The following is a 56,909-nucleotide window of genomic DNA, read 5'->3' as shown; positions in this document are numbered from 1 at the left end:
GGTGGTGGATATCTTTTACCGCTTAGCATGTAACCCATTTTCTTTGGGTCGATTAGCAGTAGTTTTGCAACTGCATAATCTGTCGTAAGTCCTTCTTTTTCCTTAATATCTTCCACGTATTCAGCAAAAGTCTTCATTGTCAACTGTCCTTTTGTCCATATTGCATCCCCCAAAAGGGGATATTCTAATATTCACGTATCCCCCATTAGGGACTTTTATCGTGAAAAAGTTCGCACTGCTTATCTTGGCCGCACCCGCCGCCTTTGCCGGCGGTCGGCTCGACATGTATGCACCCGTACCCATGACTTACATCGTAAACACGCCGGCAGCGCCTGCGACGGTTCCCTACACTCCGCCCGCCCAGCCGCCCCAGCCGGTATATCAGCCGCCGCGCCGTAATGACGCTTCTACATCACGTTAAGGGAGTATAGCTATGCTGCTCGTTCGTATTGAGCCCGAAGATGGTCAAGTTCGCCTGAAATCCGTTCGCCGCAAATCGGACGGCCAAGAATTCCAAATCCCCGAACAAACGGTTTGGGTCTATGGCGTCGATAAGGACGGCAATCAAGACCGTCACCCGTATCGCTCGCAAGTCAGCCTCGAAAAGGGGCAAAAACCCTATGAGCCGGGCGACTACACTATTCACCCTTTTGCATGCCGATTCAACAATTACGGTTCGGCGGTGCAAATGAATATGCGGTTGATTCCCATCGACCATTTCGCGCCGCTGCTCAAGAAAACCCTTTTCGAGCGCGCCGGCAAATGAACCCCGTTAACGCATCTGCTCCGGTCGCTGCCGCCGTTTCAGCGGTGGGCGGCTTCAACACAAATGAGCTGATGCTCGTTGTTGCGATGTTTGTTTCCTTCGCCATCGGCTTTTTCTCGGGGCAGCAGCGATGACGATGTCTGTAACCGAAATATCCCTAGTTGCTTTGTCCCTCGCCTGCTGTTGGGGCGTGGGTTTTCTGGTCGGCCTGTCTTTCAGGTCGGCAAAATCCCTACTGGAGAAAATCCTATGAAACTCACTGCTAAGCAGTTCCTCGTCGCTCTTGCGTCGTCTCTCGCTTCCGTTGCGGCATTCGCCGACGGTGCGGCTCTGCCCGATCTGACCGGCCAGCTTACCGCCATGGGTACGGCAGTCCAGACGCAGGCTACCAGCCAAGCCGGCGCGGTCGCTCCGTTCGTCCTGTTCGTCGTGGCCGTGCTGGTTGTGTTCGGCATCGCCAAAAAGCTGTTCAAGAAAATCGGTTAACTCCCCGTCTTGGCGCTCCCTCGAAGGGGAAACGGCACCCCCTCGCAGAGGGGGCGCCGTTTTCACACAGAGGCTGCGCCATGCCCAGAATTCCCTTTGCCCGTCATATTCTTCTTGCCGTTGTAACCCTCAACCTCACGTTCTTGCCGATTCGCGCGTATGCCTTTGTTCCACTCGTTGCCGGCCTGATAGAGCTGGCCGGTGTCGCGCTCGAGGGCGTTACTGTTGGCCAGGTCATTACCGGCGCGGCCATCACCATTGGTGCGTCTGCCGCTGCTACTTGTTCCACTTGTACTAATCAGGGGCCTGTTCCTGTCGCCACTAGCCCAGGAGGCATGGCTCAGCCGCCGAATTGGGGGCGCGATCCGGCATCGGGCAAACCTGTTCCGCCGCCAACTGTTCCTAGTCCTGGCAGTGCTGCCGGTCGTCAGTCATATGGTTCTTCATATTGTCGTCAACTGTATGCATCTAGATATCCTGATGTTCGTTATGCCTATGGTTCGTGTATTTCTGATTCAGCTGGCGGTACTATTGATGGCAATGTTCCTAATAATCAACCTGCGCCTAGTGGTTATAGCTGCACTGGTGCGGATACCTGCAATTTATCTGATCCGTCTGCCGTTCAAAAACCTTCCGGTATGGACTGTGAGGCTTATTTCGCCGCTGGCAATTTCTCGTTCGACAATACCAACCCTTCATGTATAGCTGGCATGAAGGCCGGTTATGTGACTGCCGGTGATGGCACTCGAGTTTCAACGCGTGGCGGTTTTATTGTGGTTCAGCCTCCCTCCAAAGACGACATTGAGGCCGCGATACAGCCAACCCCGACCGGTTCACGCATATTGACGTTGGGCAATTCCTCGAATGGCAAAATCCAGACCGTATCCACCGATATTGATTATGTGACTGGCGCATCCGGTGGCGGTGCCATGGTGGTTAAATCTCAAACCGTTCAGGACGGTAATAAAATCGGCGATTTGATCGGTGCGGGTACGGGTGCAGGAACTGGAACCGGTACGCAAAATCCGCCTGTGACATGTCAGGACGTAGGGACATGTGGCGTTGCGCAGGAGGCCACGCAAAAATCCGTTCTCGATACCATTAAATCCATCCTCGACGGCACCGCCGTATCTGAGAAAACCGACAAGCCCAGTACAGATATTCCAGACAATACCCCGGATTTTTCCGCCATTACTGGAATGTCAATGCCGTCACTGGACCTGAATTGGTTGCAGAAACTATTCCCCAATCCTGAATGCTCGCCCATTCACCTGACCATTCCAATGGGTATAGCCGGCGTCATTCCCATGGATATTGATATTTGCAAACATTTGGCTCCAATGCGCGAAGGGCTTTCATATGGCTGGTACTCCATCACCGCATTAACCATTGCGGGAATGTTCCTCAAAACCAAGCCCGAGGAATCCTAAAATGGCAAAAATATTCGAGTGGTTTTTTAATAAATTCGGCGCGTTCATCATGGAGGTGCTGACTAAAATCGGCATTAAACGAGCCAAAGAGATTGCTGTTATCATCACCCTGTTCGTTGCGCTTGTTACCGCGTTTATCGGATTTCAGCAGGTTATCATGGGCCTGATTGTTGCGATGATCCATGTTCCTGATTCTCAACTATGGCAGTCCGCTACATGGGTCGTTTTGCCCGATTGCGCGCCATCCTGCCTTTCCGCGCTCATTACGGCCCGCGTCGCCAAATTTGGTTATATGTGGCTCGTTTGGAAAACCAAAAAACTCGTTACCGGTTACGGCAAAAACGATCCGGGATTTTAAGGAGATTACCCATGCAAACACTGCAAGAATTTGTATTAGCCTTCTGCATTCCCTACGTGTTCGGCATTCTTTCAGGAATCGGTCTCTGCACCGTATGGAATGCCTTGTTTGACATCATAGACAAGCGCATTCTCAAGGACCGCTAATGTCCGTCTATTTCGTTACGGGCCACTTAGGCGGCGGCAAATCGGTTCAGTGCGTTGGCCGTCTGATTGCCTATGCAGAGCAGGGTAGACGCATTGCCGGAAACGTCGATATCCGTCTTGATAAACTCTGTCCCGATGTCCGCAGCAAGCAAACCTATATCCGCTTGCCGGACATCCCGACCGGCTATGATCTGGATGCGCTCGGCAAGGGTAGCGAGAGCAGGGCGGAAGACACTTTCGGCGCGCTGGTGCTGGACGAATGCGCCGTATTCCTCAATTCCCGCGACTGGCAGGAAAAGGGGCGCAAGTCGATCATGTCATGGCTCGTTCATGCCCGTAAAAAGCGCTGGGACGTCTTCATCATCATTCAAGACATCGACGCCCTTGATTCGCAGATTCGCAAGCTCCTGCATGAATACACCGTCGATTGCCTGCGCCTGGACAAGCTCGCCATTCCATTCGTCACCCGCTTGACCGGCCTCAAAATGCCCAAGTGGTTTATCGGTCGCGTTTTCTATGGCCGCATGAATCCGCCGATCAAAGCGGACACATGGTATTCCACCGGCTCGCGAGCCTTCGAATGCTACGACACCGAGCAGGAAATTCTAGAGGTGGATGGCGAATCAGAAATACAGGGGGCTTACTGCATGTTGCCGAATTGGCATAGGGAAGGGCGCTACTTGCCGCCAGAATTAACCCGTTGGGAGAAAATACGCCGTGTCACGTTATTGGCTATTCGTTGTTTGCTTGTTGCTGTTATGGTGCTACCTGTCTATTTCGGCTTACACAAGCGTCCAGCAATCCGACCTCGAATGCGAACTCCTCTTGAGCCAGCAAATCAACTGCCCCTGAATCTGTCCCTGTTCACCAAATCATTACGGAGCATTCAAAATGGGAACTGAAAACCTCATTCTTCTTATCGTCTTCGGCCTGCCGCTGCTTCTGACTCCATGCTATTTGGCGATTACTTGGCGCTGATTTCTCCCTTGTTCCAGCATTATTAATTCAAATTTAGATCCATTTTCCGCAACTTAATTTCTTTAACGGATCTAATTTTTATTACATTATTGCGCGATTCGTTTCTTTTAACCTGTTTCTCTAACGCGAAATACCCAGACTGTCCCAGCGTCCGAGGACAGCCGGCCTTTGCCGGCTCCGCAGGCGGTGGGCCAGTCCGCCGCCGGCAGGCCCTGCTTGCGGTATCCCTTTTCCGGGGATATGATTCACGCATCATGAAATGAAGAAACCCCGGCAGCGCCAACTGACCGGGGTTCCAGAATCTACCCGTCGAGCTGTTATCAGCAGCTGGCGGGGTACTTCCAACATCACAGATAGGCCCTGCGATGCATGCCCGAACTATACCTCCTGCCGATCAGGAATTCCACTCCGTTTCCGAACTCGCGTCCGCGCGCGCCAGCGTCGGCGACGCCAACATTAGACCCCCGTACCCTGTAACACGGGGGTCAAATACCTTTCAAGGCTCCAAAAACCAAACTGAGCGGCTGGTTTTGCCTGTTTTTAATTCCAAAACGCAATATAGCGGCCTGTCGGTCGAAAGCCACACCCTCGACAATTTGCCGTCGATTGCCTGCACGTCCGAGTCATCGGCCGGCGAGCCGCTGGGTCTGGCGCTGGACTGGCTGACACTGGTATCGACCACCTTGCACGCCGACCAAGTCGAGGAGGCGCTGCGCCTGGACGGCTTCCATCTGGTCGATGTCCGCGCCAAGTTCGGTTACAAGTACGCGTTCGCCGTTCACTGCGACGCCAACGCGCTGACCGATGCGATTGTCACTGTCTACCACGGCGGCGAGTCCCAGCGCGGCACGATGATGTTCGAGCGCTCCGGGCCGCTGGCGATCAAGGCTGCAGCGCTGCTTGTGCGCCTGTTCGGGCCCGAGCCGTTCCGCCTGTCGCGCGGCGACGTCTGCGTCGATCTGAATGTCTGTGGCCTGTACCGGCAAGGCGTTGAATTCCTCACGTCCGTTCATGAAAACTGGAACACGCAAGGCCAGCGTGGCGCTAAGCCGAAAATCAGGGAAATCGACGACAAGGGCAGCGGAGCCGGTAGCACGTTTTACATGGGGTCAGGCGACGTCCACATGTTCCGCATGTACGAGAAAGGCAAACAACTGAAACGGGCCGATTTGGCGGGCTGGGTGCGCGCCGAGGTGCAATTGCGGCCTAAGGGTACCGCCGCGCAGCTGATCGCGTGGCAGAGCATCGTCAAGGGCGCGTTCATGGACATATGGGCCATGACGCCGTATATCCGTTTTGCGCCTTTCTTCGTGGCCACGGAGCGCTGCCGCCTGCAAGTTCAGCCGAACGACCGCGATAGCAGACTGGACACGCGCGCGCAACATTTCATCCGTCAGTACTACGGCCTCATGCAAGAGCTGATCGGCGTGCATGCGCATGGCGACTGGTCACAATTGGGCGACATTGTGCTGATGCTGAAACGCCGCGCCGACGCGACGGCCGGCTTTACGTGTCCAGAGGCCGGCGAGGCATACGCCGAGTATCAGCGCCGCATACAGGAGGACAGCGAGGCCATGGCGCTGCTGATATCGAAGACGTCTGATGGTTCGTATAATCTATATTATGTCAAATATGCTATGCCCAACCAGACGCCGCTGAAATACGACAATCAAGTCATACTAAAAGCATCCCATCAAACCAACGCCGCATCATGAAACGCAGCCAACCCATTGCGGCATTGCCATGCAGCCCGGACGAACTCACCGGCGAGGCCCCGCCCTGGCATGCCCAGCAAGCTGGCATGAGAATCAACCTCTTTGAAATTCCGAACAAGCTGGCAGAACGTCAAGCTGAACTGATCGAAATCTAATGACATATGGGAATTTATAAAGGGACAATTGCCACCTGCAAGCCCGCTACGGGCTGATGTTCAATATATACGGGTGACAATATGAAGAAATGGATAGCCATCGCAAGCGGCTTAGCATCAATAGCCGCTCACGGAGCCGTGATCGAATGCAAGATCGACAACACGGAATCGACGATCTTCACCAGCGCACAATTCTGCCCGGCCGGTACCACGTACAAACGCATGATGCTGAACGTAGACGACCCCGGCATCGCCGCTATCAAGGCGCAAGGCGCAAAGCGAAAACCGCCAACCCATACAGGTGACGGCGCCTCGATACACCTGCGATCAACTACGCGCGCAGCGCGACTATCTTTATCAAGTGCTAGACCCCCGCAGCGTTTATCACGGCAGGGAGTCGCAACCGCTGACTAAACTGCACAACATCAAGGCGCTGATGTAATGCCCCTGGAGGAGTCCAAGCGCATGTCAAAAAACGCTCCCCAATTGGCAAGGCCTAGATGGCAGGCAGGCGTTCCTCAAAGACTGGCGAATGCCTTGCAACCTGCACTTACGCCAAATACTTAGCCCCCATATGCCATGAGCCTGGCGGCGCAAACCGGCAGGCTCATGGGCATTCTCCATGGCGCAGCGGCCGCGCTAATCGCCAGCGTCCCCCAACAGTTTGCTCGCCAGCTCCTGGCGGCTCATCCCCGGAAGATGCTTCTGCAGCAGCACGTCCAGTTCCTGCTCAAACAATTGCCACTGGGACAGCTCGGCCAGCGCAGAATCATCATTGTGCGAGCGGATCATGCCGGCGGCTACCGTGCCGTTGTTCAAGCGGTCGATCACGATCAGGCTGCCGCTGCCGCGGCATTCGCGGTAGGGATCGAATACGGCGGAGCTGTTCAGCGCGATGCGGCACAGGCCAATCTCGTTCAAGGCCAGCGTATCGGCCGGATTGTTCTGCAGAGTATTGACGTCGGTGCGATGCAGGACGGACTCGATGCGGCCCGTGACGTATTTTCCTGCCAGCTTGAAACCATACTCCTTGCCCGGCCGCAGCGGCGCTTCGCTCATCGCCACCAGATGAGCGTCGAAACTGCGCGATACATGGGGCCTTTGCTCGTCGGCCCGTACCAGCATGTCGCCGCGCGAGACGTCGATTTCATCCTCCAGCGTCAGCGTCACCGCCTGGCCGGCCGAGGCGCGCGCCAACTTGCAATCATAGGTGACGATATCCTTGACCCGGCTTTGCTTGCCGGATGGCAGCGCCACGATCAGGTCGCCAGGATGGATGGCGCCACTGGCAATGGTGCCGCAGAAACCGCGAAAATCCAGATTGGGCCGGTTGACATACTGCACCGGCAGGCGAAACGCATCCAGGCCGGCGTCATGGTTGATCTGGATGTTTTCCAATAGATGCATCAGCGTGGCGCCTTGGTACCACGGCGCGGCCTCGGTGCGGCTGACCACGTTGTCGCCGCGCAAAGCGGAGATCGGCACGAAATGGATGTCGGGAATATCCAGATGCTCGGCAAAGGTCAGGTATTCGTCGCGGATGCGGTTGAATACTTCCTCGCTGTAGTCCACCAGGTCCATCTTGTTGACGGCGACGATGACATGGCGGATGCCCAACAGGCTGACGATATAGCTATGGCGGCGGGTTTGCGTCTGCACGCCGCGCCGCGCGTCGATCAGGATGATGGCCAGATTGCTGGTGGACGCGCCGGTGGCCATATTGCGGGTGTACTGCTCGTGCCCGGGGCAGTCGGCAATGATGAACTTGCGCTTGTCGGTGCTGAAATAGCGATAGGCGACATCGATGGTGATGCCCTGCTCCCGCTCCGCCTGCAAGCCGTCTACCAGCAGCGCCAGATCGATTTCCTGGTCGGTGGTGTTGTACTTTTTCGAGTCGCGCTCGATCGCCGCCAGCTGGTCTTCGAAAATCAGCTTGGAGTCGTGCAGCAGGCGGCCGATCAGCGTGGACTTGCCGTCATCCACGCTGCCGCAGGTGATGAAGCGCAGCAAGTCCTTGTTCTCATGCTGCTTTAGGTATTCCAGGATATCCCCGGCGATCAGTTCGGATTGGTGAGACATCAGAAATACCCTTCCATTTTCTTCTTTTCCATCGAGCCCGCGCTGTCGTGGTCGATCAACCTGCCCTGCCGCTCCGAGGTCTTGGTCAGCAGCATTTCCTGAATGATTTCCGGCAGCGTGGCGGCATCGGACTCCACGGCACCGGTCAGCGGATAACAGCCCAGCGTGCGGAAGCGCACCTTGCGCGTTTCGATGCGGGCTTTCTCCTCCGGCGTCAGATACTGCAGGATGCGCTCATCGTCGATCATGATCAGCATGCCGTCGCGCTCCACCACCGGACGTTCGGCGGCAAAATACAGCGGCACGATCTCGATGTTTTCCAGATAGATGTATTGCCAGATGTCCAGCTCGGTCCAGTTGGACAGCGGGAACACGCGTATGCTCTCGCCCTTGTCTATTTTGCCGTTGTAGAGGTTCCACAGCTCCGGCCGCTGGTTTTTCGGATCCCAACGGTGGTTCTTGTCGCGGAAGGAATAGACGCGCTCCTTGGCGCGGCTCTTTTCCTCGTCGCGGCGCGCGCCGCCGAATGCGGCATCAAACTTGTATTTGTTCAATGCCTGCTTCAGTCCCTCGGTCTTCATCACATCGGTATGCTTGGCGCTGCCGGCGGTGAACGGGTTGATGCCGGCGTCGACGCCATCCTGATTGATATGGACCATCAAGTCCCAGCCGTTCTCCTTGGCTTGCTTGTCGCGCAGCGCGATCATGTCGCGGAACTTCCAGGTGGTATCGACATGCATGAGCGGAAACGGCGGCTTGCCGGGATAGAACGCTTTCTTCGCCAGGTGCAGCATCACCGCGGAGTCTTTGCCGATGGAGTACAGCATCACCGGGTTTTCGAACTCCGCCGCCACCTCGCGGATGATGTGGATGGACTCCGCCTCCAATTGTTGCAGGTGAGTCAGTCTTGCTTGATCGATATCCATGCTTGCAGCCCGTTCTATGGTTGCAGCCAATCTACCGGAAAGGTTCCAGCGCGTTCAAAACCAATTGGATATATCAATATAAACTTAGTAAATCTTAAAAATTGAAATGTGGGAATAAGGGAATCTACGGTGCAGCCCGTGTCCATAACCGTTAACATTTGCGTTAAGCCAAAAATTTAAAGTTGCTCTGAATGCGGACGATAATGGCTTGAAGAGATTGTGTGTCATCCTCCGCATGAGCGGACAAGAACAACGCCGTTCGTGATGACAACTTGGCGAGATTAGCCACCCCAATTCGCAATATTTCCGCCGGATGGCAGCGCCGGCGAGAAACGGGAGAAGTCTTCATGTCATCATCATCCATCAGCGCCAGCGCCGGACCGCTGGACGTCCAAAGCATTGTCAGCCAGCTGGTTCAAGCCGACTCTCAGCCTTTGACCCAAAGCCAACAAAGGCAATCGACCTATCAGTCTGAGATCAGCACGCTGGGGCAGGTGAGTTCTGCGCTGTCCAGTCTGCAGTCGGCTGCGTCCACCCTGTCTTCCGGCACTTTCCTGCAGCAGTTCTCCGCGACGTCTTCCGATGCCACGGTCGCGGGAGTATCGACCACCTCAGGCGGCACTGCCGGGACCTATGTGCTGAATGTGACGCAAATGGCGCAAGCGCGGCAGCTGGTTTTTGACAAGAACCCGGATGGCAGCGCCATCACAGACCAAAACGCCGCGATCGCGGGCGCGCCGTCTTCGCTGACCTTCAATGTCGGCGGCACCAGCAGCACGGTGAGTCTGAGCAGCGGAGGCAGCGCGGTCTCGCTGTCGTCCATCGCCAGCAGCATCAACGGCGCCGGCATCGGCGTGTCCGCCTCCATCGTGCAGTACAACAATAATTATTCGTTGGTGCTGAATTCCACGCAGGCCGGCACCAGCAACGCTTTCTCCATCACGGCTGGCGGAAGCGACAGCAACAGCACATCCGGCAACACCCTGGCCGGCCTGCAGCAAAGCGCCACCGCGGCCGGCGAGTCTACCAACGCCGCCAATGCCCTGATGACAGTCAATGGCGTCAATGTTTCCTCCGGCAGCAACACCGTGAGCAATGTGATCAACGGCGTCAATCTCACGCTGGAAAAAGTGGGGCAAACCACGATCAACATGAGCCAGAACACGGCAAACATCACTTCAACGCTGCAAAGTTTCGTCGGCGCATATAATCAAGTCGTGAGCGCGATCAATTCCGCCACCAGTAGCTCAAAAACCGTAGGCAGCACGCCGCAGAATACCGACATCAGCAGCGACCTGAGCAATTTGCAACAACAATTGGCCGGCATCTTAGGTACGCCGATGAAGGGCGTCGATCCTGTCAGCTCCTATGCCTATCTGGCGCAAGTGGGCATCACCCAGAATGTCGACGGCACGCTGGCCTTGAACTCTACAACGTTCAATGCCGCGTTGACCGCCAATCCCTCAGCGGTAAGCAACCTGTTCGGCAATGCGCAAAACACAGGTGTCGGCAATATATTCAACAGCACCATCAACAACTTGCTGGGGCCGACTGGCACGATCACCATCAGCCAGAACAATCTGAACAGCCAGGTGTCGACCGAGCAGCAATTGCAACAGCGCCTGCAGGACCAGCTCAACTCCGAGCAAAGCAGCCTGTTGACCGAGTATTCCAATCTCAATAGCGAGCTGGCATCGATGGAGCAGGCGTCCACCAGCATGGCCAATCTGATTGCCTGATCGCGTAGCCTTGCAGTCGAAACTAAAAAAGGCGCCGTGAGGCTAATGCCGTTCACTTAAGAGAAAAGCACCGTCTCCGTGCATGGGAAACGGTGCTTTTTTTGTGGATTCCTGTGCTCTCAAGGCCAGAAAAGTCGCCCGAAAATCCTTAAGTGAACGGCATTAGCGCCGTGAGGCGCCTTTCCTTTATCTGGCTGAATCTAATCTAGCACTGCCCGTTCAAGCGCTCGCGCGCGACAGCGCGTCCAGCCAGCGCGTCGGCAGCAGCCGTTTCAAATACCAGAACAATTTGGTGGGGAACGTCACCCGGTAGCGCGCACGCGGCCGCCTGCTGGTCACTGCCAGCCAAACCGACTCGGCCACGGCGCTGGCCGGCAAGGTGAACGGCGCGGCATGGCCTTCTTTCTTCAAGCGCTCCAGTTGCTTGCGGTAGTTGTCGCGATGCACGCTGGCATCGATATCGACATGCTTGAGGAATTTTTCCAAGGCATTGGGCCGGAAGCGGCTCTCGATCGGACCCGGCTCCACCAGCGCAACATGGATGTCCGTGCCATGCAGCTCTTGCCGCAAGGTATCGCACAATCCCTCCATCGCATATTTGCTGGCATTGTAAGCGCCGCGCCAGCGCATGGCGGCAAAGCCCAGTATCGAGCTGTTGAATACGATGCGGCCATGGCCTTGCGCGCGCATGACTTTCAACACCGCGTTAGTCAACTCCCATGGCCCGAACAGATTGGTTTCAAACTGCTCGCGCATCGCCAGCCGCGAAATATCTTCTGCCGCGCCGGGCTGGCCGAAACCGGCGTTATTGAACAAGGCGTCCAACCGCCCTCCGCTTCTGGCCAGCACCTCGTCCAAAGCGGTTCGGATCGATGCCGTGTCGTCGACATCCAGCCGCAGGCAGTCGAAACCCTCTGCCCGCAGCTTTTCCACATCCTCAGTTTTGCGGCAGCTGGCGAACACGCGCCAACCCTTGTCGCGAAACCACTTGGCCGTGTGATAGCCAATGCCGCTGGAGCAGCCGGTAATCAGAATGGAACGCGCCTGCGCCGTCATGGCAAACCTCTTTTGGTGGATAAGCCACCTACCCTACACGAATCGGCCCCGCGCTGGAATCCGCCGCATCGCCCGCAAGCGGCGACGACACTGTCGTTTTGAGGCGGAATTAGACTAGAATGTCGGCCTGACACGTACGAGGAAGACCGCCATGGCAAAAGCCGCCAAAGCCCCAGCTAGTTTCGAGAGCGCGCTGGCCCAGCTGGAGGACATCATCCAGGCGATGGATAGCGGCGACATGCCGCTGGAGACCGCCCTCGCCTCCTACAAGCAAGGCACCGAATTGATCAAGTTCTGCCAGGGCAAGCTGGCCGACGCGGAACAGCAGCTGAAAATACTGGAAAACAACGAACTGAAGACGCTGGACCTGCCCAATGGCCAATGAAACCTTCATCGGCTGGATGACCTTCATCCAGCAATACATGGAAAGCGCGCTGGAACGCTTGCTCCCTTCCGCCGACTGCGCGCCGCATAAATTGCATGAAGCCATGCGCTACGCCACGCTGGAAGGCGGCAAGCGCGTGCGGCCGCTGCTGGTCTTCGCTGCCGGCGAACTGGTGGGCGCGGAGCAGGACAACCTGGCGCGCATCGGCGCGGCGCTGGAGATGATCCACGCCTATTCGCTGGTGCATGACGACATGCCGTGCATGGACGACGACGTGCTGCGCCGCGGCAAGCCGACCTGCCACATAGCCTACGACGAGGCTACCGCGCTGCTGGTCGGCGACGCGCTGCAAACCCGCGCCTTCGAGCTGATCGCGCAAGCCATGCCGGGCATCGCGCCGGCCAGCCAGCTGGAAATGGTGCGCGCGCTGGCGCACGCCTCCGGCCACGCCGGCATGGCGGGCGGCCAGGCGATTGATCTGGCCAGCGTCGGCCAGCCGTTGACGCTGCCGGAGCTGGAATTCATGCACATGCTGAAAACCGGGGCGCTGATCCGCGCGGCGGTGATGATGGGCGCCATGGCCGGCCGCGAACTGAACGCGCAGGAAAAAGAGGCGCTGGACGCTTTCGCCAAGCGCATCGGCCTGGCCTTCCAAGTGGTGGACGACATCCTGGACTGCGAGGCCGATACCGCCACCTTGGGCAAGACCGCCGGCAAGGACGCCGCCCACGACAAACCCACTTACGTCAGCCTGCTGGGCCTCGCCGAGGCCAAGCGGATGGCGAAGGATTTGCATGACCAGGCGTTCGCCGCGCTGGAGGGCTTTGGCCCGCAGGCAGATCGCCTGAAACAACTGGCCGACTACATCGTCGCCCGCTCGTTTTGAACCGCTCGTAGAGAAACCATCAGGGCGGACCACCGCCCGGCGAGCCCATCCGCAGAATCACAACAATGTATCCTCTGCTTGAAAACATAAACAGCCCTGCCGACCTGCGGCTGTTGCCGCGCACGCAGTTGCCGCAGCTGGCGCGCGAACTGCGCGAATTTCTGGTGGAGTCGGTCAGCAAGACCGGCGGCCACTTCGCGTCCAATCTGGGCAGCATCGAGCTGACCATCGCGCTGCATTACGTGTTCGACACGCCGCATGACCGCCTGGTGTGGGACGTCGGCCACCAGACCTATCCGCACAAGATCCTGACTGGCCGCCGCGAACGCATGGACACCATGCGCCAGTTCGGCGGGCTGGCCGGCTTTCCCAAACGCGAGGAGTCCGAGTACGACACCTTCGGCGTCGGCCACTCGTCCACCTCCATCGGCGCGGCTCTGGGCATGGCGGTGGCGGCCAAAACCCTGGGCATCGAGCGCAAGAGCGTGGCCATCATCGGCGACGGCGCCATGACGGCCGGCCAGGCCTTCGAGGCGCTGAACAACGCCGGCGCGATGGATACCGACCTGCTGGTGATCCTGAACGACAATGATATGTCCATCTCGCCCAATGTCGGCGCGTTGAACAATTATCTGGCCAAGCTGATGTCCGGCCGCTTCTACGCCGCGATGCGCCAAGGCTCCAGCAAGGTGCTGGGCATCGCCCCACCCTTGAAGGAAATCGCCAGCAAGATGGAGGAGCACGTCAAAGGCTTCTTCACCCCGGGCACATTGTTCGAGGAATTCGGTTTCAACTACATCGGCCCCATAGATGGCCACGACCTGGACGCCCTGGTCGATACATTGAAGAACATCCGCAGCCTGAAAGGGCCGCAGTTCCTGCACATCGTCACCAAGAAGGGCCAGGGCTACAAGCTGGCGGAGAACGATCCGGTCAAATACCACGGCGTGACCAAGTTCGATCCGGCAAACGGCCTGGCCGGCGGCAAAGGCGGCTCCGGCAAGCCGCAATACACCCAGGTGTTCGGCGACTGGCTGTGCGACATGGCCAAGCAGGACCCGCGCTTGGTGGGCATCACGCCGGCCATGCGCGAAGGCTCCGGCATGGTGCGCTTCGAAAAAGAGCATCCGGACCGTTACTACGACGTGGCCATCGCCGAGCAGCACGCGGTCACCTTCGCCGGCGGCATGGCCTGCGACGGCCTGAAGCCGGTGGTGGCGATCTACTCCACCTTCCTGCAACGCGGCTACGACCAGCTGATCCACGACGTGGCTTTGCAGAATCTGCCGGTGATGTTCGCGCTGGACCGCGCCGGCCTGGTGGGAGCGGACGGCCCGACCCATGCCGGCGCCTTCGACCTCAGCTACCTGCGTTGCATCCCCAATATGCTGGTGGCCGCGCCGTCGGATGAGAACGAATGCCGCCAGCTGCTGTACACCGCCTTCCAGCACAATGGCCCCAGCGCCGTGCGCTATCCGCGCGGCACCGGCCCCGGCGCCGAGATTCAGCAACAGATGACCGCCTTGCCCATCGGCAAGGGCGTGCTGCGCCGCCAGGGCAGGAAGATCGCCATCCTGGCCTTCGGCAGCATGGTGCACCCGGCGCTGGCCGCAGCCGAGCAGTTGGACGCCAGCGTCGCCGACATGCGCTTCGTCAAGCCGCTGGACGCAGAGCTGGTGCGCCAGCTTGCCGAGAGTCATGAGCTGATCGTCACCGTGGAGGAAAACGTGGTGATGGGCGGCGCCGGCTCGGCCTGTATCGAGGCGCTGCAAGCGCTGCGGCTGACCGTGCCGGTGCTGCAGCTGGGCCTGCCTGACGACTACGTGGAGCACGGCGACCCTGCGCTGCTGTTGAAGAACTGCGGCCTGGACGCGGCAGGCATCGAAGCCAGCATCCGCCAACGGCTGGCCGACTGAGCATGCAGGCCTCGCTGCCGCTTCCCACGCTGGAAACGCGGCTGCAGCTGCATGCCAGCACCGCGTTGTCGCTGATCAGCGCGGTGCTGCTGACCTGGCTGTGGCATGGGGCGAATCTGCATGCCTTGCTGCCGCGCCAGGGCGAACAGTGGCTGGCCTGGACCCTGTTCTTTCTGCCTATCTACCGCACCATACGCCATATCCTGCGCCGGCCGCGCCAGCGCCAGCTGGGCGATCTGATCGGCCTGTACATCGGCCTGGTGCTGCAGTTCGCTGTCGTGTACTACCTGTTCGCGCTCTTGCTGGTCAACGGTCACGCCTTTCACGGCATGACCGCGCTGTATGACGGCCATGGCGGTTTTCTGCCGGACTTTTACGGCAATGCCGCGCTGCTGTTCCTGGATTGCTTCCATCTATCCATCGCCACCGCAGCCACCGTGGGTTATGGCGACATGTATCCTACCTACTGGCCGATCCGGCTGCTGGCGGATTTGCAGATCATTTTTACCAGCGCGCTGGTCATCATTGGCTTCGGCCGGCACTTTTCCGGGCACGGCGCGAAGGGTCCGTCTAGCTGAGCCGATCGTACAATGAAAAAGCCGGACATCTGTCCGGCTTTTTTTATTCCAAGGCGTCGCAATCAACCCTTGGGGATGGCTTTCAGCACCGCCTGCAGCAACTGCCAGGCTTTGCCGACCGATTCCACCTCCACGCGCTCGCCAGGGGCGTGCGCGCCGCGGATGTTCGGACCGAAGGACACCATGTCCAGGTTCGGGTACTTGGAGCCCAGGATGCCGCATTCCAGACCCGCGTGGATCACCTGCACTTCGGCTTCGCCGCCGAATTCCTGACGGTACACATCCTTGAACAGAGCCAGCAGTTTGGATTGCGGATTCGGCGCCCAGCCCGGATAGCCGCCTTCCATTTCCACCTTGAACGCGGCCAGCTTGAACAGGCTTTCCACTTCGCGCGCCAGCATCCAGGTGCCGGAATCCAGCAGCGAACGCACCATCAGGTTGGCGAAGACCTTTCCGTCGGCGACGGTCACCACGCCCAGGTTGTTAGAGGTTTCCACCACCCCTTCCACGCGCTGGCTCATGCGCTTCACGCCATGCGGCGCGGCATGCAGCGCGGACAGGATGGCGGTTTGGTCGGCGCGGGCCAGCACATCGGCTGCGGCGGCGGCCTCGGACAGCACCACCACGCCCTCGTCCACGCCGGCCAGTTCGAAGCGCATCAGCGCCTGGAACGCGTCCAGCTTGGCCGCCACCTTGGCCGCATCGGCGGCCGGATAGGCCACCACGGCAAAGGCTTCGCGCGACAGCGCGTTGCGGGCGGTGCCGCCCTTCAGCGAGGCCAGGCGCAGGTCGGTTTCCGCTTCCAGCTCGCGGATCAGGCGGATCAGCAGCTTGTTGGCGTTGCCGCGGCCCAGGTGGATGTCGGCGCCGGAGTGGCCGCCTTTCAAGCCCTTGATGGTCAGGCTGGCAGTCTGGAAGCCGGCCGGAACCGCTTCCGCCGCATATTCTCGGGTGACGTTCACGTCCACGCCGCCGGCGCAGCCCATGTAGAACTCGCCCCACTCTTCGGTATCGATATTGATCAGGTACTGGCCTTGCAGCAGACCGGTTTCCAGGCCCAGCGCCCCACCCATGCCGGCCTCTTCGTCCAGCGTCAGCAGCACTTCCACCGGGCCGTGGGCGACGTCGTCGCCGGACAGCACCGCCATGCCCAGCGCCACGCCGATGCCGTTGTCGGCGCCTAGCGTGGTGTTCTCGGCGACCAGCCAGCCATCCTTCAGCACCGGGCGGATCGGGTCTTTGAAGAAGTCGTGCTCGGTGCCGCTATTGGCCTGGCATACCATGTCCAGATGGCCTTGCAGCACCACGCCGGCGCGGTCTTCATAGCCCGGAGTGGCCGGCTTGCGGATGATCAGATTGCCCACCTGGTCCACAACGGTTTCCAGGCCGCGCAGCTCCGCCCAGCCTTTCATGTAGTCGCGCACCTGCTCTTCATGCTTGGACGGGCGCGGAATGTCGCACAGGGTTTGGAAATGTTCCCAGACGGCTTTGGGTTCGAGTTGGGCGATGTCGGTCACAGCGTATTCCTTGATTCGATGTCGCGACGCGGCCGATTTCAAGCACTGCCACGCCGCCGTATACTACATTCGCCATTGCGGCGAAGGCCGGAAAATAGTGTTTCACTTTAACACGATGCCGCGGCAACGTCATGCTCATTGCCATGATCGCCGCCGCGGCCGGCGTGCGGTTTTACAGACTGAAACGCAAGGATTTGACCAAGGCGCCGGGCAGCAGCTTGCTCTGCGTGGCGCGTCCGCCGTAGCTGCCGGCATCCACCAGCAGTTCGCGCTCGGCCGTCAGCGCCTCCAGCTGCTCGCCCAGCAGGCTGAACAGGCTATCGTCGAAGCGCATCACGCCCAGCGGCGCGACGATCTTGCCGTCTTCCACCCAGAAGCAGGCAAAGCGGGTCATGCCGGTTATGCGGCAAGCCGAGCGGTCGGAAAAGTTCAGATACCACAGATTGGACAGGTAGACGCCGGTGCCCAGCGCCTGCAGCGCCTGGTCGCGCGGCAGATCGCCGGCTTGCAGCTGCATGGCCTCGGCAAACTCCATGCTGCCCGTATTGGGCTGCAGGCCATACTCGCGCGCGCTGCGCGGGTCGATCAGGCTGTTGCGGTGCTCGCCGCCGGAGATCAATTCCACGCGCTCCGGCCGGATGAAGCCTTCGCGCTGGAACAAGGGCGACAAGCCCTCGCCTCCCGCCTCCGCCAGATGCACCAGCGGCGACAGTTTGACCTCGCCCTCCGCCAGCTTCAGCAGCGGACTGCGCTTGCTGCGGACTTCTTTTTCCGACACCCCGCCCCAGTTCAGCATGTTCAGCAGCGCGCCCAGCGCGCTGGGCGTGAAGTAAGCGCGATACTCGCCCGGCTCCAGCGTCTTTGCCGGCAGCTTCAGCCACTCCAATTGCCCAGCCGCCTCGTCGATGACGCCGCGCAGCGCCGCGCCGTCCCAAGCCGTGCCGGCCTGGCTGCGCTTGACCGCCTTGTCGCCATGCGAATACAGGCTCCAGTCGAAATTCCAGCTCTCGCCTTGCTGCCAGTTGAACTGGCCCAGATGGTTGGCGAAGCCGAAGCTCATCTGGCCGCTGGCCAGGATGCCCACCAGATCATGGCCTTCCGCGGCGGCTAGAATATCGGCGACCATGGTTTCCGCCGGCGGCAGCGCGTGCTGGCCTATGCGCTCGCTGCTTTGCGGCTGTTCGTTCAAAAGCAGGAAAGGGTCATCCTGCACTTGCTCCAAAGCAGCGCGCAATTCCGGCAGCGCCGCCTCAAGCAGCGCCATATCATCCGGACCGCCGCTGAGCGACAATTGCTGCGTGGCCTGACGCTGGCCTCGGATCAGCCGCATGTCCAGATACGCCTGCTCCACCGCTCCCGCTTGCCTGACCTTGCCGTGATTGAAACGAACGAAATCGGTCCGCTCCGCCTCCAGCCACAAGGTATAGCCTTCCCCCTCACGCAGCAGGGCGCTCAGCGCCGCCGCCAATGCTTGCAAATGCGCGCGCATCATGCCGCTCCTCCAAATACGTCCACGTCGCCGAATACGCAGGCCGGCGAGGCGTGCCCCACTCGCACCACCTGGTTAGGCTCCCCCTTGCCGCAATACGGCGTACCCATCACATTGAAGGTGCTTTCATCGCCTACCGCCTTCAGCGAGCGCCAGAAATTGGCGGAAATGCCGCGATAGTTGGGATTGCGCACCACGCCTTTCAGCTCGCCGTTCTCGATCAATTGTCCCCACTCGCAGCCGAACTGGAACTTGTTGCGCGAGTCGTCGATGGACCAGCTGACATTGGTCTGCATCAGCACGCCGCGCTCGATGCCGGCCACCAGCTGCGCAAGGCTTTGGTCGCCCGGCTCCACGTTAAGGTTGGCCATGCGGTCTATCGGCGCCCGATTCCAGTTGCAGGCGCGGCTATTGGCCACGCCATCCAGCGCAAAGCCATTGAGACGGGCGCGCGCGGCGGAAATGTCGCCGCCCAGCGGCCGCTCCAGAATGCCGTTTCGGATCAGCCAGACCTTCTCGGCCGGCTTGCCGTCATCGTCCCTGCCATAGCTGGCCAGTTCGTTTCTCAGCAAGGGATCAAACGTGACATTCAGCAATTCGGAGCCATAGCGGTAATGGCCGAACATGTCCGGCGTGACAAAGCTGGTGCCGGCATAGTTGCGCTCATCGCCCAGGATGCGGTCCAGCTCCAGCGGATGGCCGATGCTCTCGTGGATTTGCAGCATCATCTGTTCCGGCATCAGCAGCAGATCCATCTTGCCGCTGGGGCAGTTAGGCGCGTACAGCAGTTGCAGCGCCTCGTCTGCCACGCGGCGGCCCGCGCCGCGCAGGCCGGCCTCGGCGATCAGGTCCAAGCCGCCTTGACGGCCCAGGCCGCCGTACTGGCCGCCCAGGCTGCGGGTTTGCACCCGGCCCTCGGCAAACGCGGTCACCACCAGGGACGGCGTCAACGCGCGCAGATGCTGCTCGGCTTCGCCGCCGTCGGAAGTCAGGTACAACTGATGGATGTCCTGCCGGAACAGGCTGGCCGACCAGTCCACCACGCGGCTGTCGTTGCCCTTGGCAGCGGCCGATTCGCTCAGCAGCAGATCCAGCAGCGAAGCGCGCGGCCACACGGACGCGGCGTCGCTGCCCGCGCCCTGATAACGGCCTTGCGGTTTGGGCAGTTGAATCTGCCGGTAGTCGAACACGCCATGGCTGGCGGTGGCGCGCGCCCAGCCGCGGGCACGCTCAAAGGCGGCGCGCAGGCCCGCCTCGCTCAAATCGGCGGTGGCGGCGTAGCCATAGCCGCCGCCATCGCACACGGCGATCATCGCGCCGCGATCATGGCGGCGGGTCAGCGGCTGCTGCCTCCCCTGACGGACGGACAAGCGCTCATTGTCTTCCTCCACATAGCGCAAGGAACAGAAATCCGCTTGGGGCTGCAGCGCCTGGAAGCGCCGACGGATGGTTTCAAGCATGGATAGCTCCAGACAAGGAAATGCCAAAGGCATTCATACTAATCAGTCACACCTTGCCCTGTCCATCGAATGTTGCCGGCTTTACAAACCCAATTCGCTCAGCCCGGGATGGCCGTCCGGGCGGCGGCCCAGCGGCCAGAAGAACTTGCGCTCGTCCTCGCGAATAGGCAGGTCGTTGATGCTGGCGTGGCGATGCGTCATCAAACCATCCGCCGCGAACGCCCAATTCTCGTTGCCATAGCTGCGGTACCACTGCCCGGCATCGTCATGCCATTCATAGGCAAAGCGGACGGCGATGCGATGGCCATCATGGGCCCATAACTCCTTGATCAAGCGATAATCCAACTCACGCCGCCATTTGCGCTCCAGCAGCGCCTGCGCTTGCGCTCGGCCCTGCGGAAAATCGACGCGGTTGCGCCAGCGGGTATCGGGACTATAGGCCAGCACGATGCGCGCTGGATCGCGGCTGTTCCAGGCATCCTCGGCCAGGCGGATCTTTTCGATGGCGGTTTCACGACTGAATGGCGGCAATGGCGGGCGGCTTTCCAAAATATTTCTCCCCTTGGCTGCGTTTTGACATGGTAGACAGGTCTGTCTACCTGGCATGAGCCTATACCAAAGTAGACAAATCTGTCTACAATCATCGCCATGCCTACCCCAGCCTCCAGCCTCATCGCCGAATTGCCGCCGCGCGAGCGCATTCTTGCCACCGCCCACCGCCTGTTTTACCTGGAAGGCATCCGCGCAAGTGGCATAGACCGCGTCATCGCGGAGTCCGGCGTCAGCAAAGTCACCTTCTACCGCCACTTCCCCAGCAAGAACGAATTGATCCTGGCTTATCTGCAGCAGCGTCACCAGCTATGGATGCAGTGGTTTCAGGATGCCTTGAATCGCCATGCCGAAGCCGGTCCGGCAGCGCTGGCGGATGCCTTGGCGGAATGGTTCGCCAGCGCGGATTTCCGCGGTTGCGCCTTCATCAACGGACTGGGCGAAATCCCCGCCGATGCCGCGGTGGCCGATGCGGCCCGGCGCCATAAAACGGAGATGCGCCAGGCGATAGCTTCGCTGCTGCCGGAGGGCGACCAACAGGCGCGGCAAGCCGGCATGCTGGCGCTTGCGGCAGATGGCGCGATTGTCCGCGCTCAGATCGAGGGCTCGCCTGACGCGGCGATAGCGGCGCTGCGCCAGGTGATCCCATTGCTGACGGTAAGATGACGGCAGCCGGGCAGACATGCTAGCTTCGAGCGACAGAGAATCAGGAGACTCATCATGGAGCATGCCCTGTATCGCCTGCTGGATGCGCAGCGAATCCGCTACCAGCGATTCGAGCATCCGCCGGTCTATACCTGCGAAGAAGCCGCGCGGGTGATCCCTGAGCTGCCCGGCGCGGAATGCAAGAATCTCTTCCTTTGCGACGCCAAGGGGCGCAGTCACTTTCTGGTGGCCGTGCCCGCCGAAGCCGGCGTCGACATCAAGGCCCTGGGCGATATGCTGGGCGTCAAAGGCCTGCGTTTTGCCTCGCCGGAGCGGCTGAATAAATACCTGGGCCTGGAGCCGGGCTCGGTCACCTTGCTGGCCGCCGTCAACGACGGCAATCAACACGTCGCTATTGTAGTGGACGAGGCGCTGTGGGCCGCGGACGCCATCCTGTGTCACCCGCTGGTCAACACCGCCACCTTGAGCGTGCCGGTGGCCGATCTGGCGCGCTTCTTGGCTTACTGTGGCCACTCGCCGCGCATCCTCGCCGTGCCGCGCAGAAGCTAACGTCCTCATTCAGCCGCCATCGGCACCTCCCTTCTTTGGCCCTGCCGCCTGCCTCGTCTGACTTATCGGGGGAGGCGACTCTTGCCATTCCCGTCTCAAGTCGCCTCCCGCCCTTCCGGCCAGCGCCAGGCATGCATAAACGGAAGCGCCCTGTCACAAGCAAGCTTTATCTTGACAAGCACTCTTACGATATATATCTTAAAACTTACATCTTAAGATATAAACAAGGATGCCATGAAAGCAAAACACCTTTTCAATCTATGCGCGCATGCGTTCGGACGTGGCCATGGCGGGCGCGGCCACCGCGGCGGCGACGGCGAAATGACGCGCGGCCGCAAGTTCGGCGCGGACGATCTGCAGCTTTTGCTGCTGGCGCTGATCAATGAGCGACCGGCTCACGGCTATGAGCTGATCAAAGAGCTGGCCAGCCGCTCCAACGGCTATTACAGCCCCAGCCCAGGCATGGTTTACCCGGCGCTGACCTATCTGGAAGAACTGGGCCAGGTGACGGTGGCCGCCAGCGGCAACCGCAAGTGCTACTCCATCTCCCAGCCGGGCCAGAATCGGCTGGCGGAGCAAAAAGAGCATGTGGAACTGATGCTGGCCAAGCTGCGCCATATCGGCCGCAAGATGGAGCTGGCGCGCCGCGCTTATGCCGGCGAGGAAATAGGCGAAGACGGCGCCGCCGGCTGGACCAAGGAAATGATAGAAGCGCGCCGCGCCCTCAAACATGCGCTGCTGCTGCGCGATCACGCCGACGCCGAAGAACAGCGCCGCATCGCCGCCATTCTGCAACGCGCCACCGCCGAGATCATCGGCCAAGCCCAATCCTAAGGAGCGCCATATGACTCAAGATCTGACGATACAAAAACTGCGCCACGCCACTCGCTTCCGCTTGCTGCAAGTCAGCCGGGTAACGCGGCTGACGCCCGCCATGCTGCGGATCACCCTGAGCGGCGACGACCTGGAAGGATTTGTCTCAGCCTCCTTCGACGACCATGTCAAGCTGTTCTTCCCCGCTTCCGGCGAAACCATGCCGGCCGCGCCCGTCATCGGCGAGAGCGGCATGAGCTTTCCAGCGGATAGGCCCAAGCCGGCCATGCGCGACTACACCCCGCGCCGTTACGATGCGGCCAAGGGCGAACTGGATATCGACTTTGTGGTGCACGCCGGCGGCGTCGCCGCGCAGTGGGCGGCGAATGCCAAACCTGGCGACTACCTGGGCATAGGCGGCCCGCGCGGCTCGCGCGTGGTGCCGACCGGCTTTGACTGGCATTGGCTGATAGGCGACGAATCGGCGCTGCCGGCCATCGCCCGGAGACTGGAAACATTGCCGGCCGGCGCCCGCGGGCAAGCGTGGATATTGGTGGACGACGAGGATGGCCGGCTGCCGCTTGCCGCCCCGGCCGGCATCGAAATCGTCTGGCGTTACCGCAAACGCGGGCAGGATCTGCTGCAAGCCATCGCGCAGTCTGCCCTGCCCGCTGGCGAAGGCTATGTCTGGGCCGCGGGGGAAAGCGGCGAAATGCGCCCGCTGCACAAGCACTTGCTGGCGCAAGGGCTGGATAAGGAGCGGATGCGCGTGGCCGGCTACTGGAAACGCGGCGACGCTGGAGCGCATGAGAGCATTTCGGACTAGCGATTTTCCCGCTTGGCCCATGGGCCGGCTTTGGGCCGGTTAAGCGGCTGCAGGCCCTATGGCATCAGGGCGGTCCGGAAAAAAGCCACCAACGAAGCATTCAAATCATGATGAAATGCCGTTCGGTCAAAACCTGGCGCGTCTTGGCAGATTTCCGGCTCTTCCTTGACCAGCGCCTCCGCGCATGGCGCAAGGAAGGCAAAGTGGCCCGCGTTTTGCAGTACTTTGTAATCGCGCAAGGTTGGCAGCAGTTTATGCAGCTTGGCCTCCGTGTCCGGTTCTACGCCATCACCGCCCTTCTCCGAAATCCACAGAAACACGGGAATTTTGATGCCTGCAAGATTGGCGGCACTCGGAAAAGCATTCAGCGGATCAAGCGCTGCGGCAGCCTTGACTCTATCGTCGCGCACCCATTGGCGGGTTCCCCTGGCCTCTTGCTCAAGCTGTCGGCACAGCGGACGATCCATCTTGCAGCGCACTTCCGAACCGGCAAAATCTGGCTCGCCGCCCGCAATGACCAAGGACGTAAAGCCGCCGCGCGAGAAACCCATGACGCCTATCCTGGAGGAATCGATTCGCGAGGCTTCGGTCGCCTCGCCCAGCATATAGTCAATCACCCTTTTGATCTCGATTGGCCGTCTTTCAAAAGCCAACATGTCCCAAGGGTACTTCATACTCATCCCGCTATCCCCGGTGTGGTTGAGGGACACCACTAGGAATCCGTTATCAGCCAAAGCTTCCGCGCTGTCATGATGGCTGTACATGCTGCCGGTAAAACCGTGAGAAATCACGATCAGGGGCAGCTTATCGACATCCAAAGGACAATTGCGACTGGCGCTCACCATGAAGGCTGCGACCTGGCTGCTCTCCGGCTGCTTTGAACACGGAGACCAAATCGCCGCCTTCAATGCCGGAATCGTTTTGGTGGCTGGAATATCAAGCAGCCGCAAGCCCGCAGCCAGCGTAAAGGAAGCGCAGCAGGCGAAAAGCATGCCTATCGCAACATGCATGATTTTAGTCAAACGCATAGTCTGTCTCCACAAGCAGGAATCCGCATCCTATCCGAAATGCGTTTGACATTGCGAACTCATTCCACCTCGCGCAGCAATTGCGTCAACAGCGGCGACAGATAGCGCCGCTGCACGGTAATGGCATAAAACGTTTCTTCTACCTCAGGCACCAGGCAATACTGCTGCAGCAAACCTTTCTCCAGCTCGTCGCGCACCACGATGGCGGGCAGCAGCGCCACGCCACCCGCGTCGCGCGCCAACAGACGCAGCATGGCCATGTCGTCCACTTCGGCCCGTATCTGCGGTTTCCAAGCCATTTCCTCGCACAACAGGTCGAAGCGCAGGCGGACCTCGCTCTTGCGGCTGGGCACCAGCAAAGGCAGGCGCGTCAGATCGCGCTCGATCTGGAAATCCCGCCCCATCTCCAGCGGCGGCCCCACCAGCACCACGGGCTGGCGCGCCAGGGTGCGGCAGCGCCACGATTGCTTGTCATCGGCCAGCACCGGCCGATTCGACAGCACCACGTCCAGCTCGTGCGCCTTCAGCCTGGCCAGCAACTCCTCCAGGCTGCCCGCTTCCAGCACCAGCCGCACCTGTTGCTGGCGCAGCACCGGCTGCAGAAACCAATCCTGGAAATTGCGCGACAAGGTCGCCACGCTGCCGATGCGCAAGGTGCCGCCGCTGCCTTCGCTGGACGCCGCGCTGGCCAGCAGCTCGTTGCCCAGGGCAAAAATCTCCTCGGCGTAACGCATCACCACCGCGCCCAGTTCGGTCAATTGCAGTTTGCGGCCTTCGCGCAGAAACAGCGGCTGGCCCAGCTGCTCTTCCAGCTGGCGGATTTGCGCGGACAACGCCGATTGCGAAACATGCAAGCGCTCGGCGGCCCGGGTGAGGTGCCCCTCGCTGGCCACCGACCAGAAGTAATACAGATGATGGTAGTTGAGTCGATTCATCGTTCTATATAAAAGAATAAAAACTAATATTTAATCTATTTTACTGAACACAATCCATCGGGCAAAGTTCAAGCAGGATAAAAAACGGAGCCCATCATGCCCCTTGACCCGCTCGCGGCCCTGCCGATGGCCATCGCCGCGGCTTGGTTGTTGCCGACTTTCTGGCCTGGCCATGTCCTGCGCGCGCATTGGCGGGCGGCGGAAGCGGCCGCCCTCTGCGGCGGCTTGTTGCTGTTGCCTTTAGCTTGGTTTGCTCCATCTGCGCCCTGGTTCGCCGCTGCCTGGCTGATGCAGGCGCTGATTCAGCTACTGGGCTGGATGGTGCTGCGCTATTCACGCCGCTACATGCAAGGCGAACCCGGCCAGCACCGTTTCCTGCGCGCGCTGGGATGCTTGCTGGCTTCCGTCACCTTGGTCGTCCAAGGCAACCATCTTTTGCCGATGCTGGCGGCGTGGATAGTGTGCAGCCTGGCGCTGCAAACGCTGCTGACCTTTTACCCCGGCCGGCCTGCCGCCCAGCTGGCGGCGCGGCGAGAATGGCGCGCCAGCCGGCTGGCGGAGCTTCTGCTGATCGCCGCCGGACTCTCCTGGATCAGCGCCGGCGGCAGTTTGGACCTGACGGCAGCCGCAACGGCGCCGATCTCGATCGAAAACCATGGCTACGCCACGCTGGCTGTCGTATTGCTAGTGGCTGCGGCGGGCATCAAGACCGCCCAGTTGCCCTTCCACGGCTGGCTGACCCAGGTGATGGAAGCGCCCACGCCGATTTCCGCCCTGTTGCATGCCGGCGTGGTGAACCTGGGCGGCATCGTGCTGATCAAGGCGGCGCCCTTGCTGCAAACCGCGCCCGCCGCCAATGCGTTGCTGATGCTGTGGGGCGGCCTGAGCGCGGCAGTGTGCTGCCTGGTGATGCTGACTCGCATCAGCGTCAAGCTGCGGCTGGCATGGTCCACCTGCGCCCAGATGGGTTTCATGCTGCTGGAAATCGGCATGGGCCTGTATTCGCTGGCGCTGCTGCACTTGCTGGCCCATTCGCTGTATAAGGCGCATGCCTTTCTGAGCGCAGGAAACGCCGTGCGCGACAGCGCCGCGCTGCGCCTGGCCGGCGGAGACGAAGCCGACAGCCTGCCAGCGCACCTTGCTCGCGGCGCGCTGGCCGTATTGGCGCTGGCCGTTTCGCAATGGCTGTGGCAACGCTGGCTGCCGGCCGCAACGGTGCCGCCTTTGTTCTGGCTATGCATGGGGCTGGGCATGGGCGTGTTGCTGCGCGGCCCGGCGGGCCTGTTGGCGACGCTGGCGCTGTGCCAATCCTATCTGCTGCTGCATGCGTTGGCGGCGCTGGCGCTGCCGTGGCACGGGCAGCCCCCCGCGGCGTGGAGCCAATGGCTGCTTGGCGCGATTTTTGCCGCGGCCTTCCTGCTGCAGGGCGAATTGCTGCGCCACCCGCAAGGCTGGCTGGCGCGGCGGCTCTATCCGCATGCCTTCGCCGGTTTTCATCTCGACGAATGGTGGTGCATGCTCGCCTGGCGCCAGCCCCGGCAGCAGACTCCGACCCCATCCTGGCAACTGTCGCTGAAAGGAGGCCGCCATGACTAAACTCGCCTCGCCATGGCAGCAGGCTGTGGAACAGGCCCTATCCGCCATTGCCCCATCCTGGCCCTTGGACAGCCTGGTGGCCAGCTCGCCTTACTGGGGTTTGCGCGATCGCTCCTTCAAGCAGGCGGCCGATAACCTGCTTCATGTGGCCAACAGCCCGCTGCATCTGCCGCAAAGCGAATACCTGGCCGCTTGGCGCAGCGGCGAAATCACTCGCGATGCCTTGCAGGCCGCGCTGAACGAGGCTGGCTGCACCGATTCGCTGGAAACCTGGCTGGAACGGGCGCGCCAGTCTTTCACGCCCCCTGCGGCGCCCCTCCTTCTTACCGAGCTCTGCCCCGCCCCTGCCGGGCCGATGAGCGCGCAGCGCTGGACCGGTGTCGTCATTCAGCAGATCAGCCAGTATTGCGCCGCATGGTTCGATCGCGACCAGGCCAACTGGCACTTGTCGCACGAGCAGGGGTTTTACGCCGCCTGGCGGGAGCAGATGCGCCATCCCTATGGTTTGACCGCATCGCAGCAAATGCGGGAACGTTTGCGACAGCACGCGATACGTCTGCCTGCCGATGCCGAGTCCATGCTGGTATCCGGCATCGCCCAGTTGCAGCCGGATGCCGACTGGGCCGCGCCGTGGCTGCAAGCGCTGTTGATGCGCAACAATGGCTGGGCCGGCTGGTGCGCCTATCTCGCCTGGCAAGCCCAGCTGGCGGGCGAGAGCGACAGGCACTTGCCAGAACTCCTGGCCATCCAGCTGGCCTGGGAATGCCTGCTGGACGATGGCCGGCGCGACGCCGGCAGCGCCTGGGCGTCTTGGCGCCATGCATGGCAACATCATGGAGACTGCCGCGCCAACCCGTTTGCCGCAGTCTGGCAGCGCGCGCACGAGCTGTCCCTACACTTGCCGCTGACGCAAGCGCTATGCCGCCCCTCGCCGGCGCAAACCGGTACGCGCCCGGCCATGCAAGCCGTATTCTGCATCGATGTGCGCTCGGAGCCGCTGCGCCGCGCGCTGGAAGAAACCATTCCCGCATGCCGCACCCACGGCTTCGCCGGCTTTTTCGGCCTGCCGCTGGCCTACCGGCCGCCAGGCAGCGAATTCGCTCAACCGCGCCTCCCGGTCCTGCTTGGCCCTGCCTGGGAAGCCACCTCGCCTGCCTCCCAACCGCGTCCGGCGCGGCGCAGCGGGTGGCAAAACTTCCAACGCTCCCCCGCCGCCGGTTTCGCTCTGGTGGAAAGCATGGGTCTGGGCAAAATCGCCATCCTGGCCCGCCGCAGCCTGCCGCGCGCGCGCCAGGCCCAGCTGCCGGATCTGGACCCATGGCTGAGCCGGCACAGCGCTGCCCCTGTGCCGCAAGCCTCGCTGCCCTTGGAGCAGAAGGCCAAGCTGGCGGCGGGCTTGCTGCCGGCGATGGGGCTGAATGGTGAACTTGCGCCCTGGGTGCTGTTGACCGGCCACGCCAGCCACGCCAGCAATAATCCGCAAGCCGCCGCGCTGCAATGCGGCGCCTGCGGCGGCCATGGCGGCCACCAGCATGTCCGCCTGCTGGCCAGCTGGTTGAACGATCCCGCGCTGCGCGCGCTGCTGGCCGAGCAAGGCCAGCCCGTCCCGGCGGATACCGTTTTCCTGCCGGCGCTGCACCTGACGCACAGCGATGAAATTCTGCTGCTGGACACCGATGCGCTGGCGGCCGATGTCCGCGCCCGCCTGCCCGCGCTTGAGGCGCAATTGCGCGACGCCGCCGCACTGGCCAGGCAGCGGCGCGCGCCGGCGGTCAATCTGGACGCCAGCCTCGGCGATCAGGCCTTGCTGCAAAAAATGCGGCAAAAAGGCGATGACTGGGCGGAAACGCGCCCGGAATGGGCGCTGGCCGGCAATGCGCTGTTCATCGCGGCGCCGCGCGGCAAGACCAGCCGCCTGGACCTGCAAGGCCGCGCCTTCCTGCATGATTACAACTGGCGCGAAGACGCGGATGGAAAAGGACTGGAAGCCATTCTGGCCGCGCCCATGGTGGTGGCGCACTGGATCAATATGCAGTATTTCGCCTCCACCGTTGATCCGCGCCGCTTCGGCAGCGGCAACAAGCTGCTGCACAATGTGGTGGGCGGCCGCATCGGCGTGTTCGAAGGCAATAGCGGCGACTTGCGCATCGGCCTGTCCTGGCAATCCGTGCACGATGGCCAGCACCTGCGCCATGCGCCGCTGCGGCTGGCGGCCTGCATCGACGCCCCGCCGGACAAGCTGGCCGCCGCCCTGTCCCGCCAGCCGCTACCAAAGCAGTTGATCGAAAACGGCTGGCTGCATCTGTACTGTGTGCATGGCGAGACGCCGCTGCGCTGGCATGCCGATGGAGGCTGGCGGCATGATGCTTGATCGCAAGGCCGCGCTGTTGACCCTCCATGGCAAGCAGGCGGCGCTGGGGCCCGCTCTGGCCGGCATCGGCTGGCAAGTCGCCCTGGTGGATAGCTTCGATACCGACAGCCTGGGCACATTCACCGGGGAGACGCCGCGCGCCGGCAGCCAGCGCGACGCGGCCCTGGCCAAGGCCAAGCTGGCCTGCGAGATCAGCGGGCTGCCGCATGGCATCGGCAGCGAAGGCAGCTTCGGCGGCGATCCCTGGCTGGGCAGCTGCGCCTGGGCGACGGAGCTGCTGGTTTATTGGGACGCGGCGCGCGAATACGCGGTGGAAGCATGGATCAGCGGGCCGGAAACCCATTACCGCCACTGGATGCTGAATGGCCTGGACGGCCTGCCCGAGCTGTTGCGCCAGGCCGATTTCCCCGCGCACGGCCTGATCGTCGGCCGGCCCGGCGAGCCGGCGTTTGATAAATCGCTGCGCGACGAGCGCGCGCTGCGCACGCACCTGGAAACGCACCTGGCGGCGGGTCCGCTGCATCTGGAAACCGATATGCGCGCCCATCGCAACCCCACCCGGATGGCCATGATCGCCCGCTGCGCGGAAAAGCTGGCCGCTCGGCTGGCCAGTCCATGCCCGGATTGCGGCGTGCCGGGCTTCGGCGAAATCGCCCCGCTCGCTGGCGCGCCATGCCAGGACTGCGGCGCACCCACCCGGCAGCCTGGCGTTCGCCGCTGGCAATGCCCCTGTTGCCTGGCCATGCGCCAGGAAACGCTGGGCGCGCCGGTCTCGCCGCAATATTGCGACGTCTGCAATCCCTAACGCGATAGAGAAATATGAAGTCCCTTCACCCTACACCCGAAGACCTGGATCTGGCCGCCTCGCTGTTGCGCCAGGGGCAACTGGTTGCCTTGCCTACGGAAACCGTTTACGGCCTGGCCGGCGACGCCACCAATCCCGAGGCCGTCGCGGCGATTTTCCGCGCCAAGAACCGGCCGGCCGACCATCCGCTGATCGTCCACCTGCCAGGACTGGGTCACTTGATGAACTGGGCTGCCAGCGTGCCCGACCCTGCCTGGCCGGTGATCGAGCGCTTCTGGCCCGGCCCCTTGACTCTGGTGCTGCCGGCCAGAAGCGACGTGCCCGCCATCATCAACGCCGGCCAGGATACCGTCGCCCTGCGCTGGTCAAACCATCCCTTACTGCAGCAGGTATTGGACCGGCTGCAAAGGCCGGTTGCCGCGCCTTCGGCCAATCCGTTCTGCCGCATCAGCCCCACCACGGCGGAACATGTGCGCTCGCATCTGGAAGGGCAGATAGCAGCCGTGCTGGACGGCGGCCCCTGCGCGGTAGGCATTGAATCGACCATTCTCGATCTCAGCGGCCCGCGCCCAGCCATTCTGCGGCCCGGTGCCATTAGCGCCGACATGCTGGCGCCCTATCTTGATCTGGCGGAAAAGGCGGCGCCCGACGCGCCGCGCGTGCCTGGCAACCTGGCCTTGCACTACTCGCCGCGCCAGCCTTGCTACCGGATAGAGCGGAAGGAGGCCGAATCCTCCGCTGTGCTGTGGCAGGAATGCGCAGTGCTGGCTATCGACGCGCCAAGCACGGCGCCGGCATGGTTCCGGCAAATGCCGTCCACTCCTGACGCCTATGCCCAGGCGCTGTACGCCGCCTTGCACGAGGCCGATGGCAGCCGCTGCTCATCCGTGCTGGTGGTTCTGCCTCCTGACGAGCCCGCTTGGCGCGCGGTGCGCGACCGCCTGCTGCGCGCTGCCCGGCCACTAGGCTAAGCCCCAAAAAAAACGGAAGCCCGAGGGCTTCCGTTTTGCATGCGAGTCGGGCTTACCCCACCCAGCGCCGCGCGCTGGCGAACATGCGGTACCAGCCCCCGTTTTCGCCCCAATCCGCCGGATGCCAGCTGTTCTGCACAGTGCGGAACACCCGCTCCGGGTGCGGCATCATGATGGTGAAGCGGCCGTCCGGCGTGGTGACGCCGGTGACGCCCAGCGGCGAGCCGTTCGGGTTCAGCGGATAGGTTTCGGTGGCGCGGCCATCGAAGTCGATGTAGCGCAACGCCGTCAACGCCTTGTCCTGCGCGCCCGGCGCGAACACCGCGCGGCCCTCGCCATGGCTGACCACCACCGGCAGGCGGCTGCCGGCCATGTCGGACAGGAAGATGGAAGGCGAGGCAACCACCTCCACCATGCTGAAACGCGCTTCGAACTGTTCCGACGCGTTGCGGCGGAACTTGGGCCAGTGCTCCGCGCCCGGGATGATGGCCGACAGATTGGACATCATCTGGCAACCATTGCACACGCCCAGCGCGAAGGTGTCGCCGCGGCCGAAGAAGGCTTCGAACTCGTCGCGCGCGCGCGGGTTGAGCAGGATGCTCTTGGCCCAGCCCTCGCCTGCGCCCAGCACATCGCCGTAGCTGAAGCCGCCGCAGGCGGCCAGGCCCTTGAAGTCGGCCAGCGCGACGCGTCCGGCGATGATGTCGCTCATGTGCACGTCCACTGCGTCGAAGCCGGCGCGGTCGAAGGCGGCGGCCATTTCCAGCTGCCCGTTGACGCCCTGCTCGCGCAGGATGGCCATGCGCGGACGCTTGCCGGTGGAAATGTACGGCGCGGCCGGATTGCCGTGCACGTCGAACGACAGCTGCGCGAACAGGCCGCGCGACTTGGCGTGGCTGCGCAGCAATTGTTCGCTGTCGGCGCAGGCAGGATTGTCGCGCAGGCGCTGCATGCGGGCGCTGGTTTCCGACCAGGCGCAGAACAACTCGCTGCGGCTCTCGCTGAACAGATCCTTGCCCTTGTGGCGAATCACCAGGCGGTCGTAGCTGTTGGTGCGGCCGATGACGAACAGCTCGCGGCCGATGCCGGCCTTCATGAAGCGGGAAATCACTTCCGCGGTGTCGGACTTCTTCACCTGCAGCACCGCGCCCAGCTCTTCGCAGAACAGCACGCGCATGATGCGGCCATGGGTGGCGGCTTCCTGCGCCGGCGGCACGTAGTCGTCTATCATGCGTTGGGTGTTCTGGCGCTCGATCACCAGTTCTTGCAGGTCCACGCTGATGCCGATATGGCTGGCGAACATCATTTCCGCCAGCGTGGCGAACAAGCCGCCGTCGGAACGATCATGGTAGGCCAGCAACATGTCGTCGCGCAGCAGCGACTGCACCGTGTTGAAGAAGGCGGACAATTGCAGCGGGTTCTCCACGTCCGGCGAACGGCCGCGCATATCCTTCCACACCTGCCCCATGATGGAGCCGCCCAGGCGGCCGCGGCCGTAACCCAGATCGATCAGGATCAGGTCGCTGTCCTTCACGTCCTTCAGCTCCGGCGTGACGGTCTTGCGCACATCCTCAACCGGGGAGAAGGCGGAAATCACCAGCGACAACGGCGCGGTAACGGACTTCTGCTCGCCGTCCTGCTGCCATACCGTCTTCATCGACAGCGAGTCCTTGCCTACCGGGATGCTGACGCCCAGGCTCTGGCTCAACTCGGACACCGCTTCCACCGTGCGGTACAGATTGGCGTCCTCGCCCGGGTGGCCGGCCGGCGCCATCCAGTTAGCGGACAGCTTGACGTTGCCCAGGTGGCCGACAAAGGCGGCGGCGATATTGGTCAGCGCCTCGCCGATGGCCATGCGGCCGGAAGCCGGCGCGTTCAGCAGCGCAGACGGCGTGCGCTCGCCCATCGCCATCGCCTCGCCGCGATAGGTGTTGAAGCTCATGGTGGTGACGGCCACGTCCGCCACCGGCACCTGCCAGCGCCCCACCATCTGGTCGCGCGCGGTCATGCCGCCTACAGTGCGGTCGCCGATGGTGATCAGGAAGGACTTGTCGGCCACGGTGGGGTGGCGCAGCACGCGGTAGGCGGTTTCGCGCAGCGGATACTGCGAGGCGTCCAGCACCTCGAATGGCGACTCCACGGTCTTGGCGTCGCGCGTCATGCGCGGCGGCTTGCCCAGCAGCACGTCCAGCGGCATATCCACCGGATTGTTGTCGAAGTAGTCGTCGCGCACCTGCAGGCGGCCGTCGTCGGTCGCCACGCCCATGACCGCGAACGGACAGCGTTCTCGCTCGCAAATAGCGGTGAAGCGGTCCAAATCCTCCGGCAGAATGGCCATCACGTAGCGCTCCTGCGCCTCGTTGGACCAGATCTGCATCGGCGTCATGCCCTTCTCTTCCAGATGCACCTTGCGCAGGTGGAAGATGGCGCCGCGGCCGGCGTCGTTCACCAGTTCCGGGAAGGCGTTGGACAGCCCCCCCGCGCCCACGTCATGAATGGAGACGATGGGGTTAGCTTCGCCCAGCTGCCAGCAGCGGTCGATCACTTCCTGGCAGCGGCGTTCGATTTCCGGATTGCCGCGCTGCACTGAGTCGAAGTCCAGATTCTCGCTGTTGGCGCCGGTGTCCATGGACGACGCCGCGCCGCCGCCGAGGCCGATCAGCAAGCCCGGGCCGCCCAGCTGGATCAGCAACGCGCCTTCCGGAATTTCGTTCTTGTGGATTTGCTGCTGCTGGATGTTGCCCAGGCCGCCGGCCAGCATGATGGGCTTGTGGTAGCCGCGCATCTCGCCGCCGAACTCATGCTCGAAGGTGCGGAAGTAGCCTGCCAGATTGGGGCGGCCAAACTCGTTGTTGAACGCCGCGCCGCCGATCGGGCCTTCCAGCATGATCTGCAGCGCCGAGGCGATGCGGCCCGGCTTGCCGTATTCCGGCTGCTCGTCGCGGTACAGCTCCCACGGCTGCTTGAAGCCAGGGATATTCAGGTTGGACACGGTAAAGCCGGTCAGGCCGGCCTTGGGGCGGGAGCCGCGCCCGGTGGCGCCTTCGTCCCGGATTTCACCGCCGTTGCCGGTGGATGCGCCGGGGAACGGCGAAATCGCCGTCGGATGATTGTGCGTTTCCACCTTCATCAGGATGTCGGTGGGTTCGCTGGTGTAGGCGTACTGGTGGCTGCCCGGTTGCGGGTAGAAGCGCTCGATGAACGCGCCCTCGATCACCGAGGCGTTGTCCTTGTAGGCCACCAGCGTGCCTTGCGGATTCGCGTCATGGGTGTCGCGGATCATGCGGAACAGCGATTTGCCCTGCTCTACTCCATCGATGATGAACTGAGCGTTGAAGATCTTGTGGCGGCAGTGCTCGGAGTTGGCCTGGGCGAACATCATCAGTTCGACGTCGCTGGGATTGCGTTTCAGCTTGATGAAGTTCTCAACCAGATATTCCACCTCGTCGTCGGACAGCGCCAGGCCCAATTCGGCGTTGGCTTGCTCCAGCGCGGCGCGGCCGCCGTTCAGCACGTCAACCGTGGTCATCGGTTGCGGGTCGATATGGACGAACAGCTTTTCCACCTCGTCGAACGAGGATAGAACGGTCTCTGTCATCCTATCGTGCAAGAGGCTCGCCAGGATGTGGCGAGCCTCTTTACTTGAAGATTTATCGGCGGACTGGATTCGGAATGCAGTGCCGCGTTCTATCCGTCGGATGTTTGGCAAACCGCAGTGCCGGGCGATGTCGGTCGCCTTGGACGCCCATGGCGACAAGGTCCCCAGGCGCGGCGTGACCAGGAACAGCTCGCCACTCGGCTCCTCGCTCAGCGGCGGTTCGCCGTAGCTGAGCAACTGGCCCAGCACGCCGACTTCCTCCAGCGTCAATTCGCTGTCGCTTTCCGCGAAATGCCAATACTCGGCTGTCAGGACGAGATCCTTAAAACCGGCATCGGCCGCTGCCGCTTGCAGTTTTTCAAGACGAAACGGTGACAGAGCGATGCCACCGCGCAGCTTGGTAATGTAAGACATTAGACACCCGCGACAAGTACCAGGAAAGGGCGTCATAATACAGCAAAACATCGCCGCATTTAAGGCGGAACCGGACTTTCCGGGGCCGCATCGAAATTTTTTTTGATTTACCCGAACATCATTCGTTTTATCAGGAGCATTGCCCAATGAAAAAGGTCGAAGCCGTCATCAAACCGTTCAAGCTGGACGAAGTGCGCGAGGCGCTGTCGGAGATCGGCGTCAACGGCCTCACCGTCTCTGAAGTCAAGGGATTCGGCCGCCAGAAAGGCCACACCGAGCTGTATCGCGGCGCCGAATACGTGGTGGATTTCCTGCCCAAGGTGAAAATCGAGGTGGTGCTGCCGGATGATCTGGTGGACCGCGCCATCGACACCATCGTGGCCGCCGCCCGCACCGGCAAGATCGGCGACGGCAAGATCTTCGTCACCCCAGTGGAACAGGTGGTGCGCATCCGCACCGGCGAAACCAACGAACAGGCGATCTGATCCGCGCCCATAAAAAAAGCCCTCCGAAACCGGTAATGCCGTTCACTTAACGGATCGAACCTGTTTGGTCGAGTAACGGGACGGCAGCTTTTTCACCACGCGGGGGCATTCACGCCCCCGCCGTTGTTTGGGGAGCAGCAGCTCTCCAAGACGCTCTCGCAGGCGCAGTAAACGCGCCGGCAAGGTGCCCGGGCTGCTAATCGCCAGCCAGCTCCACTCGTAGCGCAAATAATGCAGTGCCGTTGTAAAGCTAAGATCGGTTGGCACGACACCAACCTCCCGCGCCACTTCGGCCATCTCCAGCCGGACCAGGTTGTAGGCCAATAGCGCACCCCAAACTTCCTGTCGGACGGCCTCTGGAGTCCCGCTACGTAACGTCAGTTCGCCCCCTAGCATTTCCTGCTTCAGTTCGCGGTAACTGGTCTCGATGCGCCAGCGCTCTTGATATTGCTCTGCGAGTTCCTTGGCCGGCCAAGCCTGGGTATCCAACAAGGAGGTCAGCAGGATGCGGCGGTGGCCATGCCGCGAGATGGTTTCGATTGCCCGCGCTTCCCAGTAAAGCGGAAGGGTCGGGTTGTGTTCACGAGCCTGCGGCGAGACCTTCATTCTGACGCGGTAATCCGTTGGATGAAGATCCAAGCGCTCCCATTTGCTGTTGTTTTTGGCCGGGATCAGCCAGTGACGCTCCCTGCCGTGCTGCTGAACCTGCAGCAACAGTTCGGCGCTGAGAAACCCCTTGTCGAACACGGTCAGCGAATGGTCTGGAATCGCTTGGAGCAGGTCGCGGGCATAGCGCATTTCGTTCTTGCCGTATTCGCCAAAGACGGTTGCGCGTACCAGATGCGTCGCCAGTGAAGTCAGCGTGAGTAGGCGGAGTTGCGGGTAGCTGGCCACTACGCCGGAGGCATAGGCTTGTGCGCCGAAATGGTGGCGGTTCTCCGGCGTATCCGAAGCGCGCAGGGTGCTGCCATCAATGGCGTAGCGGGCCAAGCCGCGCCAGGTTCTCCCATGCTGATGCCGCTCATCCCAGGCTGCTGCGCTGAGTCCAAAGAGCAGGGCTAACGGCTCTTCTCCCAGTCGCTGACGTGCCTGAGTCAAGGCGCTCTTGGCGATATCCGGATTCACCTCGTCAGGGAGGGCAAGATCGAGATGAGCGACGACTTCTGGAATGGACTGATGCCGGTACATGGCGAGTGCTATCACCAGCCAGACGACCTGCTCGGCCGGCAATTTACGCCGCCGTACACGGGCCTTGCCGGTTACCGCCAGCGCATGAGCGATCCACTCAGGATCAATCTGTTGAGAAAGTGCTTTGAAATCAGGGTATTTGTGAGCCTTGCCAACCATGGGAGCCGAAATAAAGAGTCAACCAGCTTTAAGGTTCAGCAAGATCTGCGCCAGGAAAGCAAAATGCCGTTCACTTAAGAGAAAAGCACCGTCTCCGTGCATGGGAAACGGTGCTTTTTTTGTGGATTCCTGTGCTCTCAAGGCCAGAAAAGTCGCCCGAAAATCCTTAAGTGAACGGCATTACCGAAACCGGAGGGCTTTTTGCCGCCCGTCAAGCGGGCCAAGATCGCAATCAATCGCGGTTGCCGCCGAAGGCCAGCAGCAATTGCAACAGGCTGGTGAACAAGTTGTAGATGCTGATGTAGATCGACAGCGCGGCGGAGATGTAGCTGTTTTCGCCGCCGTCGACCACGGTCTTCACCTGCCACAGGATCATCAGCGAGCTGAACAGCGCGAAGGCCGCTGAAATCATCAGCTGGAAGGCCGGCATGCGCAGGAACAAGTTAGCCACCACGGCCACCATCAGCACGATGGCGCCGACCATCAGGAAGTTGCCCAGGCCGGACAGGTCGCGCTTGGTGGTGGAGGCGATGCCGGCCATCACGAAGAACACGACGGAAGTGGCCGCGCCTGCGGTCATGATCAGCTGGCCGCCATTGGAAAACTTCAGCGCGAACTGCAGCAAAGGCCCAAGCAGCACGCCCATCAGGAAGGTGAAGCCCAGCATCAGGAACACGCCCAGAGAGCTGTAGCGGTTCTTTTCAATGGCGAATACCAGGCCGTAGAACACTGCCATGATCAGCAGCATGCCCATGATGGGGCTGCCGGCCAGGAACGCGAAATTCATGTGTGTGCCGACAATGGCGCCCATCACGGTAGGGATCATCGACAGGCCCAGCAGGCCGTAGGTATTGCGCAGCACTTTGTTGCGCACATCGGCCATAGGGGTCGACTGGTAGGCCGTCTGGAAGTCGGGGTGCATGTGAAACTCTCCTGAGTTGGTTGTTCTGGAAATATTTTGGAATTGTAAGCAACAGACCATGCCGAAGGGAATAAGTTTCCGACTGTCGGCAAGACTTGTCATGCCGGATTCCTTGCGGTATTATTCCGTCCTCTTCAAGGCGGCAGATGCGGGCGAACCCCGCGATTGCAAGCCTACACCACAATGCGAGAGTGGCGGAATTGGTAGACGCACTGGATTTAGGTTCCAGCGCCGCAAGGCGTGAGAGTTCGAGTCTCTCCTTTCGCACCACCCCGGCTTTTCAAGCCTAGTCTCAAAACCCCAAAATACCCCCGGCGCTGTTGCACAAACCCTCCCCCAGCGCGGCTTGGTAAGATAGTGGCATGACCAAGCCCCCTCCGAAACGCTACCGAACCACCAACTGGAAAGCCTACAACCGAGCCCTGATCCAGCGCGGCTCCCTGTCCGTCTGGCTGGACACAAGCATGTCATGGCGGGCAACTCCTCGGGGCAAGCGCGGACGGACGCAGACCTATAGCGATGCCGCTATTCAATTCTGCCTGACCATTAAGAACCTGTTTGGACTAGCGTTGCGGCAGACCATCGGCTTCATCCAAAGCCTGATCCAGTTGGCGGGTCTGGACTGGAGCGTCCCAGATTACAGCACGCTATCCAGGCGGCAGCAGACGCTGCAGGTCAAAATTCCCTACCAGAAAAGTGCTGGCGCGCTGCATCTGCTGGTGGATAGCACAGGCATCAAGATGCTTGGCGAAGGTGAGTGGAAAACCAAGAAGCATGGCGCGGAATATCGCCGGCAATGGCGCAAGGTGCATCTGGGCATCGATGCGAAAACCCTGCAAATCCGCGCCATCGAGGTAACCGACAACCGCCAGAGCGATGCGCAAATGCTACTTTCGCTATTGACGCAAATCCCGGCCGACGAGCCGATAGGCTGCGTGAGCGGCGATGGGGCTTTTGATACCAAGGCGTGCCATGAGGCGATTGCCGCGCGAGGCGCGATTGGGTGCATTCCGAGCCGCAAGAATGCGAGACCGTGGAAAGGAAGTGTGCTGGGAGTGCTGGCGCGGAATGAGATTCTGCGGACCACCAAGCGACTAGGCCGGGCGATCTGGAAGCGTTGGAGCGGCTACCATCGCCGCAGCTTGGTGGAAACCAAGATGTATTGCTTTAAACGGCTAGGCGAGAGGGTGATGGCCCGGCGTTTCGATGGTCAAGTGGCAGAGCTGCAGGTACGTGCTGCCATCTTGAACCGCTTCAGCATGTTGGGCCGGCCGTGCACGGTGCCGGTGGCGTAAATCCGTTTGGGGAAAGGGGAAACTCGTCCTGTTCAGGATTTGTGCAACAGCGCCCTTCTGTTGCAAGTGTGTTTGGTATTAATTAATAATATTTCACACACTCATGAAGCAAACCAATTGCTGTGCATAAACTACCTGGTGGTTTGAGTCGTCTCCCCAATGGACACTTGTGTTCTGACTAATGTTTGCAATCGGCAAAGCAGCATGCGACATGGTAATGGCGAGCCACATCAGCCTGGAGTACATATCAAGCAGGCCTAGTAACAGCGATGATGCCCTCAGGCATAAGCATCCAGCCTGGCGGACGGCGTAAGCGGCATGCTCGGCTGGGTGGCAGGATTCAGCTTGCGCCATGCCTGGTAGTCTTTCCAGGCCGATTCCAGACGGGCGCTGGGGCCGGGGTTGCCCTGCAGCGGCGTCAATGCCACGCCCATGCGCTGCAGCACGCGGAGTATGCCCTCCGCCTGGTCCTTGCTGCTGAACTCCGGCGCGACATCTTCGGGGCGATTGACGGGGTTCTGCTCAACCTGGGTCCAACGTTGGAAGGCGGCCAAATCCTCGGCCTGGCGCAGGCCATCTCCGGAGATGGCTTGCACGCGGTCATCAAACTGCAATTGCTGGTGCAATTGGCTCAGGCGGGTGATCAGCGCCAGCGCTTGCTTATTGTTGGCGCTGCGGTTCATTTGGCGCGCCAGGGCCTGCGGGTTGTTCAGCTCCGGGTCGCGCGACTCGATGGACTCTTGCACCTGCTGCGAGGCATCCGCCAGATCATCGTGAAAATACCTGGCAGGGCTTCCCTCGCCGCTCCGGATAAACGGCGTCAGCGCATCCATATCATCCTGGCTGATCACCCCGTAATCGCGCAGCAAACCCGCGTACTGCTTGAGCTGTTGGGCGGAAACCTTGTTGAAGTCCACGCTCTTGATCAACTGCAGCATGGCGATGGGCATGCCGTATTGCGCCTGGGCCAATAAATTGGCCTTGTCCTGGCGCGCATCCTGCGCGCGCGCCTGGGCATCCTCTTGCGGCTGCGGCGCGGCAGGCTGCGCGTTGGCGGTGTTGACCGACGGATCGTCGGGCTTGTCTGCTTGCAGTTCTATGGCAAGGGTTTCGCCGGGGTGCTGGTCCCGCCATTTGAGGTAACCGTCGCGCGCCCGCGCCAGCGTTTCGGTTCGCGTCAGGTCCTCATGCGACGGATTGACGTCTATGCCCAAGGCATCCATCGTCTCGGTGATGGAAAAATACGTATCCTTGCAGGCGGGAGGCAAAGGCAGGCCCTGCTGCTGGTTTCGATCGGCGCTGGCCATCCAGCGATCCAGCCGCATCAGATTGGCGGCCTGGCGCGCGCCGCCCTCCGCTGCGGTTTCCACGCGCGCATCTTTTTGCAGCGCGTCATGCAAGCCGGCCAACTGCTTGAACAGGCTCAGCAGCTTTTCCTGATAACGCAGCGAAGAGTCGGCAAAGCGCGGAAGCTGCTTGCCGGACTTGACGGCAGCCACCACGGCATCGCGGGCGTCGTCATACATTTGCAACGCATTGCGTTCCACGCCGGTTTTCCAGCCGTTGGAGTCGATATTGCCGCGTATGTCGGCCGCCAGTTGCGGGTCGATATCATGATTCGCCGCCAACACGTCAACCAGATCATACAAGTCGCGCCCGGAGATGTTACGCACATCATAGGCCTTGAGCAGCTGCAGGCTTTGCCGGCTCATGCCGAAGCGCGATTCGGGGGACCCCACTTGCACGCCCTTGCTGTCTAGCAAAGGGGGGCGTGTCGGCGCGGGGAGCATTGGTGTCGGCCAGTTTGGACGAGGTAGAAATGGCGCGCAGCCGGCCAAGGCCGTTTTGCGCGCCAAAAAGCGGGGTCAGGTTCATCACGGTTTTCTTTTGTCATGATGAACCATATCGGCAATTTCATTGGAATATTGAGCATGGCGCCGCAATCTGCGCGGCCGTACAGAAAAGACCAGCAAACATCTGGCGCCATGCCTGCCGTTCAGCATCAGCGCAGGCGGATTTCCGCTACGTTGTCGCCCGGCCCGCTGCCATCCTCGCCAAACGAATCCGGATCGAACCCCACTTCCACAAAGCCCAGCTTCTGGTAGAAAGCGCGCAATTCCGGCTTGTCCGAGTGGTAACAGATGGTGATGCGCTCGGCGCGGGGAAAGTCGCTCGGCAAACGCTTAATCAGCTGGCGCAGCGCCTGCGTGCCTATGCCCTGGCCTTGGTGGCGTTTGCCCACCATGAAGCGGTAGATCGCCAGTTCCTGGGGGTCCGCCAGTTCCGGCAGCACGGCGTGCATGATGAAGCCGACCGGCTCTTCCCCAAGGTAAATGCCGTAACCGATAAAATTATCGTAATACGCCATCTGGGCCACGGAGTAAGCATTGCTTGCCAGATTGCCTTCCTGCTCCGGATGAAGTTCCAGATCCATGATGTCTTCAAAGTTGTCTTCATTGACGGACTGGAAACGGATGTCGTGTTGCATCTTGGTCTTCTCTGTATTGTTTAAAGAACGAATGGGAGCCACTTTGCATGACTCCCGGGCTTCGATGGACCCTAGCGCTGTAAAAGCGTTCACTTTGCCGCCGCACAAGCCATCCAGGCATGCAAGCGGCAAGATATAATCGCCCCATCCGCCCAGGCGACATGCCGGGCATCGCGCCGGGAGACCCCTCATGACACGCTTGCCACGCCGCTTCGTTTTCGCCCTGCTGACACTGCTCATGGCCGTCCAAGTCCAGGCCGCCAGCCAGCAAGCCATAGACGGCACCGCCAGCGGCAAGGTGCAACAGGTTGGCTTTCGCGCCATGATCCTGAAGCAGGCGATCCAGTACAATCTGGCCGGAACCGCGCGCAATACGGAAGAGCAGACCGTGCTGTTCAGCCTGCAAGGCAAGGACAAGCGGGTTCAGGACGCGCTGGCGCGCATCCGGCGCGGCACGGACAAATCGGCTGACGTGAAGATATCCACTCGGGATGGAACATTCGATCCGGCGCTGCGCACCTTTACCGTGACGGGCTGGACCTCCGCCAGCCGCCACATCGCCAAGCCGTACAATCTCGTATTCACGCTGCGCCAGGACGACAAGAAACTCTCCAAGAAAGAGGCGAAACAGGAATACTGCGCCATTCTCAAAAACACGCTGGACCCGGACGACTGGAAAAAAGCGGAACCTGGCTGCCAGGCTCGCTAAGCGTCGGCTCCACAGGAGAGAAACCCGATGAAACCCACTTATCGCAAAATACTGTATGGCGCCGCCCTGCTGGCGCTGATCTGGATAGGCTGGCAGGTGGCGCAGCGGCTGGTGATCCTTCAGCCCTCGCGCCAGGTCAGCGTCAATCCCAAAGACTTTGGCGTGCCCTATGTCGAAGAGTGGCTGGACGCGCCGGCCGGCGGCGGCACACGGGCCGGCCGCGTGCATGTGTGGTGGTTGCCGGCGGACAAGCCCAACGCGCCGGCCGTGCTGTATTTGCATGGCAATGAAAGCACGCTGTCCACCGATATCGGGCTGATGCTCAGCCTGCGCCAGGCCGGCTTTGCGGTGATGGGCATAGATTATCGCGGTTATGGAAAAAGTGCGCTGCGCCTGCCCAGCGAAACCTCGGTCTATACCGATGCCCGGCTGGCTTGGGCGCGTTTTCTGGAGCTGACGCCGCAGGCGACTAGGCGTTTGCTATACGGCCACTCCATGGGCAGCGCCGTGGCGATAGACCTGGCGCGCCATGCGCCGCGCTTGGACGGACTGGTGGTCGACGGCGCCTTCACCTCGGTCGCGGACGTCGGCCGCGCCTGGACTGCGGATTGGCTGCCTCTATCCCATATGCTCAGCCAACATTTCCTTTCCGAGGAAAAGATAGACGATTTGAAAATGCCGCAGCTGTTCATTCATTGCACGGCCGATGAAGTCATTCCGGTAGAGCTGGGCCTGCGCTTGTACGGCCTGAGCACCGCGCCCAAGCAGCAATTGCTGATCGAAGGCGGCGATCACGACGATTGCTACCAGGCCGCGCCGGAACGCTGGCGGCATGCGCTCCGCCAAATGGCCGGCCTGGCATAGCCGGCCGGGGATGGCGGATGAGTGCAAGGGCGGCGGCCCTTGCCTCAGCCGCAGGCTTATTTCAGAGCCAGCTTGGAGTACGCGATAGGCTTGCTGGCGCCGGTTTGCAGAATGTGGCTGATATCCTGCTGATCATTCGGGCGGTAGAAATAGAAGCAGTCCTCGCCATCCGGCGTTTGTTTGTGCATCAACTGGATGCCCACGCCGTTCAGCAGGATGCTGGACTCCAGCAATACTTTTCGCGCATCGTCCACATTGTCGCACTTGAAAAACGTATCCACGCGCTTGCTCAGTTCCAGCAGCACATGGGTGAAATCGCGGTTGTCGCCATACTGGCGGAAATCTGATGTCGAGGCATGGATCGCTTTGCCGCCGGAAACGGCCAGATCGACGATGGGCTCGCGCAAATCCCACAAGATGCCGTCATACCCCTGGAAGTCATTGCCCTCTACCAGGTCGCGCAAATTATCCATCGCCAAGGCGTGATAACCCGCCTTCGGGTCTTTCAAGGAAAAATCCGGATTCATATTGTCCTTGCCGAACAAGTCCGCCGTCTTGATGCCGGGCGCGATGTTCACGCCGCCCATTCCCCGCTCCGCCGCCTGGTGTTTTAGCTCTTTCAGCGCCTCGTGCTTGAACGAGCAAAATACGATGTTGTTCAGCGGCGTGGCCTGCGCCGCATCCTGCAACAGATTCAGCAGCTCATTGACCGCCGTTTCGTCTTTCAGCTCGATGTTCAGGATGATGGGGTTCTTGCCGTATTGCGTCAGCGTCTGGTTGGCGTCGTTCACCAGCGTCATCACCTCGGCCAAGGTGGGCATGGTTTCGCCGTTGCGCCCAATCGGGATGGCTTTCAGCTCTTCCACGCTTTTTTGGCCAACCAGATAGGACGCCTTGCTTTCCCCATCGGGCAGCGTCGCGCCGCTGCGGTCGGCCTGAAACGCATTGCGCCAGATCTCATCATCGTGCGTCACCATCACCTGGCCATCGCGCGACTTGAAAATATCGATTTCGATCGCGTCCGCGCCCTGCAAAATGGCCGCCTTGATTGCCTCCAGGCTGTTTTCCGGCAGATAGCGCTCCGGAAACGTGGAGCCGAACACGCTGGTGGGGCCGGTTCCGCGATGGGCGGTCAACAACAAATGGTGGCCGGTGCGTTCCTTGAGCATTTCGCTGTAGCCGCGCGATTGCAGCATGGTTTGCTTGTCGCTTTCATCCAGCTGCGTCAGCGATGGCTTGTCTTGCCCGGCCGAGACGCCGCCGTTGTGGATCATGGATGTCGAATGGAGAGAAACGGGAAGGTTAAGCATATGGGCGGTCCTTGCATGATATTGCGTGATTGCGGAGGGAGACTGCGGCGCCAGGCCATCCAGCCGCCATGGCGACGCATGACATTTGGCTTTCCATTCATTTCCCGGCATGTCGATTGAGGCCGCATTCTCTGCCAGAGCGAAAACCGCCACTTTGGAAAAACGCCGGGAATTATCGGTTTCCGGCGCTTGTCTGCCCGCCGCCCGCCACGCAAGGCGGGCCGCCTTCGGCATGGAATTCGTTGATTCGGCAAAACTTTCGGATTTCTGCAGCCGCTCTCCCGGTTCAGGTCAACACCTGAGCCGCCCGCCCTCGCCTGCTTCATAGAATCCCCTCATGTTCCGCGGCATCCGCTCGGACAGACGCAATCGACACGCCATCGCCAGAGGGAGACCATCCATGCTTGCATCCTTGCCCCTGAACCCTTCTCAGGCCCTGGCCCCAAGCGAAGGCCAGAGCCATCGCGTCGGCCCGCCTGACGGCTTTCAGCAGCTGTTCCCGGACGAACAGCTGCAAGCGGCAGAAACCCTGCGCCAAGCCATCATCCACCACGGCGACAACAGCGCCGCCGCCCTGGAGGCCATGGCGGCGCTGCGCCAACTGGCCAGGCAGGAGCACCAGGCCCAGCTGCGCATCGACTACCATGCCGAGTCGCAATGCTTCATTTGCCGGATAGGCGACCAGGCCGTCAGCAGCCATACCTGCGGCCCCACCCTGGCGCAATTGAACCTGCGCGAGACGCTGCTGTTGAAACCGCAAAACCTCAGCGCCTTCGCCCATCCGCTGGCGGCTGTCTGCCGGATGAAAACCGATGCGCCGCCGCATCAGGCCGACGCGCTGGCATGCCAGCTCCAGCAAGACGAGGCGCATGGACCGCAACTGGCGCTGTTTGCCGGCAATCAGCTCCTGCTGCGCCTGCCAATGCAAGATATCAGCGACGCCGACTGGCAAACCGCGCGCGCGGCGTTCGCCGACCTGCCATCCCGCAAACCGTCTGCCAGCCAGCCGGGGCCTATGCTGGTGCCAGCGCGTCTGCTGATCGAGCAGCCCGCCGCCTCGCCATGGCAGAACATCAAGCTGGCCCCCTTGCTGCCGCCGCCGCTGAACATCGGCAAGCTGCCGCAAATGGAGCGTTACCATTTCAACTGGCTGGGCCGCGCCAAGGATATGCTGGTAGGCGGCTTGCCGGACCCGGCGTATAAAACGCTGGCGGAGATCGCTTCCCGTTTGAATGCCATGCTGGGCGCTCTCCCCGGCTTGTTTGCCCAGGCGCAGGAGCGTTCCTGCTCGCTGGATGCGTCTGCCGCGGAGATGCAGGACAGCGTCAAACAAGCGGAAAACGCGCTATCGGAAGCGGCAAGCATGCTGGAAGCGTTGCGCCAAGAATGCGCTTCCCTCGACGGCCAGTCCGCAGGGCAAGAGGCGGTGCGAGAGCTGGCAGGCAGCGCGCGCCATGCGCAAACGCAATTGGACGAGCTACGTGCCCATCTGGGAACACTGAGTCAGACGGAAGCGCCAGAGGGCGCGCGCGGCAAATGGCGCATGCGGATGGAAGCGGCGGCCGAGCAGATCGCATCCAAAACCACCTTATCCGGCAAAACCTTCAGCGCGCAGGACAAGCTCTGGCTGGCTCAGTTGCAAAACGCGCTTGGCGAGCGGCAGCCGGTCACCCCGCACAGCTTGCGCGATGCGCTGGCCAAACTGATGCTGAACGGCGCGCCGCCACCCAAGCTGGACACGGCGCTGCTTCTGCTGGACGCTTTTTATCCCGGTCTGAGCCAGGGCCGGCCAGACCCGGCGCCGCTGCCGCAGGCGGAAGGTTTTGTCATCGATCCCGGCAGCTACGCGCAACTGGGCGAGCAACGCGCCAAACTGCTGCAAACCCGGGATGACAAGCTGTGCTTCCTTCATCTGCTGAATGACGCCGGCAAAGCGGCCGCGCAGTCTCTGCGCAAGGAGCAAGAGGCGATCACGGCGTCCGGCGAATACAAAACCGCAGCCGCTCAGCGCAATATCCAGGTGACAGCGCTGGAGCGGTTCTGCCTGATGCGCTGGCGCGATCCTGCCGGGTCAGCGCAAAAGCATGCGGAGAAGGCGCGCAGCGGGCTGGAAGCCTCCATCGACATCAGCGGGCTGGACGACCTGGCCATGGTGGACGACAGTGAAACCACCCTCGATGGCGTACTGTTCCTGCTGGCGCGCAGCGGCGTCGCCACCGTCGGCCACGATGGCCTGCAGCTGAGTTCCGAAGATTTTGTCGCCGAGGACACCCAGGTCGGCGCAGAAGCCTTGCAGGCTTATGCCACCTTGGACAGCGCGACGCGCGGCCAACTGCAAGCAGTGGCGCGGCAATGCCTGCAACTGCAACACCAGCTTGAGCATCAAGCCGCGCATCTCGCCCTGCCCCAACTGACTTTCCACGCCGCGGTCGAGCAACAAAAGCTGTTGCAGCAGTTCAAGGCGCATCCCGATGAACATCTGGCGTTTTTCAAGCAGCGCGCCCAATTGCTGCAAGCCTATGAAGGCAAGCTGGCGCAATTGGCTCAATTGCCAAGCGGCCTGCCCGACGACGGCGACGGCAGCATCCCGGCCACGCTGGCCAAGGCGCTGGAGGACGTCCGCGCGGAAAGCCAGATGCTGGCAGCGGTATTGGACGCCTCCGCGCCGCTGGCGGATGTGGATAGGCTGCAGCGCGCCAGCCAGCTGCAAAAAAGCGAGTCGCCCAAGTGGGAAAGCCGGCTGGCGGCGGAAACCCAGCCTTTTGCCGGAGAGCTGGCCGGCATCAATCTGAAAATTTATCAGCTGCGCAGCCAGGCCATCAAAGACACTATCCAGGCCACCGCCAACCTGACCCGCTTGCGCGCCAATTTACAGCAGGATCTGGATGAGGCGGCCAGCATCTTGCATGACGCGTATGATCCGCAAGGCGGCAAGCGCATCCAGGACATCATTCAGGAAAACCCGAAAGCGGCCGCGGCCATCAAATACCAGAACCTGCAACAAAAGCTGGACAGCGCGCAGCGGGAGATCACCCACCGGAGCGCGCAGTTCCGGCTCGCCCTTCTCAGCCTGCAGCAGGAGGAACGCCGCGCCAACAGCGCCGGAGGCGGCGGCTATCCCAAGGATGTGTACTGGAGCAGCTGGCTGGCCTCGATGATGGGCGATAGCGTGGCCAGCCTGGCAGGCGAGCAACTGGACAAGCCGCGCGATTTGCTGCTGCAACATCAGTTGGCGCTGACCGGCAAAAGCCTGTCCGAAGCCAGGCAGGACATGCTCAACTGCCTGGCGAAGTTGCCGAGCGACCCCAAGCAAGCCCTGGAGGAACTGGGCTTTACCCCGCGCCAGCTGCTGGCCTGGGCCAGCGCCTATCCGCAAGAACTGGCCCATCTATCCAGCAACCTCAATCACGTCTATCACGCCCTGACCGCCACCGGCAAGGCGGCTTTCTTGGGCGACATGTTCAACACCGCCTGGCAGCGCGGGACGATGGACAGCGTGATGCAGGACGCCCTGTTCGGCAAGCGCGAGGCTTTGGTAGGCATAGAGGGAGGCCAGACCCTGCCGCCGGCGCTGATCGCCCTGCTCAGCATGGCAGATTGGGCGCCGTATGCCGTGGGCGGCGTCAAGGGCGTGTTGAGCCAGAATATCGGCGGCGTGCTGGCCGGCGGCGTAGGCGCCACCTTGCTTGGCGCCGGCGCCGGCGCAGGCATCGCCACCGCGATGCTGCAATTCATGGGCGGCGCCGCGCAAACTCAGGTGGAAAAAGGCATCGCAGACAAGGTGGCGGAGCACCGGAATATCAACGTGGCCGTCAACGCGGTGCTAAACGGCATGGGATTGGGATCGGAAGCCAGCATCGGCGATCGCCTCAAGTCCATGGCCAGCTACGCGATGCAGCGCGAAGCCCTCCGCAACGCGGGCACCATTGGCCGCGACATCGCCCAGGCCGGCAAGCTGGGGCCGATTGAGCGGGCGCTGAAGGAGGTATCGCTGACCTGGAAACATGCCAGCATCGGCCAAAAGGCGCTGCTGGTGGCGGCTGCGGTGGCGGCGCCGCTTGCAGCCGGCGCCCTGCTGGGGCTGCTGGCGGCGGGGCCCTTGGGCTGGGCGGCGGCCGGCATCATCGCGGCCTGCGCGATGGCGGCCTCAGCCGCGCTCGGCACGCATAGCCTGTGGTCAACGCTGACCGCGTGGCTGATGCCTGGCCTGGACCAGGCCGTACACAAGGAGCTGAACGACGAAATTCTCAGCCAAGCCTTGCAAAAAGCGCGCGACATGCTCGCCCGCCGCGTCAAAGAACAGCAAGTGTCCATCAGCCAGCGCCAGGATATTCAGCCGGAAGCGCTGCAGTCTCTGGCGCAGCAGGCGCTGGACGCAAGGCTTTCTCGCTTGGCGCAGGACCTGCAGGCCCAGCCGGGGTTCGCGGACTGCACGGAGGCGGAGATTGGCCTGCGATTCGACCAAGCCTTGCTTCATGCCGCGCCCGATGATGCGCCGGCGTTCAAGCTGGACGCCGATTCAGAAGCGTTCCTCCAGGCCGGAGTGGACAAGGCCTTGGCTATGCAGATACGCGAGCAGGTTGAGCAATCCTTGAAAAACGCCGTGCGCTTCCAGCCTGCAGCATCGATGTAGCCGGACAGCGACGGCCTCGATGGGGCCGTCGCGTCTTTCGTCAGGCAAGCGCTGACTTGCAGCCTTCAGCCGGCGCCAACCGGCTCAAGCCATCTCGATCAGCCCCAGCCAAACCCCGCACCCCATCAGCACCAGCGAGAATGACCACATTGTCAGCAGCGAATAGCGGATGTGCCGCCCCATATCCAGCCCGGCCAGGCCCAATCCCAACCACAGCGCGGGCGAAAACGGACTGACGAAAGTGCCGATCACATTGCCGATCTGCAGCGCATAGACGGCGGTGGTGGCTTCCACGCCATACGCGGAGACGATTTCCAGAATCACCGGCAGCAGCGCAAAATAATAGGCATCGGTGCTCAATACCAGATCCAGTGGCAAGCCAAACACGCCCAAAATCAGGTGCAGATGCGGCGCGGCGCCGTCCGGCAGCACGCGCACCAGGTCAGCCGCGATGGCTTTGAGCATGCCGCTGCCGTTGAGCACCCCCAGAAAAGACCCGGCCCCCAGGATGATGGCGCCCATCAACAGCGCATTGGGCGCATGGACGCGGATGCGCTCAAGCTGCTCGTCCACATTCGGATAATTGATCAACAGCGCCACGCCCAGGCCAATCATGAATACATAGCCCGGCGGCAGGATGCCGGAGATCAGCGTGCCGATGACTGACAGGAACAATGCGACATTGATCATGAAACGCTGCGGCGCGTGCGGTGTGTCGATGTCCCCATCCTGCGGATCCATGCCGCTGCCGGCCTGTAGGCCTTGTTTGCGCAGACGGCGCGCCTCCAGCATGCCCAGCGCAAAAGCCAGCGACACCAGCAACGCCGCGCCTATCAATTGCAGCGGGATCAGGGGCTGCCACAGCTTGGCCGGGTCCAAATCCGTCACCGCGGCCGCGCGGCCCAGCGGACCGGCCCAGGGCATCATATTGAGAATGCCGGCGCCCAGCGCCAGCAACAGCATCATCAGGTAGGGATTCATGCCCAGGCGGCGGTAAAGCGGCAGCAAGGTGGGCACGGTCAACAGGAAGGTGGTCGCCCCCACCCCGTCCAGATGCGCCAGCATGCCCACCACTGCGGTGCAGACCGCCACGGCCACGGGATTGCCGCGCGACAGCCGCACCATGCCATTGACGATGGGGCGAAATACGCCAGTGTCCTGCATCACGCCAAAAAAAGTGATGGCGAAGATGAACATCGTCGCCACCTGGGCAACCGAGCTCAGCCCCGCGCCATAAAACTTGCCGATATCCGAAAAGCCAAAGCCGGCCAGCAAGGCGCCAAGAAACGGCACCAGCGTCAAGCAGACCACGGGGGCCAGCTTGCGGAAGATCAACAGCGATACAACGGTAATGATGATGGCCAGTCCAGCTAGGGTAAGCATGTTCTCCTCCGAGGGGTGCATACCTGAGCCAAGGCGCGCCGACGCACACCGTACCCGTCGTACGGCAAGGAGGCGCAACCTAGGATCAGGGGATTGATTAGCGGCGCTAAGGCTCTTCTTGTATCCGAAACGGCATCATTGATAATGGGCGCCCTCTCCTCTGGCCGCCCATTTCGAAGCCTGAAACAACAAGACTACATGCGGGAAAAAGTCATTGTCCATAAGCGGATGGATTACTGATTGTCCGCCAAGACGGCCCGTTTTCTTCATCGTTTTTATCCGGAGAAAAGCGAAATGGCTTTTCTCTCCTCGTCATGCATTTACCCGAACGCATGAGTTTGTAAACGACATGCGCATGCGAAAACGATGTCATTCCGGCTCGCTGATCCCGCCTGGGAATCCAATTAGAACAAACGCTCTAAGCGCGTGAATGGGCTTTGCACCAACACGCCGATGCGCTTCGAATCCGCTTGGCTTGTAAACAAAAAAACCTGCCGTCAAACACCTTAATGACCATTTACTTAGCATTTCCTCTGGCTGAAATAGAATGGTGCCGCTCATAAATAACCACTCAATGCCGATCAAAAATGCCATTGGGTTTTCATTTTCCGTCTTATTTCAACGACACACCGCATCAAGCCCGGCAGCGCCGGGGGAAAGCCATGCCATGCCTAAAGTCTTAGCCTTATTGCTTGCATTGAGTCTTGCCGCGCCATTTACGCTGGCCGCCGGCGACAAGTACTGCGCGGTGCAAATCAAAACCGTCGAACACCAAGTAGTCAAGAATGGCCACAAGGAGACTGTGAACAAGCAGGCGGAGGAGCATGACGCCGAACATTTCCGCCGCATGCTGGAACGTTGCAGCGACAACGCCAGCCAGTCCGTGCGCAATGTCTGGATGGCGGCGCTGGCGCAAGTGAATGGCAAGTTGAAAAAATAAGCACTGCCCAAAGGGCTGGCGCCAGAAGGTGGAAGCCCTAAGCCCGCCATGTCTCAGCCGGCAGCCCCAGCTGCCGGCATTTTTACGCCCTTTGTCTTCCGGCTGAAAACCAGCCTGCCTCTCATCCCTCGTCCAAACCGGCCAACTCGGAACCTGGAATTTTGCGTTTGTCACTTCGCATGTCCTGCTTGCAGCGCGCCACGCAACCATTTGACTTTGTCATATGTTGATCAATACAATTGTTGACATAGTCAACATTGGAAACCCTATGCTGAATTTTCTTGGCCACGCGCTGGCGCATATCGTCAACCTTAAACGGCGTTTGCTGGACAGCCGGCTGCAGGGCACTGGCATCACTCGCTCGCAACGGCAGATCCTGCTGATGCTGCATCAATCCGGCGATTGCACGCAGAAAAACCTGCTCGGCCAGCTGGACATGGACCCAGGCCAGTTGGCCAGGACGCTGGAGGGCCTGGAAAAAGACGGCTATATCCGACGCCGTCCCTGGGCAGCCAACCGCCGCTGCATGTTCGTCGAGATGACCGAACACTGCCGCGACAAACTGATGCCGGGGCTGCTCGCTGCGGTGGATAGCGTGGATCAGCAACTGTTCCAGGGGTTCAGCCCGGAAGAGCAACAAAAAATGCAGACCATGCTGCAAAGAATGCAAACCAATCTGTCGCAAAGCCAGGAAGACAAAGACCATGACAAATGACGCTCACGCCATACCGCCCAAACAACTGCGCCGTCTGCTGGCCGTGTTGCTGCTGCTGATGCCGCTGTTCGGCATGGCAGTGGATTTGGTCTCGCCATCGCTGCCGGCCATGGCGACGATGCTGGGAGAGTCGGACGGCGCCATCAAGAATCTGATCAGCTTGTATCTACTGGGATATGCGCTGGGTAATTTCTTTTCCGGATTCCTGACCGATGCCTGGGGGCGGCGCAAGCTGCTGCTGGGCGGCCTGGCCGGTTTCGTGCTGATCAGCTTGTTGCCTTTGTGGCTGCCTACCTTGCCTGCGCTGCTGGCTACCCGCTTGGTGCAAGGCTTGATGGTGGGCACGATTTCCGTGGTGGCGCGCTCGGTGTATCCGGACGTGCTGGCGCCACAGGAACTGGTGAAGATGGGCGTGATCAGCGGCAGCATGTTCGGCCTCGGTCCTATCATCGGCCCGGTGCTGGGCGCTTATCTGCAAGTTTACGCCGGCTGGCAGGCCTGCTTCGTATTCTTCGCCGGATCGATGGCGCTGATGTGGCTGCTGGTGGCCTGCTTCGTGCCGGAAACACACTTCCGCCGCCATCCGCTGAATGTGCCCACCATACGCCGCAACCTGGGCGAAGTGATGCGACACCGCCAGTTCATCGGCATGGTGGTGCTGATGGGCGCGATCTACTCGATGAGCATCGCCTTCAACACTGTGGGGCCGTTCATCATCCAGTCAGGCTGGCACTACTCTCCCCTCGTCTTCGGCCATATCGCGTTTGGCTTGGGCTGCGTGTTTCTGCTGGCCACTTTTGTCTGCCGCTACCTGGTTGGACGCTATCCGGTAGCCCGCCTGCAACAAACAATGACGCAGCTGCTGCTGGCCGTGACGCTGCTCGGAGCGGTGTTGTCCCATATCTGGCCGGACAGCCTGCCTCTGCTGTGCGCCATCAGCGCGCTGATGTTCTTCAGCCAGGGCATGCTGTTCCCGATGTCGATGGGGCGCGGACTTTCCTTGTTCCGCCATATCGCCGGCACCGCCACCGCGCTGATGTTCCTGATAAATATCCTGATGACCAGCGCCACCTCTTTCCTGCTGAGCCTGCTGTCTGTCCACACCGCGCCGGCGTTGTTGGGGGTCTACTTGATTCTGGCGCTGATCTGCTTCTTCGCCAATCGGCTGCTGATCCAGCCTGCGGAAGCCATGCAAGAGGCAACCGCCCGCGCCTGATCTGTCACAAGCGTCTCACCCGCTCCGCTTCGGCGGAGCGGGTTCTTTCTTATCGCGCCACATCGCCGCAGGCGCGCGAAACCCACCCGTTTATCCTCATCTTGCGGTACTCTACGCGGCTTGAATCATTGCGCGCGGAGATATCCACGCGCGCAGCAACCGTATCCAAAGCAGCGCATGCGTATCCAGGAATTCCATCAAGCTCTCGCCGCTATCGGCGCCCGCTCCTGCCACATCGGCCGCATCAACCGCGCCTGGCTCAAGGGCCAGCCGCTCGATGCCGGCACTCGCCACCAGAAGAGCGAGGACTATTTCCCCTTGTCCGTCCGCAACGGCCTGCCGCCCATTGCCGCTCAGTTGGAAGGTTTGGCGCGCATCCGCTCGCAGCACACGGCGGAAGATGGATCGTTGCGGCTCTTGGTGGAATTGAACGACGGCCAAATGGTGGAGAGCGTCTTGCTGCCGCGCGACGGCTTGTGCGTGTCCAGCCAGGTGGGATGCGCGGTAGGCTGCACCTTCTGCATGACCGGCAAAAGCGGGCTGTTGCGCCAGCTGGGCAGCGCGGAGATCGCCGCCCAAGTCGCCCTCGCCCGCCGCATCCGTCCCGTGAAAAAAGTGGTATTCATGGGAATGGGCGAACCGGCGCATAATCTGGACAATGTGCTGGAGGCCATCCAGTGGCTGGGCACTGATGGCAATATCGGCCACAAAAACCTGGTGTTCTCCACCGTGGGCGATCCGCGCGTCTTCGAACGCTTGCCGCAGCTGCCGGTCAAGCCGGCGCTGGCGCTGTCCCTGCACACCACCCGCGCCGATTTGCGGCAGCAATTGCTGCCGCGCGCGCCGCCCATCGCGCCGGCGGAGTTGGTCGAACTCGGCGAAGCCTACGCCCGCCAAGTGGGCTATCCCATTCAGTATCAGTGGACGCTGCTGGCCGGCGTAAACGACAGTCAGGAAGAATTGGACGCGGCAGCGCGCCTGCTGAAGGGCAAGTACGGCGTGCTCAACATCATTCCCTACAACAGCGTGGAGGGCGACAGCTTCCAGCGCCCGTCCAGCGAACGCGTGCAGGCGATCAAGCGCTATCTGCACGATAACGGCGTGCTGACCAAGGTGCGGGATTCGGCCGGCCAGGATGTGGACGGCGGCTGCGGCCAGCTGCGCGCGCGGGCCGCTGGGATCATCGATGTCAGCCGCCTGCGGCGCCAAACCGGGCGGCCGCAGACCAAAGACGCGCGCTGAACCAAAAAAAACCCCGGCCAGATGGTCGGGGCAGATTCAACCGACCGCCCTGAGGCCGATTGAAACTTGTGCTGTATTCAGCATAGCCGGTTCGTCGCAAGCTGCACTGTTTTTACTCGGAGCGGCTCGCGAAATACCCGATCCGGCACGCGCCTCGGAGTGCTGGCCCGCTTTGACGCGCGTGCCGCGCGAAACCGTTCAGCCCTGGCCAAACTGCCGCCGCAGCTCGGCGATATCGTCCCGCCGCACCCGCACCGGCACCAGGGCGCGGCGTATGGGCTGCAGCTTGCCCAGCACCACCTCTTCCAGCATCAGATCGGTGGCGCCTTCATCATCGCCCTCCACCTTGATGCCCATGCGATTGAGCCGCAGCGTCACAGTCTGCACACAGAAATAGTCCTCCGGCCGCTCCAACACCTGGCGCACCACATCCAGCGTGCCTTCCAGGCCGGCATGGCTGCGCAGCTCCGCCAGCTGCGGCTTCAGCTCGGCCAGCCGAGCGTCGACTCCGGCCACAGAGTCCGGCAGATCGTCGTCAGCCTGCCCATCCACCACGGTGCAACCTTCTGACTGCAGCGCCAACCGGCGCAGTTGCAGCCGGGCCTGTTCCGATTCCAGCAGCTGCCGGCTTTGTTCCATCAGGCTCAAGCGGCGCGCGATCACCGCGCTCAGCACATCCAGCGCGTGGGCGCCGGAGCGCTGCAGGAACGCCTCCTGGCTGGGGCTGGGCACCATCAGCCGGTGGCCATCGAAACTGACGACCACTTGCGCCACATCGCTGCGCAGCTCGCCGTTTTCCATGGCAACGCCAAAGCGCCCGGTTTCGCTGCGCTGCATGGCCAGCAAGGCCCAGGCTTCGTCGCCATTGGACGCCGACAGGAAAAACTCGCGCAAGGTCTCGCTGCTCTCCAATAGCTCCAGCAGACTGGCCGGGCCGGAGAACAACAGACCCAGCCGCGGATCGCGCGAGAAGCTGGGAAGCGACAGCTCCAATACCGGCGGCAGCTGCGACATCAGCGATGACAAATACGTCTGCGAGATGCGCATGCCCGGCGCCAGCGCGTCCTGATAACCGGGCAGCAGGCGCAGGCGCCGGTCGCAGGTATCGATCAGCTGCTCGATCAGGGCTGCCTGCTCGCGAGCGCGCTGTCGGCTTTGCGGGTCCAGGCCCAGTTTGCGCAACCACCGTTCGAACATGCCGCCTCTCCGTTTATTCGCCTGATTATCGGTATCAGAACTGCTCGTCGTCGCGCAGGTAGCGCCACTGCCCGGTAGGCAGGTTGCCCAGCTTCACCTTGCCGATGGCGATGCGCTTCAAGCCCACCACGCGCAAGCCCACCAGTTCGCACATGCGGCGGATCTGCCGCTTCTTGCCTTCGCGCAGCACGAAACGCAGCTGATCTTCGTTCTGCCAGCTCACCTTGGCCGGCAACAGCTTCTTGCCGTCCAGCTCCAAGCCATGGTTCAGCAGGGCCAGTCCGTTGGGGATCAGCTCCCCCTCCACCCGCACCAGATATTCTTTCTCCACCTCGGAGTGCTCGCCGATCAGGTGCTTGGCGACGCGGCCATCCTGCGTCAATACCAACAGCCCCACCGAGTCGATATCCAGCCGGCCGGCCGGCGCCAGACCGCGCAAATGCGAGGGCTGGAAGCGCTTGCGGCTGCTGTCTTCCGACCATTGGTTTTCCGGCTTCACCAGCACCACGGCCGGCTCGTAACCGTCTTCGGCCTGGCCGGACACATAACCTACCGGCTTGTTCAGCAGAATGGTGACGCGGGCGGACTGCGCATCCTGAGCCTTCTTGTCGACTTCGATACGGTTGTGCGGCAGCACCTTCTGGCCCAGGATGGCCACTTCGCCATCCACCTTGACCCAGCCTTGCTCGATATAGCTGTCTGCCTCCCGGCGCGAGCACAGCCCCAGTTCGGCCATGCGTTTTGACAGGCGTACAGGTTCCATTTGTCTTTCCGTAATGAAAAAGCGGCTCCGGTCGCATTGCGCTGCGGAGGCCGCTATTGAGTCGATGCACATTGTAGGGGATTGCGCCGCAACTGGCCATGATGCGCCGCAATGGGCGCGCAATCAGCCCATTTGTGAACGCAGCCAGGCGCGGGCCGATTCCGGCTCCCGGGGCAACTCGCCCGCCAGCAAAACCGCGCAGACACGCTCCAGC

General features: G+C 61.4%; 52 protein-coding genes and 1 tRNA gene (2 of these 53 only partly in view). 32 read left to right on the top strand and 21 right to left on the bottom strand.

What is annotated here, in order from left to right; genetic code table 11:
* Window positions 1–137, bottom strand: the 5' portion of a protein-coding gene (locus BI343_RS19530) for a hypothetical protein (protein ID WP_139165624.1). 271 nt of this gene lie to the left of the window's left edge; the window shows 137 of its 408 coding nt (coding positions 1–137); the start codon lies at window positions 135–137; its stop codon lies beyond the left edge, outside the window.
* Between the two features lie 296 nt (window positions 138–433).
* On the opposite strand from BI343_RS19530, the gene BI343_RS02965 reads away from it, so the two are divergent.
* From BI343_RS02965 to BI343_RS19930, 9 genes are all read left to right on the top strand, one after another.
* Entirely contained in the window at window positions 434–766 is a 333-nt protein-coding gene (locus BI343_RS02965) for a single-stranded DNA-binding protein (RefSeq protein WP_071108596.1), read from the top strand.
* Entirely contained in the window at window positions 763–900 is a 138-nt protein-coding gene (locus BI343_RS19935) for a hypothetical protein (protein WP_169828972.1), read from the top strand. The genes BI343_RS02965 and BI343_RS19935 overlap by 4 nt, the downstream gene beginning before the upstream one ends.
* A gap of 115 nt (window positions 901–1,015) precedes the next feature.
* Complete coding sequence (locus BI343_RS02960; RefSeq protein WP_071108595.1) at window positions 1,016–1,252, top strand: hypothetical protein; 237 nt, start codon at window positions 1,016–1,018, stop codon at window positions 1,250–1,252.
* Between the two features lie 80 nt (window positions 1,253–1,332).
* Window positions 1,333–2,682 (top strand): hypothetical protein, encoded by a 1,350-nt coding sequence (locus BI343_RS19525; RefSeq protein ID WP_139165623.1) that lies wholly within the window; start codon window positions 1,333–1,335, stop codon window positions 2,680–2,682.
* Window position 2,683: 1 nt separating this feature from the next.
* A complete protein-coding gene (locus BI343_RS02945) occupies window positions 2,684–3,040 on the top strand; it encodes a DUF5455 family protein (RefSeq protein WP_071108592.1) in 357 nt (118 codons plus the stop codon).
* A gap of 11 nt (window positions 3,041–3,051) precedes the next feature.
* A complete protein-coding gene (locus BI343_RS20530; protein ID WP_280513312.1) occupies window positions 3,052–3,186 on the top strand; it encodes a hypothetical protein in 135 nt (44 codons plus the stop codon).
* Window positions 3,186–4,088, top strand: a complete 903-nt coding sequence (locus BI343_RS02940) for a zonular occludens toxin domain-containing protein (RefSeq protein ID WP_071108591.1) — start codon at window positions 3,186–3,188, stop codon at window positions 4,086–4,088. The genes BI343_RS20530 and BI343_RS02940 overlap by 1 nt, the downstream gene beginning before the upstream one ends.
* A gap of 441 nt (window positions 4,089–4,529) precedes the next feature.
* Window positions 4,530–5,879, top strand: a complete 1,350-nt coding sequence (locus tag BI343_RS02935; RefSeq protein ID WP_083340771.1) for a replication initiation factor domain-containing protein — start codon at window positions 4,530–4,532, stop codon at window positions 5,877–5,879.
* Window positions 5,876–6,034 carry a hypothetical protein gene (locus tag BI343_RS19930; protein WP_169828971.1) on the top strand — a complete coding sequence of 53 codons (159 nt, stop codon included), beginning with the start codon at window positions 5,876–5,878 and terminating at the stop codon, window positions 6,032–6,034. Before BI343_RS02935 ends, BI343_RS19930 begins: the two co-directional genes overlap by 4 nt.
* A gap of 639 nt (window positions 6,035–6,673) precedes the next feature.
* Here the strand turns inward: BI343_RS19930 and cysN are convergent.
* Together cysN and cysD are read right to left on the bottom strand one after the other, a co-directional pair.
* Window positions 6,674–8,113 (bottom strand): sulfate adenylyltransferase subunit CysN, encoded by a 1,440-nt coding sequence (cysN, locus tag BI343_RS02930; protein WP_071108589.1) that lies wholly within the window; start codon window positions 8,111–8,113, stop codon window positions 6,674–6,676.
* Window positions 8,113–9,039, bottom strand: a complete 927-nt coding sequence (cysD, locus tag BI343_RS02925) for a sulfate adenylyltransferase subunit CysD (RefSeq protein WP_071108588.1) — start codon at window positions 9,037–9,039, stop codon at window positions 8,113–8,115. The genes cysN and cysD overlap by 1 nt, the downstream gene beginning before the upstream one ends.
* Window positions 9,040–9,386: 347 nt before the next feature.
* Between cysD and fliD the strand changes: the two genes are divergently transcribed.
* Window positions 9,387–10,778 (top strand): flagellar filament capping protein FliD, encoded by a 1,392-nt coding sequence (gene fliD, locus BI343_RS02920; protein WP_071108587.1) that lies wholly within the window; start codon window positions 9,387–9,389, stop codon window positions 10,776–10,778.
* Between the two features lie 219 nt (window positions 10,779–10,997).
* Here fliD and BI343_RS02915 read toward each other — a convergent pair whose 3' ends face one another.
* Complete coding sequence (locus tag BI343_RS02915) at window positions 10,998–11,834, bottom strand: SDR family oxidoreductase (protein ID WP_071108586.1); 837 nt, start codon at window positions 11,832–11,834, stop codon at window positions 10,998–11,000.
* A 151-nt stretch (window positions 11,835–11,985) separates the two neighbouring features.
* Here BI343_RS02915 and BI343_RS02910 point away from each other — a divergent pair, with 151 nt between their 5' ends.
* The 4 genes from BI343_RS02910 (at window position 11,986) to BI343_RS02895 (ending at window position 15,599) form a co-directional block, all read left to right on the top strand.
* Window positions 11,986–12,219 carry an exodeoxyribonuclease VII small subunit gene (locus BI343_RS02910; protein WP_043627642.1) on the top strand — a complete coding sequence of 78 codons (234 nt, stop codon included), beginning with the start codon at window positions 11,986–11,988 and terminating at the stop codon, window positions 12,217–12,219.
* Complete coding sequence (locus tag BI343_RS02905) at window positions 12,209–13,105, top strand: polyprenyl synthetase family protein (RefSeq protein WP_071108585.1); 897 nt, start codon at window positions 12,209–12,211, stop codon at window positions 13,103–13,105. Before BI343_RS02910 ends, BI343_RS02905 begins: the two co-directional genes overlap by 11 nt.
* A gap of 65 nt (window positions 13,106–13,170) precedes the next feature.
* Window positions 13,171–15,021: a 1-deoxy-D-xylulose-5-phosphate synthase gene (dxs, locus tag BI343_RS02900; RefSeq protein WP_071108584.1), complete on the top strand. Its 1,851-nt coding sequence runs from the start codon at window positions 13,171–13,173 to the stop codon at window positions 15,019–15,021.
* Window positions 15,022–15,023: 2 nt separating this feature from the next.
* Window positions 15,024–15,599, top strand: a complete 576-nt coding sequence (locus BI343_RS02895) for an ion channel (RefSeq protein ID WP_043627637.1) — start codon at window positions 15,024–15,026, stop codon at window positions 15,597–15,599.
* Window positions 15,600–15,661: 62 nt separating this feature from the next.
* Here the strand turns inward: BI343_RS02895 and BI343_RS02890 are convergent, their stop codons facing one another.
* From BI343_RS02890 to BI343_RS02875, 4 genes are all read right to left on the bottom strand, one after another.
* Complete coding sequence (locus BI343_RS02890) at window positions 15,662–17,116, bottom strand: aminoacyl-histidine dipeptidase (protein ID WP_071108583.1); 1,455 nt, start codon at window positions 17,114–17,116, stop codon at window positions 15,662–15,664.
* 172 nt (window positions 17,117–17,288) lie between these two features.
* Window positions 17,289–18,608 carry a TldD/PmbA family protein gene (locus BI343_RS02885; protein ID WP_071108582.1) on the bottom strand — a complete coding sequence of 440 codons (1,320 nt, stop codon included), beginning with the start codon at window positions 18,606–18,608 and terminating at the stop codon, window positions 17,289–17,291.
* Window positions 18,605–20,065 carry a TldD/PmbA family protein gene (locus tag BI343_RS02880; RefSeq protein ID WP_071108581.1) on the bottom strand — a complete coding sequence of 487 codons (1,461 nt, stop codon included), beginning with the start codon at window positions 20,063–20,065 and terminating at the stop codon, window positions 18,605–18,607. Before BI343_RS02880 ends, BI343_RS02885 begins: the two co-directional genes overlap by 4 nt.
* 81 nt (window positions 20,066–20,146) lie before the next feature.
* Window positions 20,147–20,614, bottom strand: coding sequence for a nuclear transport factor 2 family protein (locus BI343_RS02875; RefSeq protein ID WP_071108580.1), 468 nt, complete (start codon window positions 20,612–20,614; stop codon window positions 20,147–20,149).
* A 99-nt stretch (window positions 20,615–20,713) separates the two neighbouring features.
* On the opposite strand from BI343_RS02875, the gene BI343_RS02870 reads away from it, so the two are divergent.
* From BI343_RS02870 to BI343_RS02855, 4 genes are all read left to right on the top strand, one after another.
* The gene (locus BI343_RS02870) at window positions 20,714–21,280 is read left to right on the top strand and encodes a TetR/AcrR family transcriptional regulator (RefSeq protein WP_071108579.1); all 567 of its coding nucleotides are present in this window, start codon (window positions 20,714–20,716) and stop codon (window positions 21,278–21,280) included.
* Window positions 21,281–21,334: 54 nt separating this feature from the next.
* A complete protein-coding gene (locus tag BI343_RS02865) occupies window positions 21,335–21,829 on the top strand; it encodes a prolyl-tRNA synthetase associated domain-containing protein (protein WP_071108578.1) in 495 nt (164 codons plus the stop codon).
* A gap of 234 nt (window positions 21,830–22,063) precedes the next feature.
* Window positions 22,064–22,663, top strand: a complete 600-nt coding sequence (locus tag BI343_RS02860) for a PadR family transcriptional regulator (RefSeq protein ID WP_071108577.1) — start codon at window positions 22,064–22,066, stop codon at window positions 22,661–22,663.
* A 10-nt stretch (window positions 22,664–22,673) separates the two neighbouring features.
* The gene (locus BI343_RS02855) at window positions 22,674–23,468 is read left to right on the top strand and encodes a siderophore-interacting protein (RefSeq protein ID WP_071108576.1); all 795 of its coding nucleotides are present in this window, start codon (window positions 22,674–22,676) and stop codon (window positions 23,466–23,468) included.
* 56 nt (window positions 23,469–23,524) lie between these two features.
* On the opposite strand, the gene BI343_RS02850 is transcribed toward BI343_RS02855, so the two are convergent.
* Both BI343_RS02850 and BI343_RS02845 read right to left on the bottom strand, forming a co-directional pair.
* Window positions 23,525–24,496, bottom strand: a complete 972-nt coding sequence (locus BI343_RS02850; RefSeq protein WP_083340769.1) for an alpha/beta hydrolase family protein — start codon at window positions 24,494–24,496, stop codon at window positions 23,525–23,527.
* A gap of 59 nt (window positions 24,497–24,555) precedes the next feature.
* Window positions 24,556–25,431 (bottom strand): LysR family transcriptional regulator, encoded by an 876-nt coding sequence (locus BI343_RS02845; RefSeq protein ID WP_043627624.1) that lies wholly within the window; start codon window positions 25,429–25,431, stop codon window positions 24,556–24,558.
* A 96-nt stretch (window positions 25,432–25,527) separates the two neighbouring features.
* Here BI343_RS02845 and BI343_RS02840 point away from each other — a divergent pair, with 96 nt between their 5' ends.
* From BI343_RS02840 to BI343_RS02825, 4 genes are read left to right on the top strand one after another with little or no spacing between them, the layout of a single operon-like run.
* Entirely contained in the window at window positions 25,528–27,027 is a 1,500-nt protein-coding gene (locus tag BI343_RS02840) for an NADH-quinone oxidoreductase subunit L (protein WP_071108575.1), read from the top strand.
* Window positions 27,020–29,398 carry a YbcC family protein gene (locus BI343_RS02835; RefSeq protein ID WP_071108574.1) on the top strand — a complete coding sequence of 793 codons (2,379 nt, stop codon included), beginning with the start codon at window positions 27,020–27,022 and terminating at the stop codon, window positions 29,396–29,398. The genes BI343_RS02840 and BI343_RS02835 overlap by 8 nt, the downstream gene beginning before the upstream one ends.
* Window positions 29,388–30,203, top strand: coding sequence for a DUF6671 family protein (locus BI343_RS02830; protein ID WP_139165622.1), 816 nt, complete (start codon window positions 29,388–29,390; stop codon window positions 30,201–30,203). Before BI343_RS02835 ends, BI343_RS02830 begins: the two co-directional genes overlap by 11 nt.
* 14 nt (window positions 30,204–30,217) lie before the next feature.
* A complete protein-coding gene (locus BI343_RS02825; protein ID WP_071108572.1) occupies window positions 30,218–31,174 on the top strand; it encodes an L-threonylcarbamoyladenylate synthase in 957 nt (318 codons plus the stop codon).
* Window positions 31,175–31,226: 52 nt separating this feature from the next.
* On the opposite strand, the gene purL is transcribed toward BI343_RS02825, so the two are convergent.
* Window positions 31,227–35,186 carry a phosphoribosylformylglycinamidine synthase gene (purL, locus tag BI343_RS02820; RefSeq protein ID WP_071108571.1) on the bottom strand — a complete coding sequence of 1,320 codons (3,960 nt, stop codon included), beginning with the start codon at window positions 35,184–35,186 and terminating at the stop codon, window positions 31,227–31,229.
* A 146-nt stretch (window positions 35,187–35,332) separates the two neighbouring features.
* Between purL and BI343_RS02815 the strand changes: the two genes are divergently transcribed.
* Window positions 35,333–35,671: a P-II family nitrogen regulator gene (locus tag BI343_RS02815; protein ID WP_071108570.1), complete on the top strand. Its 339-nt coding sequence runs from the start codon at window positions 35,333–35,335 to the stop codon at window positions 35,669–35,671.
* A gap of 42 nt (window positions 35,672–35,713) precedes the next feature.
* On the opposite strand, the gene BI343_RS02810 is transcribed toward BI343_RS02815, so the two are convergent.
* Window positions 35,714–37,018: an IS4 family transposase gene (locus BI343_RS02810; RefSeq protein WP_071108569.1), complete on the bottom strand. Its 1,305-nt coding sequence runs from the start codon at window positions 37,016–37,018 to the stop codon at window positions 35,714–35,716.
* Between the two features lie 232 nt (window positions 37,019–37,250).
* A complete protein-coding gene (locus tag BI343_RS02805) occupies window positions 37,251–37,940 on the bottom strand; it encodes a Bax inhibitor-1/YccA family protein (RefSeq protein ID WP_043627613.1) in 690 nt (229 codons plus the stop codon).
* 185 nt (window positions 37,941–38,125) lie between these two features.
* Between BI343_RS02805 and BI343_RS02800 the strand changes: the two genes are divergently transcribed.
* Both BI343_RS02800 and BI343_RS02795 read left to right on the top strand, forming a co-directional pair.
* Window positions 38,126–38,210: transfer RNA gene (locus BI343_RS02800), tRNA-Leu, on the top strand.
* 92 nt (window positions 38,211–38,302) lie between these two features.
* Window positions 38,303–39,235, top strand: coding sequence for an IS5 family transposase (locus BI343_RS02795; protein ID WP_071108568.1), 933 nt, complete (start codon window positions 38,303–38,305; stop codon window positions 39,233–39,235).
* 278 nt (window positions 39,236–39,513) lie between these two features.
* Here BI343_RS02795 and BI343_RS02790 read toward each other — a convergent pair whose 3' ends face one another.
* Complete coding sequence (locus BI343_RS02790) at window positions 39,514–40,980, bottom strand: hypothetical protein (protein ID WP_139165621.1); 1,467 nt, start codon at window positions 40,978–40,980, stop codon at window positions 39,514–39,516.
* A gap of 257 nt (window positions 40,981–41,237) precedes the next feature.
* Window positions 41,238–41,723 carry a GNAT family N-acetyltransferase gene (locus BI343_RS19925; RefSeq protein ID WP_071108566.1) on the bottom strand — a complete coding sequence of 162 codons (486 nt, stop codon included), beginning with the start codon at window positions 41,721–41,723 and terminating at the stop codon, window positions 41,238–41,240.
* Window positions 41,724–41,913: 190 nt separating this feature from the next.
* Here BI343_RS19925 and BI343_RS02780 point away from each other — a divergent pair, with 190 nt between their 5' ends.
* Entirely contained in the window at window positions 41,914–42,432 is a 519-nt protein-coding gene (locus BI343_RS02780) for an acylphosphatase (protein WP_071108565.1), read from the top strand.
* A gap of 27 nt (window positions 42,433–42,459) precedes the next feature.
* Entirely contained in the window at window positions 42,460–43,296 is an 837-nt protein-coding gene (locus BI343_RS02775) for an alpha/beta hydrolase (protein WP_071108564.1), read from the top strand.
* Window positions 43,297–43,352: 56 nt separating this feature from the next.
* Here the strand turns inward: BI343_RS02775 and BI343_RS02770 are convergent, their stop codons facing one another.
* Window positions 43,353–44,570: a glycerophosphodiester phosphodiesterase gene (locus BI343_RS02770; protein ID WP_071108563.1), complete on the bottom strand. Its 1,218-nt coding sequence runs from the start codon at window positions 44,568–44,570 to the stop codon at window positions 43,353–43,355.
* 436 nt (window positions 44,571–45,006) lie between these two features.
* On the opposite strand from BI343_RS02770, the gene BI343_RS02765 reads away from it, so the two are divergent.
* Window positions 45,007–49,239, top strand: a complete 4,233-nt coding sequence (locus BI343_RS02765; RefSeq protein WP_083340765.1) for a hypothetical protein — start codon at window positions 45,007–45,009, stop codon at window positions 49,237–49,239.
* A gap of 84 nt (window positions 49,240–49,323) precedes the next feature.
* Here BI343_RS02765 and BI343_RS02760 read toward each other — a convergent pair whose 3' ends face one another.
* Window positions 49,324–50,622, bottom strand: coding sequence for a CitMHS family transporter (locus BI343_RS02760; protein ID WP_071108562.1), 1,299 nt, complete (start codon window positions 50,620–50,622; stop codon window positions 49,324–49,326).
* 369 nt (window positions 50,623–50,991) lie between these two features.
* Window positions 50,992–51,216 carry a hypothetical protein gene (locus BI343_RS19520; RefSeq protein ID WP_139165620.1) on the bottom strand — a complete coding sequence of 75 codons (225 nt, stop codon included), beginning with the start codon at window positions 51,214–51,216 and terminating at the stop codon, window positions 50,992–50,994.
* A 73-nt stretch (window positions 51,217–51,289) separates the two neighbouring features.
* Here BI343_RS19520 and BI343_RS02755 point away from each other — a divergent pair, with 73 nt between their 5' ends.
* From BI343_RS02755 to BI343_RS02740, 4 genes are all read left to right on the top strand, one after another.
* The gene (locus BI343_RS02755) at window positions 51,290–51,562 is read left to right on the top strand and encodes a hypothetical protein (protein WP_139165619.1); all 273 of its coding nucleotides are present in this window, start codon (window positions 51,290–51,292) and stop codon (window positions 51,560–51,562) included.
* A 268-nt stretch (window positions 51,563–51,830) separates the two neighbouring features.
* The gene (locus BI343_RS02750) at window positions 51,831–52,277 is read left to right on the top strand and encodes a MarR family winged helix-turn-helix transcriptional regulator (RefSeq protein ID WP_071108560.1); all 447 of its coding nucleotides are present in this window, start codon (window positions 51,831–51,833) and stop codon (window positions 52,275–52,277) included.
* On the top strand, window positions 52,267–53,493 hold the full coding sequence (locus BI343_RS02745; protein WP_071108559.1) for an MFS transporter: 1,227 nt from the start codon (window positions 52,267–52,269) through the stop codon (window positions 53,491–53,493). The genes BI343_RS02750 and BI343_RS02745 overlap by 11 nt, the downstream gene beginning before the upstream one ends.
* A gap of 177 nt (window positions 53,494–53,670) precedes the next feature.
* Entirely contained in the window at window positions 53,671–54,735 is a 1,065-nt protein-coding gene (locus tag BI343_RS02740; protein WP_071108558.1) for an RNA methyltransferase, read from the top strand.
* A 198-nt stretch (window positions 54,736–54,933) separates the two neighbouring features.
* Here the strand turns inward: BI343_RS02740 and BI343_RS02735 are convergent, their stop codons facing one another.
* The 3 genes from BI343_RS02735 to BI343_RS02725 form a co-directional block, all read right to left on the bottom strand.
* The gene (locus tag BI343_RS02735) at window positions 54,934–55,932 is read right to left on the bottom strand and encodes a hypothetical protein (RefSeq protein WP_071108557.1); all 999 of its coding nucleotides are present in this window, start codon (window positions 55,930–55,932) and stop codon (window positions 54,934–54,936) included.
* A gap of 34 nt (window positions 55,933–55,966) precedes the next feature.
* Complete coding sequence (locus tag BI343_RS02730) at window positions 55,967–56,695, bottom strand: pseudouridine synthase (RefSeq protein WP_071108556.1); 729 nt, start codon at window positions 56,693–56,695, stop codon at window positions 55,967–55,969.
* Window positions 56,696–56,818: 123 nt separating this feature from the next.
* On the bottom strand, window positions 56,819–56,909 hold the 3' portion of the coding sequence (locus BI343_RS02725; RefSeq protein WP_071108555.1) for a DNA-binding protein. The gene runs 944 nt beyond the window's last position; only the last 91 of its 1,035 coding nucleotides appear in the window; its start codon lies off the right edge, out of view — the gene reads right to left on this strand; the stop codon is at window positions 56,819–56,821.

Source organism: Chromobacterium amazonense (assembly GCF_001855565.1).
GTDB classification, from domain to species: Bacteria; Pseudomonadota; Gammaproteobacteria; order Burkholderiales; family Chromobacteriaceae; genus Chromobacterium; species Chromobacterium amazonense.
This window is presented reverse-complemented; position numbering and strand designations above follow the sequence as displayed.

Coding starts and splice junctions, on each gene's coding strand:
- BI343_RS02965 (WP_071108596.1), top strand. CDS start 434: ATGCTGCTCGTTCGTATTGAGCCCGAAGATGGTCAAGTTCGCCTGAAA.
- BI343_RS19935 (WP_169828972.1), top strand. CDS start 763: ATGAACCCCGTTAACGCATCTGCTCCGGTCGCTGCCGCCGTTTCAGCG.
- BI343_RS02960 (WP_071108595.1), top strand. CDS start 1,016: ATGAAACTCACTGCTAAGCAGTTCCTCGTCGCTCTTGCGTCGTCTCTC.
- BI343_RS19525 (WP_139165623.1), top strand. CDS start 1,333: ATGCCCAGAATTCCCTTTGCCCGTCATATTCTTCTTGCCGTTGTAACC.
- BI343_RS02945 (WP_071108592.1), top strand. CDS start 2,684: ATGGCAAAAATATTCGAGTGGTTTTTTAATAAATTCGGCGCGTTCATC.
- BI343_RS20530 (WP_280513312.1), top strand. CDS start 3,052: ATGCAAACACTGCAAGAATTTGTATTAGCCTTCTGCATTCCCTACGTG.
- BI343_RS02940 (WP_071108591.1), top strand. CDS start 3,186: ATGTCCGTCTATTTCGTTACGGGCCACTTAGGCGGCGGCAAATCGGTT.
- BI343_RS02935 (WP_083340771.1), top strand. CDS start 4,530: ATGCATGCCCGAACTATACCTCCTGCCGATCAGGAATTCCACTCCGTT.
- BI343_RS19930 (WP_169828971.1), top strand. CDS start 5,876: ATGAAACGCAGCCAACCCATTGCGGCATTGCCATGCAGCCCGGACGAA.
- cysN (WP_071108589.1), bottom strand. CDS start 8,113: ATGTCTCACCAATCCGAACTGATCGCCGGGGATATCCTGGAATACCTA.
- cysD (WP_071108588.1), bottom strand. CDS start 9,039: ATGGATATCGATCAAGCAAGACTGACTCACCTGCAACAATTGGAGGCG.
- fliD (WP_071108587.1), top strand. CDS start 9,387: ATGTCATCATCATCCATCAGCGCCAGCGCCGGACCGCTGGACGTCCAA.
- BI343_RS02915 (WP_071108586.1), bottom strand. CDS start 11,834: ATGACGGCGCAGGCGCGTTCCATTCTGATTACCGGCTGCTCCAGCGGC.
- BI343_RS02910 (WP_043627642.1), top strand. CDS start 11,986: ATGGCAAAAGCCGCCAAAGCCCCAGCTAGTTTCGAGAGCGCGCTGGCC.
- BI343_RS02905 (WP_071108585.1), top strand. CDS start 12,209: ATGGCCAATGAAACCTTCATCGGCTGGATGACCTTCATCCAGCAATAC.
- dxs (WP_071108584.1), top strand. CDS start 13,171: ATGTATCCTCTGCTTGAAAACATAAACAGCCCTGCCGACCTGCGGCTG.
- BI343_RS02895 (WP_043627637.1), top strand. CDS start 15,024: ATGCAGGCCTCGCTGCCGCTTCCCACGCTGGAAACGCGGCTGCAGCTG.
- BI343_RS02885 (WP_071108582.1), bottom strand. CDS start 18,608: ATGATGCGCGCGCATTTGCAAGCATTGGCGGCGGCGCTGAGCGCCCTG.
- BI343_RS02880 (WP_071108581.1), bottom strand. CDS start 20,065: ATGCTTGAAACCATCCGTCGGCGCTTCCAGGCGCTGCAGCCCCAAGCG.
- BI343_RS02870 (WP_071108579.1), top strand. CDS start 20,714: ATGCCTACCCCAGCCTCCAGCCTCATCGCCGAATTGCCGCCGCGCGAG.
- BI343_RS02865 (WP_071108578.1), top strand. CDS start 21,335: ATGGAGCATGCCCTGTATCGCCTGCTGGATGCGCAGCGAATCCGCTAC.
- BI343_RS02860 (WP_071108577.1), top strand. CDS start 22,064: ATGAAAGCAAAACACCTTTTCAATCTATGCGCGCATGCGTTCGGACGT.
- BI343_RS02855 (WP_071108576.1), top strand. CDS start 22,674: ATGACTCAAGATCTGACGATACAAAAACTGCGCCACGCCACTCGCTTC.
- BI343_RS02850 (WP_083340769.1), bottom strand. CDS start 24,496: ATGCGTTTGACTAAAATCATGCATGTTGCGATAGGCATGCTTTTCGCC.
- BI343_RS02845 (WP_043627624.1), bottom strand. CDS start 25,431: ATGAATCGACTCAACTACCATCATCTGTATTACTTCTGGTCGGTGGCC.
- BI343_RS02840 (WP_071108575.1), top strand. CDS start 25,528: ATGCCCCTTGACCCGCTCGCGGCCCTGCCGATGGCCATCGCCGCGGCT.
- BI343_RS02835 (WP_071108574.1), top strand. CDS start 27,020: ATGACTAAACTCGCCTCGCCATGGCAGCAGGCTGTGGAACAGGCCCTA.
- BI343_RS02830 (WP_139165622.1), top strand. CDS start 29,388: ATGATGCTTGATCGCAAGGCCGCGCTGTTGACCCTCCATGGCAAGCAG.
- BI343_RS02825 (WP_071108572.1), top strand. CDS start 30,218: ATGAAGTCCCTTCACCCTACACCCGAAGACCTGGATCTGGCCGCCTCG.
- purL (WP_071108571.1), bottom strand. CDS start 35,186: ATGTCTTACATTACCAAGCTGCGCGGTGGCATCGCTCTGTCACCGTTT.
- BI343_RS02815 (WP_071108570.1), top strand. CDS start 35,333: ATGAAAAAGGTCGAAGCCGTCATCAAACCGTTCAAGCTGGACGAAGTG.
- BI343_RS02810 (WP_071108569.1), bottom strand. CDS start 37,018: ATGGTTGGCAAGGCTCACAAATACCCTGATTTCAAAGCACTTTCTCAA.
- BI343_RS02805 (WP_043627613.1), bottom strand. CDS start 37,940: ATGCACCCCGACTTCCAGACGGCCTACCAGTCGACCCCTATGGCCGAT.
- BI343_RS02795 (WP_071108568.1), top strand. CDS start 38,303: ATGACCAAGCCCCCTCCGAAACGCTACCGAACCACCAACTGGAAAGCC.
- BI343_RS19925 (WP_071108566.1), bottom strand. CDS start 41,723: ATGCAACACGACATCCGTTTCCAGTCCGTCAATGAAGACAACTTTGAA.
- BI343_RS02780 (WP_071108565.1), top strand. CDS start 41,914: ATGACACGCTTGCCACGCCGCTTCGTTTTCGCCCTGCTGACACTGCTC.
- BI343_RS02775 (WP_071108564.1), top strand. CDS start 42,460: ATGAAACCCACTTATCGCAAAATACTGTATGGCGCCGCCCTGCTGGCG.
- BI343_RS02770 (WP_071108563.1), bottom strand. CDS start 44,570: ATGATCCACAACGGCGGCGTCTCGGCCGGGCAAGACAAGCCATCGCTG.
- BI343_RS02765 (WP_083340765.1), top strand. CDS start 45,007: ATGCTTGCATCCTTGCCCCTGAACCCTTCTCAGGCCCTGGCCCCAAGC.
- BI343_RS02760 (WP_071108562.1), bottom strand. CDS start 50,622: ATGCTTACCCTAGCTGGACTGGCCATCATCATTACCGTTGTATCGCTG.
- BI343_RS19520 (WP_139165620.1), bottom strand. CDS start 51,216: ATGGCATTTTTGATCGGCATTGAGTGGTTATTTATGAGCGGCACCATT.
- BI343_RS02755 (WP_139165619.1), top strand. CDS start 51,290: ATGCCTAAAGTCTTAGCCTTATTGCTTGCATTGAGTCTTGCCGCGCCA.
- BI343_RS02750 (WP_071108560.1), top strand. CDS start 51,831: ATGCTGAATTTTCTTGGCCACGCGCTGGCGCATATCGTCAACCTTAAA.
- BI343_RS02745 (WP_071108559.1), top strand. CDS start 52,267: ATGACAAATGACGCTCACGCCATACCGCCCAAACAACTGCGCCGTCTG.
- BI343_RS02740 (WP_071108558.1), top strand. CDS start 53,671: ATGCGTATCCAGGAATTCCATCAAGCTCTCGCCGCTATCGGCGCCCGC.
- BI343_RS02735 (WP_071108557.1), bottom strand. CDS start 55,932: ATGTTCGAACGGTGGTTGCGCAAACTGGGCCTGGACCCGCAAAGCCGA.
- BI343_RS02730 (WP_071108556.1), bottom strand. CDS start 56,695: ATGGAACCTGTACGCCTGTCAAAACGCATGGCCGAACTGGGGCTGTGC.